At 50.3% G+C, this 57,671-nt stretch carries 50 protein-coding genes and 1 other RNA gene (1 of these 51 running past the window's edge); 23 read left to right on the top strand and 28 right to left on the bottom strand.

Annotation, left to right across the window (positions count from 1 at the left end):
* The 8 genes from nadC to yacG all read left to right on the top strand — a co-directional run.
* Positions 1-578, top strand: the 3' portion of a protein-coding gene (gene nadC / locus BZG74_RS02330; RefSeq protein WP_077771365.1) for a carboxylating nicotinate-nucleotide diphosphorylase. Its footprint begins 325 nt before the window's first position; only the last 578 of its 903 coding nucleotides appear in the window; its start codon lies beyond the left edge, outside the window; its stop codon occupies positions 576-578.
* A 246-nt stretch (positions 579-824) separates the two neighbouring features.
* Positions 825-1,262, top strand: a complete 438-nt coding sequence (locus BZG74_RS15925; protein ID WP_077771170.1) for a pilin — start codon at positions 825-827, stop codon at positions 1,260-1,262.
* The gene (pilB, locus tag BZG74_RS02320) at positions 1,231-2,952 is read left to right on the top strand and encodes a type IV-A pilus assembly ATPase PilB (protein ID WP_392397582.1); all 1,722 of its coding nucleotides are present in this window, start codon (positions 1,231-1,233) and stop codon (positions 2,950-2,952) included. The genes BZG74_RS15925 and pilB overlap by 32 nt, the downstream gene beginning before the upstream one ends.
* 9 nt (positions 2,953-2,961) lie before the next feature.
* Entirely contained in the window at positions 2,962-4,176 is a 1,215-nt protein-coding gene (locus BZG74_RS02315; protein ID WP_077771168.1) for a type II secretion system F family protein, read from the top strand.
* A 64-nt stretch (positions 4,177-4,240) separates the two neighbouring features.
* Positions 4,241-5,110, top strand: coding sequence for a prepilin peptidase (locus tag BZG74_RS02310; RefSeq protein WP_077771167.1), 870 nt, complete (start codon positions 4,241-4,243; stop codon positions 5,108-5,110).
* Positions 5,110-5,724, top strand: a complete 615-nt coding sequence (gene coaE / locus BZG74_RS02305; protein WP_077771166.1) for a dephospho-CoA kinase — start codon at positions 5,110-5,112, stop codon at positions 5,722-5,724. Before BZG74_RS02310 ends, coaE begins: the two co-directional genes overlap by 1 nt.
* Positions 5,725-5,747: 23 nt before the next feature.
* Positions 5,748-6,488, top strand: coding sequence for a cell division protein ZapD (gene zapD / locus BZG74_RS02300; RefSeq protein WP_077771165.1), 741 nt, complete (start codon positions 5,748-5,750; stop codon positions 6,486-6,488).
* Positions 6,489-6,498: 10 nt separating this feature from the next.
* Positions 6,499-6,699 carry a DNA gyrase inhibitor YacG gene (yacG, locus tag BZG74_RS02295; protein ID WP_201247346.1) on the top strand — a complete coding sequence of 67 codons (201 nt, stop codon included), beginning with the start codon at positions 6,499-6,501 and terminating at the stop codon, positions 6,697-6,699.
* 29 nt (positions 6,700-6,728) lie between these two features.
* Here yacG and mutT read toward each other — a convergent pair whose 3' ends face one another.
* Together mutT and secA are read right to left on the bottom strand one after the other, a co-directional pair.
* Positions 6,729-7,124, bottom strand: a complete 396-nt coding sequence (gene mutT, locus BZG74_RS02290; RefSeq protein ID WP_077771163.1) for an 8-oxo-dGTP diphosphatase MutT — start codon at positions 7,122-7,124, stop codon at positions 6,729-6,731.
* Positions 7,125-7,186: 62 nt separating this feature from the next.
* Positions 7,187-9,919, bottom strand: coding sequence for a preprotein translocase subunit SecA (gene secA, locus BZG74_RS02285; RefSeq protein ID WP_077771162.1), 2,733 nt, complete (start codon positions 9,917-9,919; stop codon positions 7,187-7,189).
* Between the two features lie 484 nt (positions 9,920-10,403).
* On the opposite strand from secA, the gene BZG74_RS02280 reads away from it, so the two are divergent.
* Positions 10,404-10,862: a DUF721 domain-containing protein gene (locus tag BZG74_RS02280; protein ID WP_077771364.1), complete on the top strand. Its 459-nt coding sequence runs from the start codon at positions 10,404-10,406 to the stop codon at positions 10,860-10,862.
* Positions 10,863-10,964: 102 nt separating this feature from the next.
* Here the strand turns inward: BZG74_RS02280 and lpxC are convergent, their stop codons facing one another.
* The 17 genes from lpxC to rsmI all read right to left on the bottom strand — a co-directional run bounded on the left by lpxC (position 10,965) and on the right by rsmI (position 29,522).
* Entirely contained in the window at positions 10,965-11,882 is a 918-nt protein-coding gene (gene lpxC, locus BZG74_RS02275) for a UDP-3-O-acyl-N-acetylglucosamine deacetylase (RefSeq protein ID WP_077578710.1), read from the bottom strand.
* 117 nt (positions 11,883-11,999) lie between these two features.
* Entirely contained in the window at positions 12,000-13,175 is a 1,176-nt protein-coding gene (gene ftsZ, locus BZG74_RS02270; RefSeq protein ID WP_077578709.1) for a cell division protein FtsZ, read from the bottom strand.
* 33 nt (positions 13,176-13,208) lie between these two features.
* Positions 13,209-14,465, bottom strand: a complete 1,257-nt coding sequence (gene ftsA, locus BZG74_RS02265; RefSeq protein ID WP_046073971.1) for a cell division protein FtsA — start codon at positions 14,463-14,465, stop codon at positions 13,209-13,211.
* Between the two features lie 11 nt (positions 14,466-14,476).
* Positions 14,477-15,280, bottom strand: coding sequence for a cell division protein FtsQ/DivIB (locus BZG74_RS02260; protein WP_235605697.1), 804 nt, complete (start codon positions 15,278-15,280; stop codon positions 14,477-14,479).
* A gap of 192 nt (positions 15,281-15,472) precedes the next feature.
* Entirely contained in the window at positions 15,473-16,930 is a 1,458-nt protein-coding gene (gene murC, locus BZG74_RS02255) for a UDP-N-acetylmuramate--L-alanine ligase (RefSeq protein WP_077578707.1), read from the bottom strand.
* 10 nt (positions 16,931-16,940) lie between these two features.
* Positions 16,941-18,002, bottom strand: a complete 1,062-nt coding sequence (murG, locus tag BZG74_RS02250) for an undecaprenyldiphospho-muramoylpentapeptide beta-N-acetylglucosaminyltransferase (RefSeq protein WP_077771160.1) — start codon at positions 18,000-18,002, stop codon at positions 16,941-16,943.
* Complete coding sequence (gene ftsW, locus BZG74_RS02245) at positions 17,995-19,200, bottom strand: cell division protein FtsW (RefSeq protein ID WP_077771159.1); 1,206 nt, start codon at positions 19,198-19,200, stop codon at positions 17,995-17,997. The genes murG and ftsW overlap by 8 nt, the downstream gene beginning before the upstream one ends.
* Positions 19,197-20,549 (bottom strand): UDP-N-acetylmuramoyl-L-alanine--D-glutamate ligase, encoded by a 1,353-nt coding sequence (murD, locus tag BZG74_RS02240; RefSeq protein ID WP_077771158.1) that lies wholly within the window; start codon positions 20,547-20,549, stop codon positions 19,197-19,199. Before murD ends, ftsW begins: the two co-directional genes overlap by 4 nt.
* Positions 20,550-20,551: 2 nt before the next feature.
* On the bottom strand, positions 20,552-21,634 hold the full coding sequence (gene mraY / locus BZG74_RS02235) for a phospho-N-acetylmuramoyl-pentapeptide-transferase (RefSeq protein WP_046073965.1): 1,083 nt from the start codon (positions 21,632-21,634) through the stop codon (positions 20,552-20,554).
* Positions 21,634-23,001: a UDP-N-acetylmuramoyl-tripeptide--D-alanyl-D-alanine ligase gene (locus tag BZG74_RS02230; protein ID WP_077771157.1), complete on the bottom strand. Its 1,368-nt coding sequence runs from the start codon at positions 22,999-23,001 to the stop codon at positions 21,634-21,636. Before BZG74_RS02230 ends, mraY begins: the two co-directional genes overlap by 1 nt.
* Positions 22,998-24,464 carry a UDP-N-acetylmuramoyl-L-alanyl-D-glutamate--2,6-diaminopimelate ligase gene (gene murE, locus BZG74_RS02225; protein WP_077771156.1) on the bottom strand — a complete coding sequence of 489 codons (1,467 nt, stop codon included), beginning with the start codon at positions 24,462-24,464 and terminating at the stop codon, positions 22,998-23,000. The genes BZG74_RS02230 and murE overlap by 4 nt, the downstream gene beginning before the upstream one ends.
* Complete coding sequence (locus tag BZG74_RS02220) at positions 24,457-26,223, bottom strand: penicillin-binding transpeptidase domain-containing protein (RefSeq protein ID WP_077771155.1); 1,767 nt, start codon at positions 26,221-26,223, stop codon at positions 24,457-24,459. Before BZG74_RS02220 ends, murE begins: the two co-directional genes overlap by 8 nt.
* Positions 26,220-26,549 (bottom strand): cell division protein FtsL, encoded by a 330-nt coding sequence (gene ftsL / locus BZG74_RS02215; RefSeq protein ID WP_077578700.1) that lies wholly within the window; start codon positions 26,547-26,549, stop codon positions 26,220-26,222. Before ftsL ends, BZG74_RS02220 begins: the two co-directional genes overlap by 4 nt.
* A gap of 3 nt (positions 26,550-26,552) precedes the next feature.
* Positions 26,553-27,503 (bottom strand): 16S rRNA (cytosine(1402)-N(4))-methyltransferase RsmH, encoded by a 951-nt coding sequence (rsmH, locus tag BZG74_RS02210; RefSeq protein ID WP_077771154.1) that lies wholly within the window; start codon positions 27,501-27,503, stop codon positions 26,553-26,555.
* A 16-nt stretch (positions 27,504-27,519) separates the two neighbouring features.
* On the bottom strand, positions 27,520-27,978 hold the full coding sequence (mraZ, locus tag BZG74_RS02205; protein ID WP_077578698.1) for a division/cell wall cluster transcriptional repressor MraZ: 459 nt from the start codon (positions 27,976-27,978) through the stop codon (positions 27,520-27,522).
* A gap of 251 nt (positions 27,979-28,229) precedes the next feature.
* An RNA gene (rnpB, locus tag BZG74_RS02195) (RNase P RNA component class A) lies at positions 28,230-28,610 on the bottom strand.
* Between the two features lie 54 nt (positions 28,611-28,664).
* Positions 28,665-29,522 (bottom strand): 16S rRNA (cytidine(1402)-2'-O)-methyltransferase, encoded by an 858-nt coding sequence (rsmI, locus tag BZG74_RS02190; protein WP_077771153.1) that lies wholly within the window; start codon positions 29,520-29,522, stop codon positions 28,665-28,667.
* 55 nt (positions 29,523-29,577) lie between these two features.
* On the opposite strand from rsmI, the gene BZG74_RS02185 reads away from it, so the two are divergent.
* Genes BZG74_RS02185 through BZG74_RS02170 form a run of 4 tightly spaced genes read left to right on the top strand, consistent with a single transcriptional unit; the run spans position 29,578 to position 32,924 of the window.
* Positions 29,578-31,434, top strand: coding sequence for a penicillin-binding protein activator (locus tag BZG74_RS02185; protein ID WP_077771152.1), 1,857 nt, complete (start codon positions 29,578-29,580; stop codon positions 31,432-31,434).
* Positions 31,431-31,796, top strand: coding sequence for a YraN family protein (locus BZG74_RS02180; RefSeq protein ID WP_077771151.1), 366 nt, complete (start codon positions 31,431-31,433; stop codon positions 31,794-31,796). Before BZG74_RS02185 ends, BZG74_RS02180 begins: the two co-directional genes overlap by 4 nt.
* Positions 31,797-31,799: 3 nt before the next feature.
* Positions 31,800-32,390 (top strand): phosphoheptose isomerase, encoded by a 591-nt coding sequence (locus BZG74_RS02175; RefSeq protein WP_046073955.1) that lies wholly within the window; start codon positions 31,800-31,802, stop codon positions 32,388-32,390.
* A 3-nt stretch (positions 32,391-32,393) separates the two neighbouring features.
* Entirely contained in the window at positions 32,394-32,924 is a 531-nt protein-coding gene (locus BZG74_RS02170) for a BON domain-containing protein (RefSeq protein WP_077771150.1), read from the top strand.
* 85 nt (positions 32,925-33,009) lie between these two features.
* On the opposite strand, the gene lptG is transcribed toward BZG74_RS02170, so the two are convergent.
* Positions 33,010-34,083 carry an LPS export ABC transporter permease LptG gene (lptG, locus tag BZG74_RS02165; RefSeq protein WP_077771149.1) on the bottom strand — a complete coding sequence of 358 codons (1,074 nt, stop codon included), beginning with the start codon at positions 34,081-34,083 and terminating at the stop codon, positions 33,010-33,012.
* Complete coding sequence (gene lptF, locus BZG74_RS02160) at positions 34,083-35,183, bottom strand: LPS export ABC transporter permease LptF (protein ID WP_077771148.1); 1,101 nt, start codon at positions 35,181-35,183, stop codon at positions 34,083-34,085. Before lptF ends, lptG begins: the two co-directional genes overlap by 1 nt.
* Positions 35,184-35,374: 191 nt before the next feature.
* On the opposite strand from lptF, the gene pepA reads away from it, so the two are divergent.
* The 5 genes from pepA (at position 35,375) to BZG74_RS02135 (ending at position 41,797) form a co-directional block, all read left to right on the top strand.
* Positions 35,375-36,886: a leucyl aminopeptidase gene (gene pepA, locus BZG74_RS02155; protein ID WP_077578689.1), complete on the top strand. Its 1,512-nt coding sequence runs from the start codon at positions 35,375-35,377 to the stop codon at positions 36,884-36,886.
* 147 nt (positions 36,887-37,033) lie between these two features.
* Complete coding sequence (locus tag BZG74_RS02150) at positions 37,034-37,564, top strand: DNA polymerase III subunit chi (protein ID WP_077578688.1); 531 nt, start codon at positions 37,034-37,036, stop codon at positions 37,562-37,564.
* Between the two features lie 18 nt (positions 37,565-37,582).
* Positions 37,583-40,441, top strand: coding sequence for a valine--tRNA ligase (locus BZG74_RS02145; RefSeq protein ID WP_077771147.1), 2,859 nt, complete (start codon positions 37,583-37,585; stop codon positions 40,439-40,441).
* Positions 40,442-40,675: 234 nt separating this feature from the next.
* Positions 40,676-41,059, top strand: coding sequence for a DUF2061 domain-containing protein (locus BZG74_RS02140; protein WP_077771146.1), 384 nt, complete (start codon positions 40,676-40,678; stop codon positions 41,057-41,059).
* Positions 41,060-41,272: 213 nt separating this feature from the next.
* On the top strand, positions 41,273-41,797 hold the full coding sequence (locus BZG74_RS02135) for a GNAT family N-acetyltransferase (RefSeq protein ID WP_077771145.1): 525 nt from the start codon (positions 41,273-41,275) through the stop codon (positions 41,795-41,797).
* Positions 41,798-41,873: 76 nt separating this feature from the next.
* On the opposite strand, the gene rraB is transcribed toward BZG74_RS02135, so the two are convergent.
* A complete protein-coding gene (gene rraB / locus BZG74_RS02130) occupies positions 41,874-42,245 on the bottom strand; it encodes a ribonuclease E inhibitor RraB (RefSeq protein ID WP_077771144.1) in 372 nt (123 codons plus the stop codon).
* 327 nt (positions 42,246-42,572) lie between these two features.
* Here rraB and arcA point away from each other — a divergent pair, with 327 nt between their 5' ends.
* Both arcA and BZG74_RS02120 read left to right on the top strand, forming a co-directional pair.
* Positions 42,573-43,793 carry an arginine deiminase gene (gene arcA, locus BZG74_RS02125; protein WP_077771143.1) on the top strand — a complete coding sequence of 407 codons (1,221 nt, stop codon included), beginning with the start codon at positions 42,573-42,575 and terminating at the stop codon, positions 43,791-43,793.
* A gap of 228 nt (positions 43,794-44,021) precedes the next feature.
* Positions 44,022-45,152: a DUF3103 family protein gene (locus BZG74_RS02120; protein WP_077771142.1), complete on the top strand. Its 1,131-nt coding sequence runs from the start codon at positions 44,022-44,024 to the stop codon at positions 45,150-45,152.
* Between the two features lie 175 nt (positions 45,153-45,327).
* Here BZG74_RS02120 and BZG74_RS02115 read toward each other — a convergent pair whose 3' ends face one another.
* Positions 45,328-46,734 (bottom strand): HipA domain-containing protein, encoded by a 1,407-nt coding sequence (locus BZG74_RS02115; RefSeq protein WP_077771141.1) that lies wholly within the window; start codon positions 46,732-46,734, stop codon positions 45,328-45,330.
* Positions 46,727-47,062 carry a helix-turn-helix domain-containing protein gene (locus BZG74_RS02110; protein ID WP_077771140.1) on the bottom strand — a complete coding sequence of 112 codons (336 nt, stop codon included), beginning with the start codon at positions 47,060-47,062 and terminating at the stop codon, positions 46,727-46,729. Before BZG74_RS02110 ends, BZG74_RS02115 begins: the two co-directional genes overlap by 8 nt.
* 611 nt (positions 47,063-47,673) lie before the next feature.
* Between BZG74_RS02110 and BZG74_RS02105 the strand changes: the two genes are divergently transcribed.
* Positions 47,674-49,041 carry a tyrosine-type recombinase/integrase gene (locus tag BZG74_RS02105; RefSeq protein ID WP_077771139.1) on the top strand — a complete coding sequence of 456 codons (1,368 nt, stop codon included), beginning with the start codon at positions 47,674-47,676 and terminating at the stop codon, positions 49,039-49,041.
* Between the two features lie 144 nt (positions 49,042-49,185).
* Here BZG74_RS02105 and BZG74_RS02100 read toward each other — a convergent pair whose 3' ends face one another.
* Positions 49,186-49,977, bottom strand: coding sequence for a metallophosphoesterase (locus tag BZG74_RS02100; protein ID WP_077666457.1), 792 nt, complete (start codon positions 49,975-49,977; stop codon positions 49,186-49,188).
* Between the two features lie 319 nt (positions 49,978-50,296).
* Between BZG74_RS02100 and BZG74_RS02095 the strand changes: the two genes are divergently transcribed.
* Complete coding sequence (locus BZG74_RS02095) at positions 50,297-50,521, top strand: hypothetical protein (RefSeq protein ID WP_235605696.1); 225 nt, start codon at positions 50,297-50,299, stop codon at positions 50,519-50,521.
* A gap of 79 nt (positions 50,522-50,600) precedes the next feature.
* On the opposite strand, the gene BZG74_RS02090 is transcribed toward BZG74_RS02095, so the two are convergent.
* Both BZG74_RS02090 and BZG74_RS02085 read right to left on the bottom strand, forming a co-directional pair.
* Complete coding sequence (locus BZG74_RS02090) at positions 50,601-50,987, bottom strand: HVO_A0114 family putative DNA-binding protein (RefSeq protein WP_077667263.1); 387 nt, start codon at positions 50,985-50,987, stop codon at positions 50,601-50,603.
* Between the two features lie 1,132 nt (positions 50,988-52,119).
* Positions 52,120-53,208, bottom strand: coding sequence for a hypothetical protein (locus BZG74_RS02085; RefSeq protein ID WP_077771138.1), 1,089 nt, complete (start codon positions 53,206-53,208; stop codon positions 52,120-52,122).
* 890 nt (positions 53,209-54,098) lie between these two features.
* Between BZG74_RS02085 and BZG74_RS02080 the strand changes: the two genes are divergently transcribed.
* Positions 54,099-55,868, top strand: a complete 1,770-nt coding sequence (locus BZG74_RS02080) for a hypothetical protein (protein ID WP_077771137.1) — start codon at positions 54,099-54,101, stop codon at positions 55,866-55,868.
* Positions 55,869-56,012: 144 nt separating this feature from the next.
* Here the strand turns inward: BZG74_RS02080 and abiEi are convergent, their stop codons facing one another.
* Positions 56,013-56,552 (bottom strand): type IV toxin-antitoxin system AbiEi family antitoxin, encoded by a 540-nt coding sequence (gene abiEi, locus BZG74_RS02075; RefSeq protein ID WP_077771136.1) that lies wholly within the window; start codon positions 56,550-56,552, stop codon positions 56,013-56,015.
* Positions 56,553-57,671 lie beyond the last annotated feature (1,119 nt).

Genomic DNA, 57,671 nt, shown 5'->3' with positions numbered 1-57,671 from the left:
CCTTACAGGGGCCCTCGCGTGTTTTGTTGACTGGCGAGCGCAATGCGATGAATTTTATTCAAACCCTCTCCGGCTGTGCCAGTAAGGTAGCGACCTATGTCGCTGCGCTCCAAGGTACCCACACTAAATTGCTCGATACGCGTAAGACCATTCCGGGGCTGCGTAGTGCGCTGAAGTACGCCGTTGCCTGCGGTGGCGGTCATAATCATCGTATTGGTGTGTTTGATGCGTATTTGATCAAAGAAAACCATATTCTTGCCTGTGGCGGGATAGAGAACGCCGTCAAAGCAGCGCGCCGGCTTAATCCTGATAAACCGGTAGAAGTAGAAACCGAAACCCTGGATGAACTCAAACAAGCCATCGGCGCTGGGGCCGATATTGTGATGCTGGATAACTTTAGTGTGCCGATGATGCGTGAAGCGGTGGCCTTAAACCAAAATAAAGTGGCGTTGGAAGTCTCGGGAAACGTCACGCTTGAAACGTTGGCAGAATACGCCGCCACCGGAGTGGATTATATTTCCGTGGGCGCGCTTACCAAGCACGTGACTGCGCTCGATTTATCCATGCGTTTTCAATAATACGTACGCTCACTCAGGTTCGACCAGGCCGCCCGCGATGGGCGGCCTTTTTATCGCTCTTTTGTGGCAAAAAATTTGTGGTGAGTCGAACACTACATTAGAAAAAAATACTGTTACATCCAGCTTTTACCCTTCAGTCTCAAACTCATCTCTCCCCTCTTTTTTGCGTCACATTCACCAGCGTAAAGTCGCTGCACTCGCGCCACCGCGTTGGCGGCCGACCATCATTGAGAGGAGAGAAATAGGATGCAAAAGCAACAAGGGTTTAGTTTGATTGAGTTACTGATCGTCGTCGGCATTATCGCAGCCCTGTCTGCCATCGCCGTCCCCGCTTATGTCAATAAACAAAAAATTGCCGAATTTAACTCAGGGTTAGCATCAGGCCGTGCTCTCCTTACACGGCTAGATCTTTATTTGGATCAAAATAGTGGCGATTCATTGAGTAACTTTAAAACAGCCTTAGGTGACGCTAAGAACCTAGGCGAGCTGGCAACAGTCGAGGTCTCGGGACCTAAAGACGGTGAAGATGATAAAGGGACTGAGCTTACAGTCTCGTTTACTAAAAATAGCTCGATTAACGAAACAGTAATTACCTTTGAGAAAAACGAGCTTGCTTGGGTATGTAAATACACAACGAAAGAAACTTTCGAAGATGGTGATATTAAAGGATGTAAAAAAGCATAAGCAGCCAATGATCCCAACCGCTCCGTTGTATCAAGCCGGTTTATTGACTGATGCCCAGCGCGATATGCTGGGCATTGGCGACAATGCGTCGCTCAGCCTCGCGCATTTACTCGATGCTGGGGTTGACCCCTCCGCGCTCGCCAACACCCTCGCCAGTTTTCATCACCTGCCTTTTTCGGAAAGCCATCAGTACCCGTATAAAGACACCTGTTATGCCCTCGACCGGCGCGATTTGATTCAGCGTCATCAGGTGTTGCCGCTGGCCCAGCAAGGCCAAGAGCTACTGCTCGGCGTCAGTGACCCAGATAACACAGAGGCGGTCGCCGACTTTCGCTTTTCTACGGGGCTCAATGTCCGGTTAGTGGTGCTTAGTCAGCCAGATTTGGATGCCGCTTTGCGTCATTTATACGGTGCAGATATCGATGGCACCGGCGATGGCATGACCATCAGTGATCAGGACTTAGCGGCCCTAACCGTCACCGATAGCCCACAAGAAGACAGTGCCGAGTTACAAAGCGATCAGGCGCCCATCAGTCGTTACATTCAACAGATCTTGGTGGATGCGGTGCGCAAAAAAGCCTCCGACGTGCACTTCGAGCCCTTTGAGCATCACTACCAAATTCGCTTTCGCCAAGACGGTTTATTACACACCTATGCTCACCCTCCGGCAGGAGTCTCGCGGCGGCTGTCGACCCGACTCAAAATCTTAGCCCAACTCAATATTGCCGAACGACGCTTGCCACAGGATGGGCGCATTAAGTTGACCCTCACCGCCGATCACACTGTCGATATGCGCGTCTCCACCTTGCCAACCATTTGGGGCGAGAAAGTAGTCGTTCGTCTGCTAAATAATGGCCAGCAGCAATTGACGCTGAATGATTTAGGCTTAACTGAGTGGCAACGCCAGCACTACCAAGACGCATTGGATAGACCGCAAGGCATGATTTTATTTACCGGCCCGACGGGAAGCGGCAAAACCGTTTCTTTGTATAGTGGACTACGGTACCTCAATCAGCCTGAACGCAATATTGCCACCGTCGAAGATCCGGTCGAGATCCAGCTAGAAGGCATCAATCAAGTTAATGTTAATCCTAACATCGGTTTAGATTTCGCTACCGCACTCCGTGCATTTTTGCGCCAAGATCCCGATGTGGTGATGGTGGGGGAAATTCGCGATCTCGACACCGCTGAAATCGGGATCAAGGCCGCGCAAACCGGTCACCTAGTGTTATCGACGCTGCATACTAATTCTGCGGCCGAAAGTATCACCCGCTTGTCCCATATGGGTATTGCGCCCTACAACCTTGCCAGCTCTCTAACCTTGGTGGTGGCCCAACGTTTAGTCCGCCGTTTATGTCCGATGTGTAAACAACCGCATCCGGCTGATGATCCGCACCTTCAGCACTTAGCTAACCTCTATCCGACTTTAACCCCAAACACGTTGTACCAAGCACATCCTCACGGCTGCTATCAGTGTTATCAAGGCTATCAAGGTCGCACAGGGGTGTATGAGGTGCTTCCTGTGACCGAGACCATTGCCAGCGCCATTTACCGCAATGCCAGTGCCATCGAACTGACCCAACTGGCGACGGAGGAAGGGATGTGGCGATTGGCCGAATCCGGGATTGCCAAACTCAATCAAGGGATCACCAGCATCCAAGAGCTTACCCGCGTTATTCAGCTTGCCTAAGGAGTCTTTATGGCCAAATCTACCCTGTTTCTTTTTCATTGGCGCCAGGCCGTCGCCCGTGGTGAAAAAAAAGGGCAATTGTTCGCCTATACCGAGCGAGACGCACGCCAAGCGCTAGCGAGTCAATCCATTGTCCCCAGCCGCCTCATTCGCCGCCGGCTATCGAGTTTTCAGCAGCGCCGTCATAAAGCCAAAGCCGCGGATATCACCCAGTTTTCACGCGATCTCACCACCTTGCTTGAGTCTGGGATCCCTATCGTACAAGCCCTAAACCTCATCGCGCTCAATCAGGTCAAAGCCGAGATGCGCTTGCTAGTGCGTGATATCCGCCAGCAACTCGAGGCGGGTACCAATTTGAGCGATGCATTGGCGCACGCGAGTCCCCTATTTGATCGCTTTTATTGCGATTTGGTCGCAACGGGCGAACAAACCGGGCAACTGCCAGAGGTTTTTGCTCGCTTAACCCTGTACCGTGAAAAGCAGGCTTTACTTCGCAGTAAAGTGATTAAAGCCATGATCTATCCTAGCATCGTGGTCAGCGTGGCATTGGGCGTCAGTGCCTATCTGTTGGTGTTCGTGATCCCGAAGTTTAAACATATTTTTGACTCCTTCGGCGCCGAACTGCCTTGGCTCACCCAACAAGTGCTCGCCTTATCCGATATCGTCAGTCAGCACGCCTTAACCATCACGCTGATCGTGGCGGGTCTTGCTGCTGTGCACCAAGTGCTACAGCGTAAAAGTGCGACTTATCAACATCACTATCATCGCTGGCTACTCCGGCTCCCCGTCATGGGTGGCGTGATGAGCAAAGCCTGCATTGCCAAGTTTTCTCGCACCTTAGCCACCACCTTTAGTGCCGGTATTCCGTTACTCTCTGGCTTACAAGCCGCAACGAAATCCACGACCAACGCTTATTATGCCCACGCACTTAAGGCGATATATCAACATACGGCCACCGGTATTCCGCTTTACCAAGCGTTGCGTGACAGTGATAGCTTCCCCGTGACGATGACGCAGATGGTGATGATTGGTGAAGAGTCGGGGTCGCTCGATAATATGCTCAACCGCGTCGCACAAATCTATGAAGCCGAGGTCGATAACACCGTGGACAATCTCGGTAAAATTATCGAACCCCTGTTAATTTTACTGCTAGGGCTACTGATTGGGGGATTAGTAGTAGCCATGTATTTACCCATTTTCAATCTAATGTCTGTTCTTGGCTAGCCAAGATAGAGTCTGACAACGCAAGACGCTATGATGCGCACAAGGTTTATACCCAGAAGGTTCCATGTTGATACTCTCATCACCGTTATTCATTTTTTTTGCTGGCTTGTTTGGCCTGATTATCGGTAGCTTTTTAAATGTGGTCATCGCGCGCGTGCCCATCATGATGGAACGTCGTTGGCGGCAAGAATGCTTAGCCACCTTTCCCGATGCTGGTATTGACGCACCCGACGAGCAGCGTTTTGATTTGTGTCTCCCCGCATCTCACTGTCCGGCCTGCAAGCAAACCATTCGCTGGTATGACAATCTCCCGCTTTTCAGTTGGCTGGTTTTAAAAGGCCGCTGCCGTCATTGCCAACACGCCATCAGTAAACGTTATCCATTGGTGGAGCTGACCAGCGCGATGCTTTGCATGCTCCCCGCATGGCTTATTCCCTCATCAGCATGGGCCATCGCGGTGATGGGGGCCAGCCTGACTTTACTGGCGCTGACCCTCATTGATTGGGAAACCCTGTTGCTGCCCGACCAACTCACCTTACCCTTAATGTGGGCAGGGATAGGCCTCGCCCTCACCGGCATCAGTCCTGTCACCCTCAGCGAGAGTGTCATTGGCGCCATGGTTGGTTATGTGAGCCTCTGGAGCCTCTTCTGGGCATTCAAGCTCACCACCGGCAAAGAAGGTATGGGGTATGGAGACTTTAAGCTTTTTGCGGCTTTGGGGGCTTGGGTCGGTTGGCAAGCCTTACCGCTACTGATTTTAGTCGCCTCACTGAGTGGCGCCATCGTCGGAGCACTATTGCTGCGCCAACAACGAAAAAGTCTGCAACACGCATTTGCCTTCGGTCCCTTTATTGCCGTCGCAGGCTGGCTAAGTCTGCTTTGGGGCGATAGCCTGTTATACTGGTACCTTTCACAGATTTTGGGAGTGCGCTAATGGCCGTTGTGGTCGGGTTAACCGGAGGGATTGGTAGTGGAAAAACCACGGTTGCCAACCGTTTCGCCGCCAAGGGTATTGATATTATTGATGCCGATGTGATCGCCCGCGAGGTGGTTGCCCCCGGTAGTGACGGTCTGGCCGCGATTGTTGGGCGCTTTGGCACGCCGGCATTAACTCCAGATGGCAGCCTAGATCGTGCCTGGCTTCGTGAGCGGGTGTTTAGTCACCCAAACGATAAGCAATGGCTCGATAACCTGCTTCATCCCATGATCCGCCAGCGCATGATCCAAGCCTGTGCGCAAGCCAGTTCAGCGTATTGTTTGCTTGTGGTGCCCTTATTAGTAGAGAATAATCTGATGTCATTGGCGCAACGGGTGTTGGTCGTCGATGTGGACGAGCAAACACAAATCGCTCGCACGCTCGCGCGTGATCACGTCAGCGAACAACAAGTTCACGCGATTTTGGCCGCACAAGCCAGTCGCGCACAACGCCTCGCCGTCGCCGATGATGTGATTGATAATACACAAACCGAGGTGGAACTTGATCGACAAGTTGATGCCTTACATCACACGTATTTAACCTTGGCAACCCAGGCAAACGCCGACCCATAGTCGGACAGGACAGCTAAACGCTTATGACCAACCTCACTTTGTATGAACACCCACTCAATGAACAGGTGCGAATTTACTTGCGCCTGGAGTACCTGCTCGATCAACTGGACGAAGTGAGCGGGCTTTCCGCACCCTGCCACCATATCCAATTTTTCCGCAGCTTATTCGATTTGCTAGAAATCTTGGAGCAGGTGCAAGTGAAAGCAGATCTCGCCAAGGATTTGGACAAACTCAAGAAAAAACTCAAAGCATGGGCTGACGTGCCCCAAGTTGATCAAACACAGCTCAATCAGCTACTCGACCAACTTGGCGAGCATCAACGCGCAGTGTTACAAGCCAAACGCTTTGGCCAAGCGCTAAGAGAGGATCGCTTTCTAACCAGTATTAAGCAGCGCTTTTCTATTCCTGGTGGTAGCTGTAGCTTTGATCTACCCAATTTCCATTACTGGCTGCATCAACCGCTGGCCGCACGGCAAAGTGCGATTCAGGCCTGGATGGAAACCCTGGCACCATTACGCCACGCCTTGGCGTTCTGGCTGCAGCTCACACGTGAAAGTGCACACGGGGGAACCGCCACCGTCCAACAAGGCTTTTACCAGCAAGAGGCGGATGGAGCCTGCTTAATTCGGCTTAAGATATCCCCTGATCTTGGGGTCTACCCGTTAGTGTCTGGACACAAAAACCGCTTCGCGATCCGCTTTATGCCATTTGACGACGATCATGAGGTCGCCGACAATATGGCTGTTCATATCAGTGTTTGTTAAGGAGATCCACGTGAGTGATGCCCTTACCGTTGTCCAATGTCCAACATGCCAGCAGCCTGTGGTTTGGGGAGAGGTCAGCCCACATCGTCCATTTTGCAGCAAACGCTGTCAGTTGGTTGATTTGGGTGAATGGGCCAGTGAGGAAAAGGCCATCCCCGGCGCTCCTGACGTGTCGGATGATGACCTCTGGTCAGAAGAGCAGCACAACTGATCGCGCTGCCCTTCTCGATGTTCTCGCGCTCAGAACCGAGCGCGAATCTTCTCTAATACCGCATCGTTGGCCTCGGGGAACGGATAGTTATCCAATTCAGCAATGGGGGCCCATATCCCCTCTTGTCCCTCACAACCTGACGGCTCTCCATCAAAGTCACACACTAAGAAAAAATCCAAACTTAATGCTTTGTCGGGAAAGTCAAAGTCTAACGATATAAAGGGGCTGACCGCTTTTGCAGTAATCCCAACTTCTTCGTTTAATTCTCTCAACAATGCGCGTTGCGGGGTTTCACTCCCTTCAATTTTTCCGCCAGGAAACTCCCACTTTCCCCCTTGATGGGCGTGAGCATGACGGCGAGTGATAAAGACTTTGTCTTGTGTCGGATTAACAATAATGCCAGCGGCAATACTTACCCGTTTCATGGCCTCTCCTGATAATAAAAAAAGGCCGATAAACGGCCTTTTTGATAACGCATGGTCAGGGCTTAGATTCTACCGTGACATTGCTTAAATTTCTTCCCTGATCCACAAGGACAAGGCTCATTACGACCGACTTTGCGTCCATCACGCACCACGGTTTCGTTGCCGCTGCCACCCTGTTCGGCGCTGTCGCTATCATCAAACTGGTTATCAGCTTGCGCATGGTTAACTTGCTGCTTTTGCGCGGCCTGCTCTGCGCGTGCTTTGCGCTCGGCTTCCATACGCTCAACGTCATCCGGCTGCTGCACACGCACACGACTGAGGGTTGTCACCACATCGGTTTTCAGCGCTTCTAGCATGCCCTCAAACAGCTCAAACGATTCGCGCTTATACTCTTGTTTCGGGTTCTTTTGTGCGTAGCCACGTAAGTGAATACCTTGACGGAGGTGATCCATCGCCGCGAGGTGCTCTTTCCAAAGCGTATCCAAGGTTTGCAGCATCACTGCTTTTTCAAAGTTACGCAGGGTTTCTGCCCCTACCGCCTCTTCTTTGCCTTTATACACCTCAATCAGGGCCATCAGAATGCGCTCGCGCAGTAACTCTTCGTAGAGTTTGTCGTCTTCATCCAACCATTGCTGAATCGGCAATTCGAGATCAAAATCCGCTTTAAGGCGTTTCTCTAGGCCTGGTACATCCCACATTTCTTCTAGCGATTGTGGCGGAATGTACTGGTTCACAATGTTATTAACCACATCCTCGCGGTTGTGCTCGATCATTTCACTGATATCTTCTGACACCAGTAACGCGTCACGTAGCTCATACACCACTTTACGCTGATCGTTGGCGACATCATCAAATTCGAGCAGTTGCTTACGAATATCAAAGTTACGCCCTTCCACTTTGCGCTGTGCGTTTTCAATGGCTTTATTGACCCATGGGTGCTCAATGGCTTCGCCTTCGGCCATCCCTAATCGTTTCATCATGTTAGAGACTTTTTCTGAGGCGAAGATCCGCATCAAGGAATCTTCCATCGACAAATAGAAACGGGTTGAACCTGGGTCACCTTGGCGACCGGCACGACCACGTAGCTGGTTATCGATACGACGTGATTCATGGCGTTCAGTACCAATGATGTGCAGACCACCGGCTTCAACGACCTGGTCATGCAGCTGCTGCCACTTTTCTTTCGCCGCTTCTACTTGCGCGTCGGTCGGGTTTTCAACATCACCCAGCACTTGTTTCCAGCTACCACCCAGCACAATATCGGTACCACGACCGGCCATGTTAGTAGCGATCGTCACCGTTCCCGGGTAACCGGCTTGCTCAACAATATCCGCTTCATGGGCATGGAATTTGGCGTTAAGCACCTGGTGCTTGATACCGTCTTTGTTCAAGGCATTCGATAACAATTCAGATTTTTCAATCGATACTGTGCCGACCAATACCGGTTGGCCGGCTTTGGCACGCGTTTTGATATCTTCCGCAATGGCTGCAAACTTTTCTTTTTCGGTCATGTAGACCTGATCGGCGTGATCTTTACGCACCATTGGTCGGTTGGTCGGGATAACCACGGTGTCTAGGCCATAGATAGACTGGAACTCAAACGCCTCGGTGTCCGCGGTCCCTGTCATGCCTGAGAGTTTGTCATACAAACGGAAGAAGTTTTGGAAGGTGATCGAGGCCAAAGTCTGGTTCTCGTTTTGAATTTTCACCCCTTCTTTGGCTTCCACCGCCTGGTGTAAGCCTTCCGACCAACGGCGTCCCGGCATGGTACGCCCAGTGTGCTCATCAACAATGATCACTTCATCGTCTTTAACGATGTAATCAACGTCGCGCTCAAACAAAACATGCGCACGTAGCGCGGCATTAATATGATGGATAAGACTAATGTTTGCCGGTGAGTACAGCGTATCGCCGTCTTCCATCAAACCGTTTTTCTTGAGCAAGTCTTCGACGAACTCTTGACCATTTTCGGTCATGTACACTTGCTTGGCTTTTTCATCGACCGTGAAGTGGCCATCACCTTGATAGTCTTCGGTATCTTCTTGCTCTTGCTGTTTCAAACTTGGGATCAAGGCATTGATACGCTGATACATCTCCGAGCTGTCTTCTGCTGGCCCAGAAATAATCAGAGGCGTACGCGCCTCATCAATGAGGATAGAGTCAACCTCATCGACAATCGAGAAATAGCGATCGCGTTGCACACGGTCTTCTGCGCGAAACGCCATGTTGTCACGCAAATAGTCAAAGCCGAACTCATTGTTGGTACCGTAAAGTACATCACATGCGTAAGCGGCTTTTTTCGCCTCCGGCGGCATGTTGGGGACATTGACGCCCACCGTCATTCCTAAAAACTCAAACAACGGACGGTTGGTTTCGGCATCACGCTCCGCCAAATAATCATTCACCGTCACAATGTGAACCGCCTTTCCGGTTAGGGCGTTCAGATAAGAAGGTAGCGTCGCGGTCAGGGTTTTACCTTCACCGGTGCGCATTTCTGCAATCTGACCATTGTGGAGCACGATACCGCCGACCATTTGCACGTCAAAGTGGCGTAGGCCAAATACACGCTTAGAGGCTTCTCGTACAGTGGCAAAGGCTTCAGGAAGGAGGTCATCAAGCTCGGCACCTTGGTCCAGGCGCTCGCGGAATTCAACGGTTTTTGCTTTTAACGCATCGTCATTCAATGCTTCAAATTGGGGTTCGAGTTTGTTGATTTCATCAACAACTTTTCGCAGCCGACGCAAGGTGCGGTCATTACGGCTTCCGATAACTTTAGTCAGGACTTTCGATAACATGGCGTTGCCGGTACTCTTTTTAATGGTTTTCCCACATGGGCGGCCGCTACACTGCCTCTATGCTGGCGTGTTTCAGTTCAAACGCGGGTTGGCTTAAGCTCATCGATTCAACACTAGATGCCAAAACGCATCTTCTTTAAGTGGAGCCCAATTGGACAGAATTCAAGGGCGATAACGCCACTTCACAACGATTTCCACGTGACTGAATGTAAATGTGGTAGATGGCACGGAAAAAATACGCTGCCATCGCCTAACCCATGCGACACTTACCTGTGAATGGTTTGTTCACTCTCTGGTGCTCACCTCAGGACATACCGATATATCAACCCGGTAGGCTACATGCCGAGGTGGAGCATGTATGATAAGGTAAATTACTTTCACATCCTATGACAAATCCCATACTCAAGGGATCAATTAGTGAAAATTAGACGCTGTGCGCCCGTTCAGGCACCGGATTGATGACAAAAAAGGCAGTTATCGCGCGATGAGAGACCACCGTCCCCGCTCTACCCTGCACCTGCTGGAGAGCGACCCCAACAATATTGCTCAGCGAGCGGTTGAGCTTGCCAAGCTAAACAAGCTGATCTTGGCGTTATTACCCGGTGAAACGTCTAAAGCCTGCCGCGTCGCCAATTATCGTGATGGCGTATTGGTGGTAGAGGCCGGGAGCGCCGCCTGGGCGATGCGACTTAACTATGAACGGCAGCATTTGTTATCGGTATTGCGTAACAAAGGCTTGGCAAGCCTGACAACCATTGAAGTGAAGATTAACCCGGCACTCGCTGCCGCCGACCGAGAAGACAAGGAGGCTGCGCCACCTCGCCACTTGAGCCAAGCCTCTGGTGAGTTACTGCGTGCGCTGGGTGACAGTGCCTCGCCCAAACTAAAAGCACGGTTCGACGCCTTAGCCAAACTCGCCGAAGATCAAAAAAAGCCAGAGTGAGCTCTGGCTTTCTATATTATCAATTGTTTGGTATTCGCCGTTTACTTTGCCTCAGCATGGTGCACTGCGCTTTTACCGTGCACACACTGAACAAACTCGGGCTTAGGCCAAAACCATCCCCGGCTCGGCAAATGCCACTGGAGAAGTCTCTGTTTCTTCAAACGTGACCCACTCCCACGCTTCTTGGTCCGCTAATACCGCGCGCAGCAGTTTATTGTTCAATGCATGGCCCGATTTATACGCACGCATTTCACCAAGAATGCTGTGACCACACATGTAGAGATCACCGATGGCATCCAGCACCTTGTGCTTGACCAATTCGTTGTCAAAACGCAGACCTTCCTCATTCAAGATGCGGTAATCATCCAGCACAATGGCACAGTCGAAGCTGCCGCCTAGACACAGATTCTGTGACTGCAAATACTCGATATCACGCATAAAGCCGAAGGTACGAGCACGGCTTAAGTCTTTAATAAAAGACTGGCTAGAGAAGTCTAGCACCAAATTTTGTTGCTCTGATTCAATCGCGGGGTGGTCGAATTCGATAGCAAAATCAAGACGGAAGCCGTTGTAAGGCAGCAACTCCGCCCATTTGTCATCGTCTTCAATGCGAACAGGCTTTTTAATGCGAATGAACCGTTTTGGTGCGTTTTGGACGTCGATACCCGCTGACTGCAGCAAAAAGATGAACGGGCTTGAACTGCCATCCATAATTGGAATTTCTGGCGCGTCCACTTCGATAATAATGTTATCGATCCCCATGCCTGCAATCGCTGCACTGAGATGCTCAACGGTTGAGATGCGAACACCCGCGTCATTGACTAAGGCGGTGCACAACATGGTGTCGCGCACATCCTCAGGGTTAGCCGGAAAATCTACCGGCGGCTCCATGTCTGTGCGACGGTAAATCACACCAGTATTAGCAGGAGCCGGACGCAGAGTAAGCGTAACCTTACGCCCAGAGTGGAGACCCACACCAGTCGTTTGGACCATACTTTTCAATGTTCGCTGTCTAATCATCGGCTTATCTCAACTTTTTCTCAAAAAAGTGTGCTCTGCGTCACTCATTACCCTGTCACCTTAGACAAGGGCAGCGTGATGGTAGCACATCACTGGCTACAAACCAAGCAGTAGCGACTAGTCAGCTTGTTTGCGCAAAAACGCAGGAATATCGAGATAATCATGCTCGGTCTGCGATTTTGGTGCTGCATTCGATGACGATGCAGCTGGCTGCTCTTTCGCCGCAGGGTTTGCACTTGCCGCCTGTGGTTTCTCTTGCAAAGGCTGTGCCTTTTTCGGCTCTGCCTGTGCTTGCCCAGACTGTGAGTTGGTGACCAAGGTGATATCTGGCTTACGCTCATTACCAATCCCGGTTGCCACTACAGTCACACGCAGCTCGTCGCTCATCTCTGGGTCCATCGATGTACCGATCACCACAGTTGCATTGTCTGATGCAAACGCTTTGACGGTGTTACCTACGGTCTCAAACTCATCAAGACGCATATCAAAGCCTGCGGTAATGTTCACCAACACACCACGCGCCCCAGCAAGATCGATATCTTCCAGAAGCGGGCTAGAAATGGCCATTTCTGCTGCTTCCTCGGCACGGTCTTCACCGGTTGCCACGCCGCTACCCATCATTGCGTGTCCCATTTCTGACATCACAGTGCGCACGTCAGCAAAGTCGACGTTGATGTGGCCTGGGCGAGTGATCAACTCAGCGATCCCTTGCACGGCATTACGTAGTACATCGTTGGCCTTTGCAAAGGCATCGAGCAAGGTGATACCGCGACCTAATACCTTGAGCAGTTTTTCGTTCGGGATCGTGATCAGCGAGTCAACATTTTTTGACAGCTCTTCGATACCCTGCTCTGCAAAGGCTAATCGCTTCTTGCCTTCAAAGCTGAATGGTTTGGTCACTACAGCAACAGTCAGAATGCCCATCTCTTTCGCGATTTCCGCGATGACCGGCGCGCCGCCTGTCCCTGTACCACCGCCCATTCCGGCTGCGATAAATACCATATCGGCACCTTCGAGCTCAGCTTTAATCGCATCGCGATCTTCAAGGGCAGAATCTCGACCTACTTGTGGGTTTGCCCCCGCACCTAGGCCTTTAGTGATGTCACCACCAATTTGAATGACCGTGCCTACGCTGCTTTTACGTAGTGCTTGGGCATCCGTGTTAATGCTAATAAAGTCAACCCCTTCGATTGACTCACGCACCATATGCTCAACGGCGTTACCACCGCCACCGCCAATGCCGACGACCTTAATTACCGCATCGTCAGACATTTCCATCATCGGTTCAAACATGAGTTCTCTCCGTCCTTCCTGTTCGCATCAGGGTTAAAATTCTTTCTTAAACCAGCTACTCAGCTTATTGATCCAGCTAGCCACAGCCCGCTTTTGTTCTGGTTCACTCGTTTCTGTCAGCAAGCTTTCTTTACCGTAGTGTAAAAGCCCAACTGCGGTTGCATAACAAGGCGCTTGCACATAGTCGGTCAGTCCCGTGACATTCACCGGTTGTCCCACCCTTACCTGGTTTTGGAATACGCGCTCCGCGCATTCGACCAGGCCATGCATCTGTGATGCGCCTCCTGTTAGGACAATCCCAGCAGCCATTTGGTGTTTGACACCATCACTACGCAGTTTTTCTTGGATGGCGACCAGCTTTTGGTTCACCAGCCCCAAAAGTTCTGAACATCGTGGCTCAATAACTTCTGACAAAGTTTGTCGCTGCAATGTCCTTGATGGGCGTCCTCCCACACTTGGGACATTGACTTTGGCGTCCTTGTTCACCAGCTCGCTCAATGCACAGCCGTATTTCACTTTAATGTCTTCTGCATCAGCCAGTGGTGTGCCAAAGGCATACGCAATATCACTGGTGATCACATTGCCCGCGTAAGGGATTACTTCAGCATGTCGAAGCGCCCCTCCCGTCCATACGGCCAGATCCATGGTGCCGCCACCGATATCAACCACACAGACACCCAGCTCTCGCTCGTCCGGTGTGATCACAGCATGGCTCGCTGAAAGCCCGGAGAAAATCAGTTGATCAACGCTAAGACCACAACGTTCGACTGCTTTCTCAATATTTTTTGCGGTGTCATTGTGACATGTGATGAGGTGCACACTCGCTTCCATCCTCACCCCGGATAACCCGAGCGGGTTTTTGATCCCTTCTTGGTAATCAATTTTGTATTCTTGCGGGATCACGTGCAAAACCCGCTGCTCATCACTGATTTTCACCGACTTCGCGGTGTGAATGACATTATCTATGTCATCTTGGGTGACATCTTCATCCGATATCGTCCCCATCCCTCTTTCAGTTTGGCAGTGAATATGCTTACCTGACAAAGAAAGATAGACAGAGCTGATTTGGCAATCTGCCATCATCTCGGCTTCGTTCACCGCACGTTGAACAGATTTAACCACAGACTCTAAGTCGTTCACGCCACCTTTATCCATACCGCGCGACGGGCTGCTGCCCACACCCAGCACATTGATGGTGCCATCTGGCAGCACTTCACTGACCAAGGTAGACACTTTGGACGTACCGATATCGAGCCCAACTATCAGTGACTTGTCTGTCGTTTTATTCATTCAACCATCTCTTAATTTTGGCTATTCGCGTCGTCTGCCTCTGTTTTCCAGCCTACCGCTGCCCCTGTGTCATACCGTAGATCGACATACGCAATGGCTTTATCTTGCGCCTTTATCCGAGGGTATAAATTGACCAGTCGCGCTAGCCTTTCTTGTCGCGCCTTTCGCCCTAACTCAATCCGTACGCCATCTCGTGTCACAATACGCCATGATCGCCGCTTGTTCAGTGATAAGGCCTGAATTGATAAGCCAATTCGCTGTAATTCATCTTCAAGCTCTCGGCTCGTTCGCAAGACTTCTTCCGACGTGCCGGTATTGCCGTGTAGCGACACCAGATTTTTATCGGCGACATCTTGCGGGGCACCATTGAACACCGTCCCGGCTGGCGTCAGCAATTTTTGCCCGTTCCAAATCGCGCTAGCCTGGTATTCAGTAATATGTACCTTTAAGGTATCCGGCCACTGCTTTCTTACCGCAACCTGTTTCACCCACGGGAGTGCCTCAATATTCGCTTGGATGCGATTCACATCCTGCAGCATAAAGCTTTTCAGCTCGCCGCCTGATAACACTGCTTTGCGCACTTGCGCCGCACTCACATGTGTCTGGTCACCTTCCATCACTAGCTGCGATAAGGGGAGCTGCTGCTCATCACTCATCCAATCAACCACACGTATCACACCCAGCAACATCAGGGTAATCACCCCAACCAGAAACGCGAGTGACGCGCCCGTTTGCCGATCCAGTTTTATCACTGCTTGTACGCGTGTCAGGGCATTGACCATGCTCATACCTATCTTATCGCCTTGTGTCGACACGACTTGACACTCACAGCGAAAAAACCGACTGATTATAGCGATCCCGCGTCGTGCACTCCAACCCAGATACGCACTTTTATCAATATGCTGGGAGATGTTACGAGCGATTTGGCCTATAAAGGCGATAAAAACCTACTTTTATCCTCGCAACCACCAATATTGGCAGCCTTTTCACTTCTCACTGGCTCATTTTTATTGCGCCATTTTAGCCTTGTCTAGCTGCTTTGCCGCTAAATTTTTCGCTACTTTACCAATATCACCCGCGCCTTGTGTTAAAACCAAGTCATTAGGTTGCAGTACATTGGCCAGCGCGGCGGGCAATGCCTCTGCGTTAGGGACAAAAATAGGATCCAGTTTGCCCCGAGCGCGAATACTACGACACAAACTTCTGCCATCCGCGCCTGCAATCGGCGTTTCTCCCGCCGAGTACACATCTAGCATCAGCAACACATCCACTTTTTCCAACACATTGGCAAAGTCATCATAAAGATCGCGTGTGCGACTATAACGATGAGGCTGAAAGATCATCACTAAGCGGTGATCTTGCCAGCCTGCACGCGCCGCTTTTATGGTGACATCCACTTCACTGGGGTGATGACCATAATCATCCACCAGCAAGGCTGTCCCCTCATCCACCGCAAACTCGCCGAGTTGATCAAAGCGTCGGCCCGTACCAGCAAAGTTGGCCAAGGCGCGCAAGATTGCATCATCGTCCACACCATCTTCGGTCGCAACCGCAATCGCCGCTGCTGCATTGAGCGCATTATGTTGGCCGGGAGTGTTCAAGCGAATAGTTAGCGTTTCTCGATGAGGGCGTGTCACTTTAAACACACCGCACTGCCCATGCTGTTGGTAATCATGTAAACATACATCGGCATCGTGCGAGAACCCGTAGGTGATCACTTGCCGCCCAATCGCGGGGATCAATTCACGCACCACAGGATCATCAATACACACCACTGCCAAACCATAAAACGGCAGATTGTGGAGAAAGTCGATAAAAGTCTGCTGCAACTTCGCAAAACTGCCGCCATAGGTATCCATATGGTCAGCTTCTATATTGGTGACAATCGCCACCATTGGCTGCAGGTGTAAAAAAGAGGCATCACTTTCATCCGCTTCTGCAATCAAATAGCGACTGCTTCCTAACCGCGCGTTGGTCCCAGCACTTTTCACTAACCCACCATTAACGAACGTGGGATCCAGTCCGGCCTCGGAGAAAATCTGAGTGACCATCGCTGTCGTTGTGGTTTTGCCGTGGGTGCCGGCAACGGCAATACCATGCCGATAGCGCATTAACTCGGCAAGCATTTCCGCCCGACGTACCACAGGAATGCGTGCTGCCTTTGCCGCTTCCACTTCTGGGTTGTCCGGTTTAATTGCCGTCGACACCACTACCACGCTGGCTTGTTCGACATGGCTCGCTTGATGTCCGATAAAAATCTGCGCCCCCATGGATGCCAATCGCTCTGTGACGATATTCTGTGCAAGATCCGAGCCGGTTATTTGGTAACCTTCATTAATCAGCACTTCAGCAATACCACACATGCCTGCACCACCGATCCCCACAAAGTGGATCCGCTTAACCCGGCGCATTTCCGGGATCATGGTGCGAATTTTTTCCAGCTGCTGATTATCCAATTTACCCATTCTCTATTCTCTATTTGTTGGCGTGCGAGACAATCACATCCGCGACGCGCGCATCCGCATCAATAATGGCTGCCTCTCTAGCCGCCCTTGCCATCGCTAACAAGCGTGGACGGTCAAGCTGGTTCATTGTCTCAGCCAACGTGCTCGCTGTCAGTGATGGCTGTTCGATCATCAAGGCAGCGTCACGCGCCACCAAATAATCGCCATTGAGTGCTTGTTGCCTATCTGCGTGCATAAAGGGCACGAAAATCGCTCCAACGCCAGCCGCCGCCAGCTCAGAAACCGTCAATGCCCCGCTGCGGCAAATCACCACATCCGCCCACGCGTACGCCTCGGCGACATCATCAATAAACTCACTAACTTCAACGTCGCTAACACCGGCTTGTTGATACGCATCGTGTGTCTGCTCAGCGTTCTGCTTGCCTGCTTGGTGGCGAACCGTAACCGCTTGCTCGGTGAGCGCAATCGCCTCTGGCACCGTTTGATTAAGGATCCGCGCGCCTTGACTGCCTCCCATGACTAGGACGCGCAAAGCGCCTTCTCGCTCACTCAAACGTTGCTCAGGCGCAGCGAGATCGCACACATCTCGACGCACAGGATTACCGACCACTGTCGTGCCATCGAATGCGCCTGGAAACGCTTGCAACACTTGCTTAGCCACCTTAGCCAGCCAGCGGTTGGTTAAGCCTGCCACCGCATTTTGCTCGTGCAGAATCACAGGTACACCACTTAACCATGCAGCAATCCCGCCTGGGCCACTGACATAGCCACCCATGCCTAATACAGCGTCGGGTTTAAAGCGTTTGATCACTTGTCGCGCTTGCCAAATCGCACTGACAATCATCCAAGGGGCTCGTAGCTTGCGCATCAGCCCAGATCCAATCAAGCCTTTAACACGAATAAATGCGATCTCGATGCCATATTTAGGCACCAAATCAGCCTCCATACGATCGGCCGTCCCTAACCAGCAGATCTCCCAGCCTTGTTTTTCTAAATACTTGGCGACCGCGAGCCCGGGGAACACATGGCCACCGGTACCACCCGCCATCACTAATAATCGTTTTTTACTCATTATTCTGTTCTTTACCTTGATAAGGGTTTCGTTGATGCGCTTGCGAGGTGGCGAGCCGGTACTCGTGGTCAATACGCAATAACAAAGCAACTGCCACCGCCATGGTCACCAGACTGGACCCGCCGTAACTGATCAATGGCAATGTGAGACCCTTGGTTGGCAACATACCAGCGGCAGCGCCCACATTGACCATGGTTTGAAACGCAAACCAAATTCCAATTCCGAAGGCGAGAAACCCACCAAATAACTGCGTTTGCTCTAGGCAACGCTTGCCAATAAACAAGGCTTTAAACACCAAGTAAAAAATCAGACACAAAATCACACTGACGCCCACCAAGCCAAGCTCTTCGGCAATCACCGCAAACACGAAATCGGTATGGGCTTCTGGCAAATATTCCAGTTTTTGAATCGAGTTACCTAGCCCTTGTCCAAACCAATCCCCGCGCCCAAATGCCATTAAGGATTGGGTTAGCTGATAGCCACTGCCAAACGGGTCTTGCCATGGGTCTAAAAAGGCGGTGACGCGGCGTACCCGGTAAGGCTCAGCGACAATCAAGCCCCCGACCAAGGTCAACCCGGTGATCAGCAGTGCAATAAACTGCCACAGCTTCGCCCCTGCAATAAATAACATCCCCACGGTGGTAACAAACATCACCACCACCGAGCCTAAATCAGGTTGCGCCAACAATAAGCTTGCGAAGAGCAAGAGCACTGCCAAGGGCTTAGCAAAGCCACGAAAATGCTCACGCACCTCACCATGGCGACGTACCAGGTAGCCGGCCAAAAAAACAAACAAGGATAACTTGGCAATCTCCGCAGGCTGAATGTTGATCCCGGCAATCGAAATCCAGCGTGCCGCGCCGTTAACAGACCGACCAATCGCAAGAACCGCCAGCAGCAGCAGCGACGAAAGCAATAACATGTAGCCGCTATAACGCTGCCATAATCGCACCGGAATATACATCACCACCACGGCCGCAATGATGGCGACCGTGAGATAAAAAGCATGACGCTTGGCAAACAAAAACGGGGCATCGGCCAGCCTAAGTCCAACCGGCAAAGACGCTGAGGTCACCATGACTAACCCAATAACCATTAACAGCAGCGAGGTCCAGACCAATTGGCGGTCGTACAACACCCCAGGAGATGGGGTGCGTAGCCACTGCCAGCAATATTGGGGAAGTCGGCTTACTGTCATGCGTGCCTCGCGATCATCGATTCTACCTCGGCAATAAAGGCATCCCCACGGGCAGCAAAATTAGTGAACTGATCCAAGCTTGAACAAGCGGGTGATAACAGCACCATGTCTCCGGCACAGGCTTGATGAGCCGCTGCATCGACCGCTTGATGCAACGTATCCACACACTGCGCCTCGTTATCGAGCGCCGCCAACTGCGTTTGATCCTTGCCAAAGCAGTAAAGCGATACCGAGAGTTTCGCCAACGCCGGTTGCAACAGACTAAAGTCGGCGCCTTTGCCATCGCCCCCCACCAAAAGGTGTAACCGCCCTTCAATATCTAGGCCATCGAGCGCGGCCAAGGTACTGGCCACATTAGTGGCTTTTGAATCATTGACCCAAAGCACGCCCTGGTGCTCGGCAACCTTTTGACAGCGGTGCGGGAGGCCGGCGTATGTACTAAGTGCCGATTTTTGCCCCTGCTGACTGATGCCAACACTGTCAGCCAATGCCATTGCCGCCAGCCCATTCGCCACGTTATGACGTCCCACCAGCCCCAGCGAAGAGACAGGCAATAATGGCTGGCCGTGCGCCGATAGCCACGCTTCACCTTGGTGAGTGATAAGGCAGTAGTCACCTTGATGAAAACCAAACAGACGCATGGAGGAGGCGCTGTTTGTTTGCAGACCCTGGCGTGTTTGCAGATCATCGGCATTGGCAATCAAAGTGGTCGCATGGGTAAAAATACGACACTTGGCGGCACGATAATCAGCCAAGCTGTCGTACCTATCCATATGATCTTCTGAGAAATTCAAAAAGGCCGCGCCATCTAGAACCAGCGAGTCGGTGGTTTCGAGTTGAAAGCTCGATAGCTCTAACACATACAGCTCGTGACCGCGGTCGAGCAAATCTAACGCCGCGACGCCGATATTGCCACCCACCCCGACGTCAATCCCGCTCGCTTTCGCCATTTCGCCCACCAGCGCCGTGACGGTGCTTTTACCGTTGGAGCCAGTGATCGCCACTACCGGCTTATCGCAGTACCAGGCAAATAGCTCAATGTCTCCCACAACAGGCGTACCCGCTGCATGGACTGGCGCCAACGCTGGCGTCTGCAGCGAGATCCCTGGGTTAGTCACCACCAAATCGGCATCGGCTAACCACTGCGCCTGCCAACTGCCTGTGTGCAACTCGACGTTATCTGGCAGTTGGTCTTGCCCCGGTGGCTGCGCGCGCGAGTCCATCACGCGGATGCATGCCTTGGGGTGACGGCGCGCAATAAAACGTACTACCGACAGGCCGGTCACGCCCAAACCCATCACTACGATATGGCGAAACTCGGTTAATGAGCGCTGGCTCGCGGCTGACATGATTAGCGTACCTTGAGTGTGGCCAATGCAATCAGCACCAGCATCAACGAAATAATCCAAAAGCGCACGATCACCCGCGGCTCCGGCCAGCCTTTTAGTTCATAGTGGTGATGGATCGGCGCCATGCGGAAAATACGTTGGCCGCGCAACTTATAAGAACCAACCTGTAAGATCACTGAGACGGTTTCCATCACGAACACCCCGCCCATGATGATCAGTAGCAGCTCTTGACGCACCAATACAGCGATAGTGCCGAGCGCGCCGCCTAATGCCAGCGAGCCTACATCACCCATGAAGACTTGCGCCGGATAGGTGTTAAACCACAAAAAGCCAAGGCCAGCACCGACAATCGCGGCACATACCACCACCAGCTCACTGCTGTATTGGATATACGGAATATGCAAGTAGCTGGCAAAGTTCACGTTCCCGGTAGCCCAGGCAATAAAGGCAAACCCACCAGCGACCATCACGGTGGGCAGAATCGCCAATCCATCGAGGCCATCCGTCAGGTTCACCGCATTGCTGGTGCCGACAATCACAAAATAGGTAAAGACCACATAAAACAGACCAAGTTGCGGCATCACGTCTTTGAAAAACGGCACCACCAACTGAGTAGCAGCGGTGTCTTTGCCATGCGCATACAGCGCAAACGCCACCCCTAAGGCAATGGCGGATTGCCAAAAGTACTTCCAGCGCGCCACCAAGCCATCGGTATTTTTGCGCACCACTTTACGGTAATCATCGACAAAGCCCACCGCGCCATAGCCGAGCAATACCACCATCACCGCCCACACATAAGGGTTAGCTAAGTCTGCCCATAAAAAGACGGTTAAACTGATGGCAGCAACAATCAGCACCCCGCCCATGGTTGGCGTGCCACGCTTGCTAAAGTGAGACTCAGGCCCTTCTTCGCGTACCACTTGGCCAATTTGCATTGATTGTAAACGTTTAATCAAGCGCGGTCCGGCCCACAGCGAGAACAGTAACGCCGTCAAGGCACTGACAATTGCCCGAAAGGTGAGGTATTCAAACAAGCGCATTGAAGGTAAGAGGTTTTGTAACGCCTCCGCTAACCATAAAAGCATTAGCAAGCCTCCTTGATGGCGGCAACCACGGCTTCCATCGCCATCCCGCGAGCGCCTTTAATTAAAATTGTGTTAGGTGTGTGTGTGTTCATCATGGCTACTACATGCGCGATTAGCGCCTCTTTACTATCAAAATGGTCGCCGCCGCAGCATTCGCTGATCACACGGCTATCGTTTCCGGTCGTGAAAACACGGTCTAACTGTGCCTTTTCAGCATGTTGTCCCACTTCACGGTGCATTTGTTCACTGTATTGCCCCAGCTCAGCCATATCACCCACAATGAGCCAGCGCTCCCCAGGGTAGCTGGCCAGTACATCTATGGCTGATTTCATCGCCGGCACACTGGCGTTATAGGTATCATCAATCAACCTCAGCCCCGGGCGTGGCTCTATCACCTGAGTGCGTCCCGCCACGTTTTCTACGGAGGCAAGGCCGTTGACCACATCGTCCAAACTCACCTCCGGTAGCTGCATCGCCGCACAACCGGCCATCAATGCATTGGTGATGTTGTGCACACCGGGTAATGGCAAGGTGACCGTTTTTTGTATCTGGCCATCACTGAGGGTGATTTGATAACAGCCTGCATCGGTGAGCACACTCTCTATTAACCTCAGTGGCGCCGCCTCGGTGTCAGTGACGGCGATCACCTGCTTGTCAGCCAAGACCGCTTGCCACTTTTCGTCGCCGTGGCTGTGCTGATTCACCAATGCAATGCCACCTTCTGGTAAGCCTTGGTAGATCTCTCCTTTGGCAATTGCCACCCCTTCCAATGAGCCAAACCCCTCAAGGTGCGCCGCAGCCAGGTTGGTCACCATGGCAATATCGGGTTTCACCAACGCGGTGGTGTAGGCAATCTCGCCAATATGGTTCGCGCCCAGCTCAATCACCGCATATTGGTGCTCAGGGGTTAGTCTAAACAGGGTCAGCGGCACACCAATATCATTATTAAAATTGCCTGCAGTGGCTAAGGTCGGGCCTTTTTGTGCCAGAATAGCCGCCAGCATTTGCTTTACCGTGGTTTTACCGCAGCTGCCGGTGATGGCAATGGTGGGTACCTGACACTGGCTTTTTACCCACGCGCCCAGCTGGCCAAGCGCGATACGTGTATCCTCCACCAACAATTGGGGCATCGCGACATCCAGCGGATGCTCGACCACTATCGCCGCCGCACCGGCCGCTTTGGCTTGCTCTGCAAAGTCATGCCCATCAAAGCGCTCACCTTTCAGGGCAACAAACATCGCCCCTTGGCCAAGTTCGCGGGTATCTGTGGTGATAGCCTCAATCCGGTCATTTTCCGGTACAAATTCTCGGTGCAATATCGTTGCGTTCACCGCGTGCGCAAGCGTGTCGAGTGAAGTCCGAATCATGATAACTCCTTGAGTTGCGCGGCCACCGTCTCTCGGTCGGAATAGTGCACCTTGCCGTGCGCTAAAACTTGATAATCTTCATGGCCCTTGCCTGCGACTAAAACAATATCCTCGGCTTTGGCTTGGCGAATAACCTGGCTCACCGCGTCGGCGCGATCGTGTTTTACCCATGCGCGCTCTGGCGCCTCCATGCCCGCAAGCATGTCTTGAGTAATGGTCTCAGGGTCTTCGCTACGTGGGTTATCGTTGGTCAATACCACATGATTGGCGTGCTGCTCAGCCAAACGGGCCATTAACGGCCGCTTGCGTGTATCACGATCGCCACCGCAGCCAAAGATGCACCACAGCGCACCGTTACAATGGCGACGCAAGGCAAGCAGCGCTTTCTCTAACGCATCGGGCGTGTGAGCATAATCAACCACGACTGTGGGTTTGTCAGCAGCGAGAAAAACCTCCATCCGCCCTGTGACAGCTTGCAGCTGCGGGCTCACGGCCAATAACGGTGCTAACGGATAGCCCAGCCCCAATAAGGTGGCCAAGCTCACCAGCAAATTGCTGACGTTAAAATCCCCCACCAAAGCAGCATGAATTTCGCCTTGCCCCCAGGATGAGTCAATCTGCACCCGTACACCATCGCTGGCATAGGCCACCGAGGTCGCGTGCACAAATCGGCCTGCGTGGGCATCCAGTGAAGCTGCATCCATGGCCACCGCGATCGCCTCGGGCCATTGCTGTAGCCAGGTGCGACCAACACTATCATCAGCATTGATGACTTTAAGTGGCAAACCTAACTCAAACAGTTGTTTTTTCGCCTCGGCGTAGGCATCCAGTGTGCCGTGATAATCAAGGTGGTCATGGCTTAAATTGGTAAACACCGCCGCATCAAAAGCAAGGCTGGCGACGCGTCCTTGCGCTAGACCGTGCGATGATACTTCCATCGCCACATGGCTGGCCCCTTGCTGAACAAAGTCTGCCAGCTGGGCTTGAATGCTGATTGCGTCCCCGGTGGTGTTATCGGCCGCTTTCAGCGCGCCGATAAAGCCGTTGCCCGTGGTGCCCATTACCGCCGTGCGCTTGTCTAGCGATTCAAGCCACTGAGCAATCAGTTGTGACACCGTGGTTTTGCCGTTGGTCCCAGTCACACCAATCATCTGCAGGTGCTGCTGGGGGTTGTGATAAAAACGCGCCGCCATCGCAGACAGTGCATGGGGTAAGGCGCACACAGTGATCACGGGCACACGGCCGTGCCAACTTACTTGGTCGTGCTCGCCTTGTTGCACCACGGCCGCCGCACCTGCCTCAATCGCAGCCTGAATAAACTGACGACCATCGACCTGATGGCCTTGCACCGCCACAAAAACATCGCCATCACCGACGCAGCGACTGTCGAGTGTCATCTGTTTTACTGGGACACTCGGCGCATCTGTCAGCCACGGACTCAGCCATTGGTTTAAATCATTCATTCTGGTTCACTTCACTTGCATACTTAGCCACTTGCAACCCAGGGCCTGTGCCCGCATCCGGTGCAATGTTTAAGATCTGGAGCGCGCTTTTCATCACATCAGAAAACACCGGCGCCGCGACCTGGCCACCATAATACTTGTCGCCTTGAGGCTCGTTAATCACCACCACCATCGCCAGTCTGGGATCGCTAATCGGTGCCAGCCCCGCGGTATAACCGATATACTCATCGCCATAGCCTCCTGCCACCGCCACTTTGGCGGTACCGGTTTTCGCGCCAACCCGATATCCATCCACCGCGGCACGGCGTGCGCTCCCGCCTTCTTGGGTCACGCCCTCTAGCATTTGCAGCACTTTATACACATTCGCACGCGAGGCGACTTGTTTCCCTTCAGTCACTCCCTCGCGCTTTAAAATACTCAGCGGACGATTGATACCCAGCGAACCGAGCGTGGCATAGGCACGCGCCAGTTGCGCCGGCGTCACTGACAAGCCATAGCCAAAGGCCAGCGTCGCCCGTTCAAAGTCTGACCAGCGGCGGCGTGAGGGGAAGTGCCCTACCGATTCACCAACCAACTCGACGCCAGTACTTGCCCCCAAGCCAAAGCTACCGTATTCACCCAATAAGGTTTCCACGGGCATCGCCAACGACAGCTTACTGACACCGATGTTGCTCGATTTTTTGAGGATCCGCGCCAGGTTGGCTTTACCCACTTTGGAGACGTCACGCACACGACTGCCGCCGATTTGCATGATGCCATTGCCGGTATCAATCACGGTGTCCATATCCGCGACACCGTTTTCCAACGCGGTGAGCACCACAAAAGGTTTCATGGTTGACCCCGGCTCAAACACGTCAGTGATCGCGCGGTTACGCATATTAAAGCTTTTCAGCGAGCTGCGATTGTTAGGGTTATAAGAGGGGGCATTCACCATTGCCATCACTTCGCCGGTTTTGACATCCACCATCACCAACGAACCGGACGTGGCGCGATAGTCGGCCACCGCTTGCTTAATCGCACGGTAAGCGATGGCTTGCAAACGCTGGTCGATACTGAGCGTGAGCGACTGGCCTTCTTTTTTGTCTTCAGTGGCAATGTGCTCGACCACACGGCCAAACCTGTCTTTACGCACGGTGCGCTTGCCATGCTCTCCGGCAAGCCAGTCATCAAAACGGCGTTCAATGCCTTCCAGACCATGGCCGTCAATGCCTGTCATCCCCACTAAGTGGGCACTTACCTCAGCACTAGGATAAAAACGGCGAGACTCGGCTTTAAGACCCACGCCGGGCAAGTCAAGCTTGTTCACATACGCGGCCATTGCGGGGCGCACTTGGCGCTGCAGATAAACAAAACGCCGCTTACGGTTCGCTTGAATCTTGTCAATCAACGCCTGGCGGTCTAGGCCCAGCACATCAGCCAGCGCGTACCAGCGTTCAACGTTGTTCAGTCCCTGGTGTTTAAACACCGTCACCGGATCGGCCCACACCGCTTGCACGGGGACACTGACCGCCAATGGCTCGCCTTGGCGGTCTTCAATCATCCCACGCGCGGAATGTACTTGTTCAACCCGTACTGAGCGCAAGTCACCCTCATGACGCAGCCGGTCGGGCTCAATCACTTGGATATACGCCGCACGAGCCACCAGTGCGACCAAGGCCAACGCGATAAACGCGCAAATAAGGCCAAAGCGCCACTGTATCAGCACAGGTGGCGCTTTTGGTGTACGGCGATTGGCAGGCTTGCTAGTACGTTTTTTCACCGGCTATTACTCAAAGACCGTTTGACGATCACTTCGTTATCACTGGTCGGTCGAATCATGCCAAAAGACTCACGCGCAACTGCCTCCACATGGCTATGTTCAGATAACGCGTTTTCTTCTAGCAATTGATTTCGCCACTCCACTTCGAGCGTTTCGCGCTGCTCAAGCAGCGCATCTTGTTTGGCAATCAAACTGCGCGTCGATTGGGTCATCGACACCACAGCGATCGCTGATAGCAACACCGCGACCAACAATCCCAGCGGCAATTTGCCGATAGCCAGCAAGTCTTGACGAATTTGTTTGGCAAGGCTTGGCCGCGGCTCCATGATTTACCCTAATTTCTCCGCGATGCGTAATACCGAACTACGCGCGCGCGCGTTTTGCGCCACCTCTTCGGCAGACGGTTTAATCGCCTTACCAATAGGCTTCATCGCCGCCGAACCGAGCTCCGCGATCTGCGCTTCAGTCAATGGCACCCCTTTGGGCACATCAGGCCCCTTGCTTTGCTTGCGAATAAAACGCTTCACCATTCGATCTTCTAACGAGTGAAAGCTGATCACAGACAAACGGCCACCGGGGGCGAGGCTTGCCAGCGCACCTTGCAGTGCCTGCTCAATCTCATCTAATTCACTGTTGATATAAATGCGAATCGCTTGGAAGCTGCGCGTCGCCGGGTGCTTTTTCTTTTCTCTAAACGGCACCGCATGATCAATCAGTTTGGCTAGCTGATTGGTGGTGGTTAGCGGGGTCGCTTCTTCATCCTCACGATGACGCACAATTGCATTAGCAATTCGGCGAGCAAAACGTTCTTCACCAAACACCTTTAACACCCAAGCAATGTCGTCTGGGCTGGCGGTTTCTAACCACTGCGCCGCTGACTGGCCGCTACTGGGATCCATACGCATATCTAAAGGGCCGTCGTGCATAAAGCTGAATCCACGGCTAGGATCGTCTAGCTGCGGAGACGACACGCCCAGATCAAGCAAGATGCCATCCACTTTTTCACTCAAGCCCCGGTCACGCAGATAGGCGTCGATGTCAGAAAAAGGGCCATGAATGATTTGAAAGCGAGGATCGTCAATGGTGTTGGCTTCTTCAATCGCGCGAGGGTCGCGATCAATTGCGTACAAACGCCCGTTTTCACCCAGCTGCGATAAAATATGGCGAGAGTGACCGCCGCGACCAAAAGTACCATCGACATAAATGCCGTCTGGCTTTATCGCGAGGCCGTCTACCGATTCGTTCAATAGGACGGAAACATGGGTATATTGTTCTGACATAAGTTCACTTCATTGTTTACAGAGAGAGGTCAGCTAACCGCTCACTGATCATCGGGGTTGATTCCGCCTGTGTGTCCATATCCTGGCGAATTTGTGCCTGCCATGTCTGCTCATCCCAAATCTCAAACTTATTGAGTTGGCCCACCAGCATCGCTTTGCCCTCAAGCCCGGCGTACTGGCGCAACGTCGCGGACAACAATAGCCGACCTTGGCCATCCATCTCACAATCAAAGGCATGGCCGAGTAGCAAGCGCTGCAAGCGTCGTTCTGCCGGCTGAAAGCTCGACAGCTGCGCAAGCTTGTCTTCTATCACCTCCCACTCAGGGACGGGATACAAGGCCAAACAAGGGAGCTGGTGATCGATCGTGCACACAAACTGGCCGTCACAATGGTTAATTAACCCATCGCGATAGCGAGTTGGCAGGGCTAGCCGCCCTTTTTTGTCGACCGATATGGCACTGACGCCGCGTAACATGGCGCTATTTTCCCTTTTTCACCAAGATTATCCACTTTACACCACATTTTCCCACCCAGAAGTGTACGTAGCAGGTAAAAAGAAAGTCAAGCAAGCCATCACAGTGACAAAGATCACACTTAGGAAGATTAAAGAGATATTTCAGCGGGTTAATCAGTCGCCAAGCCAACCAGCCACATCAGGTTATAACCAAATCGTCTGATACAAACGCTGAAAAAGAGAGGGCGAGCCCAAAAGGCTCGCCCGATAAAGAGGTGAGTTGGCCTATAAGCCGGGTTCTGTACCGTAAAAACGGCGGTAACCATTCGTCTAGGCCTGCAATCGCTCACAGGCTCCAGCAACCTACCCGTCCCCAAACGCGGGCCGCGCCAATAGGGACCTATTTGGTCTTGCTCCGGGTGGAGTTTACCGTGCCACGAACTGTTGCCAGCCGCGCGGTGCGCTCTTACCGCACCCTTTCACCCTTACCTGTGCTCCGAAGAGCCATCGGCGGTCTACTCTCTGCTGCACTGGTCGTAGGCTCGCGCCTCCCAGGCGTTACCTGGCACCCTGCCCTGAGGAGCCCGGACTTTCCTCCCCTTTATCAGTCTCCCGTGGGACATCAATAAAGCAGCGGTTACCTGGCCAACTCGAGCGGGGGAGTATATAGAAGAATCACCACGCAAGCCAGCGTAAATCACGCTTAGCTACAGATTCTCCAAGCCCCACTTATAGAGTGCGTTCTTTTTAACCGAATACAATTCCGCGACTAATGCCGCCGCCTTTTTCAGGGGTAGCTCAGCGGCCAATAAACCGAGGGCATGACACGCCGCCGAGGGCAACGCGCTCTTATCGGCACGATAACCGGCTACCAATAACACCATTTCACCGCGCAGCCGGTTGGCATCTTCATTTAACCAATCAATCAGTTCGCCTAAAGGTGCCCCATGAATGGTCTCAAAGGTTTTGGTCAACTCACGCGCCAATACCACGCGGCGCGCCTCACCCAACACTTCACGCATATCCGCCAAGCTGTCGCGAATACGGTGCGGCGACTCATAGAAAATCAGGGTGCGAGGATCATCGGCCAAGGCGCGGAACGTATCCTGGCGTGCTTTTGTTTTCGGTGGCAGGAACCCTTCAAAACTAAAACGGTCTGAAGGCAAGCCAGAGGCACTTAATGCGGTGACCACCGCACAGGCCCCAGGCAAAGGCACCACCCGCACGCCCGCTTCACGGCATTGCGTGACCAAATGGTAGCCAGGGTCGCTAATCAGCGGCGTCCCCGCGTCCGAGACTAATGCAACTGACTGGCCTTGTTGCAAGCGCGCTAATAATGCCGCCGCTTTTTGCTGCTCGTTATGCTCGTGCAACGCAAAGGTCTTCGCATTGATAGAAAAATGCGAGAGCAGCCGAGCGGTATGACGTGTATCTTCGGCAGCAACCAGATCCACACTGGCTAAAACATCGAGTGCACGCTGGGTAATATCCGCCAAGTTGCCTATCGGTGTCGGCACAATATACAGCGTGGGGTGAGCATGGTCGGATAGATTTGCATCAGTCATTTGTTTAACAACCCTTCGGCGATTAAGATAGGGGCAACGTTGTCACGGTTGAAACATGTTCATGGTTAAACTTACCCAGAAGCGTCAAAGTGTAACACGACTTATCACCCCTGTAGCCCTAGCGTTAGCGCTGGCTGCGTGTAGTGCTCCGACGTCTACGCCAACTGCGCGTGATGTCATCAGTCAGCCGGCAACGGAGAATTCGACATTTTACCTGTTGCAAGCGGAAACCAGCCAAGGTGAGAAGCAAAACGACTGGTATCTACTGGCGATAAAAGCACTGCTTAACGAGCAACAGCTCAACCAAGCCGACGTGCTATTACAACGCTTGTCGGAGCGCCAACTCAACACCCAACAACGCATTGAGTGGACCTTGGCGCGCGCGCGCTTTTTGGCGCAAACCGGCCAACTCGCCGATGCCAACCAGCTACTGACGCTTGCTCCCAATTGGCAGCTTAAAGACAGCCAGTATGTGCGCTTTTACCAGCAAAAAGCCAAGATTGCCCGCCAGCAAGACAATGCGCTCGGCGCGGTAAAAAACCAGTACCAATTAGCGAATTATGCCAGCGCCAATGACGCGCAGCAGACCTGGAATACCTTATGGCAAGATTTACAGTTACTCAGCCAAAATGAAATCAAACAGCTGCAAAACAGCGACGATGACATTCTTGCCGGCTGGGTTGCGTTACTTGATATCGCTCGTCGTTACGCCGGCGATGTGGCAGAGATGCAAAGCCAGTTGGATGCCTACTTAGCGTCGCATCCTGCGCACCCAGCAAACCAATATCTCCCTGATAACTTGGCTGATATCCAGGCGTTGACCATCACCCAACCCACCCATGTTGGTGTAATGCTGCCACTGACCGACAAGTTCTCCGAACAAGGGGATGCGATTCGGGATGGCTTTGTCGAAGCCATGCTGGATGCTAATGCTGAGCAACGTCCCAAGATACGCTTTTACGACACCAACGCCTTGGATATTGATACGCTCACCCAACGCATCACCCAGGACGATGTCGATTTTGTCGTCGGGCCTTTGCAAAAACACAAGGTAGCCGCTGTGAGCAACGCCATTGCTGGACAAGTGCCAGTGTTAGCGCTCAATGAACCAACGGATGATCGCTACCAGCAAGGGGTATGTTATTTCACCTTATCCCCCGAACAAGAAGCAGCGCAAGCGGCCGATCGCTTACACCAACAGGGATATCAATTCCCGCTGGTGCTCTATCCTGACTCAGCCTTTGGACAGCGAATGCGCGACGCCTTCTCCGCGCGCTGGCAATCATTGACGGATACAGACGTAGAGCGCGCACCGTTGGGTGATCGTGATAAGATGCAAGCGCGCATCCGTGATATTTTCGGCTTAGACGCCAGTCAACGTCGAATCGCCCAAATGAAGCAGCTCACCGACTTGCCGTTGCAATCACAAGCACGGAGTCGTCGGGACATTGATGCCGTGTATATGGTCGCCGGTGCCGCCGAGCTTACCTTGCTCAAACCCTTTATCGAAGTGGCCATTAATCCGGATGTGCAGCCACCCAAGCTGTACGCCAGCTCACGCAGCAACAACCGCGCAGACGGGATGGGACAATTAGCCGAACTGCAGGGCATCGAGTTTAGTGATATTCCGCTGCTGATTAGCAGCCAAAGCGCAGCGTATCAGCAATACCAGCAGCGCCATCCTTCGCCGAGCAATAACACCACGCGTTTACACGCGCTTGGGATGGATGCATACGGCCTGCTGAAAGGGTTACCGCAAATGCAGGCACAACCTGGCTACCAGTTGAGTGGCCAAACAGGCCAATTATCACTGGCGGAACACTGTGTTATCCATCGACAACTGGACTGGGCGCGGTTTGGCAAGACAGATATCGAGCCCATTACTAACCAAACCACGCAGGATGCGCAGTGATACGTCCTCAGCCTAGGGCGAAAGGGCAAGCTTACGAAGCACAAGCTTGCCAGTACCTCGTTCGCCATGGGCTGACCATTTTGGATAAAAACGCGCATAGTCGCCGTGGAGAAATCGACTTAGTGATGCAAGACGGCACCTGCTTGGTGTTCGTCGAAGTCCGTTTTCGCCAAGGGCGCGGATTTGGTGGGGCAGCTGCCAGCATTACCACCGCCAAGCAGCGACGCTTAATTCTGGCGGCAGAACGCTGGATGCAATGTCGCGGCATAAAAAGTACACAAACCGAATTTCGCTTTGACGCCGTCACCTTTGATGGCAGTGTTGAGGCGGTCAACTGGATTAAAAACATCGTTCAAGGGTAAGTCATGCTAGAGAGCATCAAAGAGAGCTTTACCGAAAGTATTCAAACCCAGATAGCTGCCGCTGAGGCAATCCCTGAGTACCTATCACAATCGGCTCAGGTGATGGTACAAAGCCTGCTTAATGGCAACAAAATCCTCTGTTGCGGTAACGGTGGCTCAGCCGCCAATGCCCAGCATTTTGCCTCTTGCTTGCTTAATCGCTTTGAAACCGAGCGCCCGAGCTTGCCAGCATTAGCACTGACCACAGACACCACCACCTTGACGGCGGTGGCCAATGACTATAGCCATGACGAAGTGTTTTCTAAGCAAGTACGCGCCTTAGGACAAGCTGGCGATATCTTGCTGGCGATCTCTACCAGTGGTAACAGTAAAGACATCATCAAAGCCATGGAAGCCGCGGTGACCCGTGATATGACCATTATTGCGATGACCGGAAAAGACGGTGGAGAAATGGCCGGGTTGCTCGGGCAGCGCGATGTCGAGATCCGCATTCCGTCACAACGTACCGCACGGATCCAAGAAGGGCACTTACTCACCGTACACTGCTTGTGCGACCTTATCGATCAGGTGCTCTTCCCTTCTCACGGAGAATAAACCATGCGCCTGATAATCACCTTGATGTTTGTGCTTGCCTTGCAAGCGTGCTCAACCGTTTACTCCTCCGACCCACGCACCACCGGCGAGGAGTGGCAGGACACACAAATTGGCCTAAACACCGCTGGGATTGTCAATAAACCGCCGTTTAGAAACAAAATTCGTGCAAAAGCGGCTGCTTTTCAAGGGCAAGCACTGTTAGTGGGGCAAAGTACCGATCCGGCTCTGACCGAGCAATTGGTTGAGCGCATTCGCGCATTGGACAATGTCGACGTGGTCTACAACGAAGTGCGCGATGCACCCATGATTGGCCTTGCCGACATCAGCACCGATAGCTGGCTCACGACCCGCGTGAAAGCGGCATTCGTGGCTGATGATCAGTTGCGTTCGGTCAATATCAAGGTGATCACCGAAGCCCGAGAAGTGTTTTTAATGGGAGCCGTGACCCAAGCACAAGCGGACAAAGCGGTGGATATCGCCCGCAATGTGCGTGGCGTCGAGCGTGTGATCAAAGCGTTCCAGTACAAGGACTAGCATGAGTTAACAGTTTCGTTAGTCCAGACCGTAAAAAGGCCAAGGATTTCCCTTGGCCTTTTTATTTCGTCTATCAGGTATGGCACTACAACTTGCGCCGAAGTAGCAGCAAAGTGATCATTAAGAAAATCACACTTGGGGTAATGGCACCAACCGCTGGCGGTAATTTGTATACCAAGCTCATAGGCCCAAAGACCTCATTGGCAATATAAAAGCCAAAACCAAAGATCACCCCAGAGAGCACGCGCGCCCCCATGGTCACGCTCCGCAGTGGGCCAAACACAAAGCTGAGCGCCAGCAACATCATGACTGCAATCGACAACGGCTGCACCGCTTTACGCCATAAAGCAAGCTCGTAGCGAGAGGCATCTTGTTGAGACGCCTGCAAGTAAGTGACGTAGCTGTACAAGCCTGACAAAGAGAGCTCCTCGGGTTTCACCGTCACCACTGCTAACTTGTCGGGGGTCAGCGTGGTTTTCCACACCAGTTGATCTTGCTGCACGTTAGAAATCGCTTCGCGCTTTTGCATCCGGGTAATGGTGACATCTTTAAGCATCCAACTGTCTTGATTAAGGTAGTCAGCACTTTCGGCAAACACCACATTGGTCATGTTTTGTTGATCGTCAAACTTCCAGATGCTCACACCCGTGAGGTTATCTTGCTCATCGGCGCGGGCAATATAGATAAAGTCATTACCGTCTTTCGCCCACACGCCGCGCCTCACCGACATCACATTGCCGCCTGATTTAGCAATGGCACGCAACTCACGCGCCGCTTTTTGCGCATCGGGCGCGCCCCATTGGCCCAGCACCATCACGATGAGCATCAAGGGAATCGCGGTTTTGAGCACCGACATACCGATTTGCAGCTTAGAAATGCCCGCCGCCTGCATCACCACCAGCTCGGAGCTGGATGCCAGCATCCCTAACCCAATCAAGGCACCCAGCAATACCGCCATTGGGAAAAACATTTCAATGTCACGGGGAACACTCAATACCACGTATAAAATGGCTTTACCCATGGTGTAGGTGCCATCACCCACTGAGCGCAGCTGCTCAACAAATTTGATGATCGCTGACAACCCCACCAAGGTTGCTAGGCATAACGAGGAGGTGCCAATCAGCGTGCGACCAATGTACCAATCAAGAATGCGAAACATCAGGCAGATCCTTTTAAGCTAGCTTTGAGTTTTCGCACCGGTAGCGAATCCCAACCGGCAAGCACCATAGCCAATAACAAAGCAGCGATATTGACACTCCAAAGCCCAATTTGAGCGGGGAGATCGCCATCTTCGACCGCCGATTTGGCGGCACTGATCGACAAAAAGTACGCCAGATAAATCAAAATCGCGGGGAATAGCTTAGCGAACCGCCCTTGGCGTGGATTCACCGCCGACAATGGCACCACAATCATGGTCATCAACGGAATACACAGCACCAAAGAGATACGCCACTGCAGTTCAGCGCGCGCTTTTAAGCTCGACTCACCAAACAGTTGCAGCGTAGGCACCGCATCCCAATCGCGACTTTTCTCGCGCACCTCACGCTGACCAATCAGCACCTGATAGTTCTCGTAGGTAGTCACACCATAGTTAAGCTGGGTGGGTAATCCCTCAGTGCGGGTGCCGTCGACCAGGTCCAGTACTTGGCGGCCATCGTCGAGCTCAGAGACATAGCCTTTGTCAGCCACCACCACATTGGGCAGCAAAGAGCCACGCGGCACCGGCTGGGCAACAAACACCTGATTGAGGGTTTGGCCATCATCTTCAATGTTATCGACAAAAATGACCGCTTCGCCGGAAGGGGCGCTTTGAAACTGACCCTGCACCAGCAGCTCCAGCCCCGATTTAGCTTCCAGCTGCTCCATGACTTCTAATTCTTGGTTATTGGCCCACGGTGTTAGCCAGAGTGCGTTAAAGGCGGCCACCGAGCCGGTAATGATCGCCAAATAAAGCGCCGCCCGGATCAGAAACTCGTTACCGATCCCGGTGGCGTTCATCACGGTGATCTCACTCTCGGCATACAGGCGGCCAAAAGTGATCAAGATCCCGATATACAAACTTAGTGGCAACATCAACATCGCCATCGACGGCATGTACAAACCCACTAAGGTAATAATTTGATCACTAGGGATCGATCCCTCCGTAGCATTGGCCAGCACACGGATGAACTTTTGGCTGAAAAAGACCAGAAATAACACAAATAAGACTGCAACTTGTGTCTTAACCGTCTCCCGGATCAAATATCGAACAATTATCAAAGCGAAGGCACCTATGGAAAACTTGTTTTTTTACTCGAATAACTATAGTTTCTGGTTTAATTAGTTGTTTTCTAATCTTTCGGCCATTTGTTGACCGCCGGCTGATCCGGGCGCATGTAGAGCGTTCAACAACATAGAGGCGGCATTATCCAACATTTGGTCTCAATTGTCTTTAGGATCTAGGAGTACAAATGGAGTTCAGTGTAAAGAGCGGTAGCCCCGAAAAGCAACGCAGTGCCTGTATTGTCGTCGGAGTATTTGAGCCTCGCCGCCTCTCCCCTGTGGCTGAGCAGCTCGATAAAATCAGCGACGGCTACATCAGCGCCTTGCTGCGCCGCGGTGATCTGGAAGGAAAACCCGGCCAAGTGCTCCTGCTGCACCATGTCCCGAATGTCCTATCAGAACGCGTACTGTTGGTCGGCTGCGGTAAAGAACGTGAGCTGGGCGAGCGCCAGTATAAAGAAATCATTAAAAAAACCATCAACACCCTGAACGAAACCGGGTCGATGGAAGCGGTCTGCTTCTTAACCGAGCTGCACGTTAAAGGGCGCGACACCTACTGGAAAGTCCGCCAAGCGGTTGAGAGCACCAAAGACAGCTTGTACACCTTTAATCAATTCAAAAGCGTTAAGCCAGAAATTCGCCGCCCATTGCGCAAAATGGTGTTCAACGTGCCAACACGTCGTGAGCTGAACCTGGGTGAGCGCGCTATCGCGCACGGTTTGGCGGTCGCCTCTGGTGTTAACGCCTGTAAAGACTTGGGTAATATGCCACCCAACGTGGCCAACCCGGCCTACCTTGCCTCGCAAGCGCGTCGTCTTGCCGACGACTATGAAACGGTCACAACCCGTATCATCGGCGAGCAAGAAATGGAAAAACTGGGCATGCATTCGTACTTAGCCGTTGGCCGAGGCTCAAAAAATGAGTCGATGATGTCAATCATGGAGTACAAAAATAACCCAGACCCAGACGCCAAACCGATTGTATTGGTAGGTAAAGGACTGACCTTTGACTCGGGCGGTATTTCCATCAAGCCTGGTGCCAACATGGACGAAATGAAGTACGACATGGGCGGTGCCGCGTCGGTCTTTGGGGTAATGCGCGCCCTTGCCGAGCTCAACCTGCCGATTAATGTTGTCGGGGTGCTGGCTGGCTGTGAAAACATGCCAGACGGTCAAGCGTATCGTCCGGGGGATATCCTCACCACCATGTCAGGCCAAACCGTGGAAGTGCTCAACACCGACGCTGAAGGCCGTTTAGTCTTGTGTGACGCCCTGACCTATGTTGAGCGTTATGAGCCAGAGTGTGTGATTGATGTCGCGACCTTAACCGGGGCATGCATCATGGCCTTGAGCCACCACATCAGCGCCTTGATTGCCAACCAAAACCCACTGGCGCACGATATTATTAACGCCTCAGAGCAAGCCGGTGACCGAGCCTGGCGCCTGCCAATGACTGACGAGTTCCAAGAGCAGCTCGACAGCCCGTTTGCCGATATGGCCAACATTGGCGGTAAAGGTGGCGGCACCATCACCGCCGGGTGTTTCTTGTCGCGCTTTGCCAAAAAGTATAACTGGGCGCACCTAGATATCGCCGGTACCGCTTGGAGAAGTGGCGGAAAAGAAAAAGGCTCAACCGGTCGTCCGGTGCCGTTGTTGGTTCAATTCTTACTGAACCGCTCTGGCCTAGAAGTGGAAGAGTAAGGAGAAGGAGGCCAACCGGCCTCCTTTTTTGTTCACGCTTTATTCAATACTGGTGTCTGTGCGCACAATCGGCTATGTTGTTGGGCTCGCGCTACCCGGACACCCTGCTTTTGGGACGGAGGCCGTTTCTCATATTTAGGAGCGTATATGCCCACCGCCACCTTTTATTTGCTATCGCCGCCTGATCCAGCCGACGATACCGAACGCCCGGGGCTAACACCCGAACAGCAAGCGCGTGAAAACAAAGACAGTGACACGCAAAAGCGTGACACACAAATCATAGTAGCAACCGCTATCGAACTGGCTTTTTACTACTATCAACAAGGGCAACGCATTTACCTGGCCGCGCACGACCAAGCCCAAGCGCATCAACTCGATGATCTGCTGTGGCAACGTGACCCAGATGTATTTTTGCCCCATAACTTGGTCGGTGAAGGGCCGCGAGGCGGCGCACCGGTGGAAATCGGCTGGCCTGGCGTACGCCATACGGGCCATCGCAGTGTGCTTATCAATTTGGCGACAGAGCCATCAAATTTTGCGCCTTCGTTTGCACAAGTGGTAGACTTCGTCCCTTGCGATGAGACGCTCAAACAGCACGCGCGTCACCGATATAAAGCATACCGACTGGCAGGCCTGCAACTTCATACCCTGGCCATCGACCAATCGCCCAAACCTTGACGATCTTTCAAGAGCGCTATGGAAAAGACATATAATCCACAATCAATCGAAAAAGCGCTGTATCAGCGCTGGGAAGAGGCGGGCTATTTCCGACCTCATGGTGATACCAGCAAAGATGCATTCAGCATCATGATCCCACCCCCTAACGTGACCGGCAGCCTGCATATGGGCCACGCGTTCCAGGATACCATTATGGATACCCTGACCCGTGCGGCACGGATGAAGGGCAAAAATACCTTATGGCAAGTGGGAACAGACCACGCCGGTATCGCGACGCAGATGGTCGTGGAGCGCAAGATCGCCGCCGAAGAAGGCAAAACCAAACACGATTACGGTCGTGAGGCCTTTGTTGACAAAATTTGGCAATGGAAAGGCGAATCCGGTGGCACTATTACCCAACAGCTGCGCCGCTTAGGGGCCTCTGTCGACTGGGATCGCGAACGCTTCACCATGGATGAAGGCTTTTCTAACGCCGTCAAAGAAGTGTTTGTTCGCCTGCACCAAGAAGACTTGATTTACCGCGGTAAACGCTTGGTGAACTGGGATCCTAAGCTGCATACGGCCATTTCCGACCTAGAAGTGGAAAACAAAGACAAGAAAGGCCACATGTGGCACTTCCGTTATCCACTCGCTGATGGCGCTCAAACCGCTGAAGGCAAAGACTACATCGTAGTGGCGACCACCCGTCCAGAAACCATGCTGGGCGACACCGGTGTTGCGGTCAACCCAGAAGACCCGCGTTATAAAGACCTGATTGGCAAGCACGTGTTGCTGCCAGTGGTTAATCGTCGCATCCCAATTGTGGGCGATGAGCACGCCGACATGGAAAAAGGCACCGGGTGTGTGAAAATCACCCCCGCGCACGACTTTAACGACTACGAAGTCGGCCAGCGCCACCAGCTACCGATGATCAACATCCTGACCTTGAACGCCGACATTCGCGATCAGGCAGAAGTGTTTGATCATAAAGGCCAGCCAAGCGATGCCTTCGATGGTGCCCTGCCAGAAAACTACCAAGGCCTAGAGCGTTTTGCCGCGCGTAAAGCGATCGTCGCCGAATTTGATGCGCTGGGTTTATTGGATGAAATTAAAGATCACGATCTGACCGTGCCGTATGGCGATCGCGGCGGCGTGGTGATTGAGCCAATGCTCACCGACCAGTGGTATGTGCGCACCGCGCCATTGGCAGAGCCGGCGGTAAAAGCGGTTGAAGACGGCGATATTCAATTTGTGCCTAAGCAGTACGAGAACATGTACTTCGCGTGGATGCGTGATGTGCAAGATTGGTGTATTTCACGCCAGCTTTGGTGGGGCCACCGCATTCCTGCCTGGTACGACGACCAAGGCAATGTCTATGTGGGCCGTGACGAAGACGAAGTACGTCGCGATAACCAGATTGGCGACGATGTGGCGCTGCGCCAAGACGAAGACGTGTTGGATACTTGGTTCTCATCCGCGCTTTGGACCTTCGGCACCCTAGGTTGGCCAGAAAACACCGATGCACTGAAAACCTTCCACCCTACCGATGTGTTGGTGTCTGGTTTTGACATCATCTTCTTCTGGGTGGCGCGCATGATCATGATGACCATGCACTTCATCAAAGATGAAAACGGTAAGCCACAAGTGCCGTTTAAGACCATTTACATGACCGGCCTTATCCGCGATGAAAGTGGCGCCAAGATGTCAAAATCGAAGGGTAACGTACTCGACCCGCTCGATATGATTGACGGCATCAGTGTTGACGAGCTGGTTGCCAAGCGTACCGGCAACATGATGCAGCCGAAGCTGGCAGAAAAGATTGAAAAAGCGACCCGTAAAACCTTCGAGAATGGCATCGAAGCCCACGGCACCGACGCACTGCGCTTTACCCTCGCGGCACTGGCCTCAACCGGCCGTGATATCAACTGGGACATGAAGCGCCTTGAAGGGTATCGCAACTTCTGTAACAAGCTGTGGAACGCTAGCCGTTACGTGCTGATGAACACCGAAGAGCAAGATTGCGGCATGAGCGGCGGCGAGATGCAATTCTCACTGGCCGATCAGTGGATCGAGTCTCAGTTCCAGCAAGCGGCGAAAGACTTCAATACCCATCTCGACAACTACCGCCTCGATATGGCGGCCGGTGTCTTGTATGAGTTTATCTGGCACCAGTTCTGTGACTGGTACTTGGAGCTCACCAAGCCCGTACTGTGGAAAGGTGACGAAGCACAGCAACGTGCTACGCGTTACACCCTGATCACCGTCTTGGAAAAAACCTTGCGTCTCGCACACCCTGTGATCCCCTACATCACGGAAGCGATTTGGCAGAGCGTCAAACCATTGGTTGACGGTGTCGACGGCGACACCATTATGAACCAGCCATTGCCACAATTTGATGCCAGCCGTGTTAACGCGCAAGCGTCAGAAGACATTGAGTGGGTGAAGCAGTTTATCGTCAGCATCCGTAACCTGCGCGCAGAGTACGATATTGCGCCAAACCAGCCGCTTGAGGTGATGTTAAAAGCCGCAGATAGCCGTGATGCTGAGCGTGCGACCCGCAACCGCACTACCTTGAATGCCCTGGCGAAACTCGGCAGCTTCACCGTGCTTGACGGTAGCGAAACCTTACCTGCGTGTGCCTCTGCGCTGGTCGGCAGCTCGGAGATCTTGATCCCGATGGCGGGCTTGATTGATAAAGACGCTGAGTTAGCACGTCTGGATAAAGAAATCGCTCGCGTAGAAGGTGAAATCAAGCGTGTTGAAGGCAAGCTTGGCAACGAAAGCTTTGTCGCCAAAGCACCTGAAGCCGTGGTGGCGAAAGAGCGTGAAAAGCTCGACGGCTATCGTGAGAGCCTCACCAAGCTTGGTGAGCAAAAAGCGACCATCGCCGCGCTATAATCCTCGGCTCACTCAGCCTATCAAGCCACACCGCTCGGTGTGGCTTTTTTTTATGCCCCATCTCGGCGCAAAATGGACTTGGTCAGTTTTTAAACGCTTGTTATCCCTAGCACTGATCGTCGTTGATAGTTCGCCTCTATGTAAAGGATAGTGAGAACCGTTTTTATTTATCGACAGTCTCTGTGCATACTGTCAGTGTTGATTAAACGCGTGTTGCCAATAAGGAGCTACACCATGAAGAAGACACTCAGTTTTGCTGCTATCCACTTTTCTATCGCCTTTACCGTCGCCTATGTGCTGACCGGCGATATCATCATTGGCAGCCTGATTGCGATGACCGAACCCACCGTCAATACCGGGGCGTTTTATCTTCATGAAAAACTCTGGCAGCTTAGCCGCCAAGCGCGCCCCGTGGTCAAAACGGCCAGCTTTGCGGTGATACACTTTAACGTTGCCTTTTTGGTGGGCTATTTAATCAGTGGCGATTGGTTGGTCGGTGGCGCACTGGCGCTGGTTGAGCCAAGCATCAACACCTTGGCGTACTTCTTCCACGAAAAGGTGTGGCAGCGTCGTCATGCGGTAAAACCGGCACCGCTTCACTTGGGGCATCATCATTAAAAAACCATCGATTTAATCACGGTATAACTAACACCAAGGGGATCACTGTCAGTGATTAAAAGGCAGTATCTCCTTGTTTCGCTGCAAAGACGTTTACTTCGACGCCGTCAATATTCTATCTCCCTATCAGTTTTTCTTTAACATTAGCGCTGCGTTGTGTAAGCCAATCTGGTGAGATAGATTACCGATATATTTATTATTTGGAGTGTCGTAATGGCCAAGGATAGTCCCCAAGATTTACGCCAGCCAAGCTCACACGCACCTTTACGCGTACGCCTAATAACACCAAACGATAACTCGGCTATTGCCGATGTCATCCGCCGTGTTTCTTCCGAGCACGGCCTCAGTGCCGATGCCGGGTTTAGCGTCGCTGATCCCACTCTTGACTGCCTCAGCGAACAATATACCCACCCGCATGCCGCTTATTGGGTGATTGAGGCCGATGGGAAAATCCTCGGCGGTGGCGGTGTTGCCCCTTTGCCAGGTCACGATAGCGTATGCGAGCTGCAAAAAATGTATTTTCTGCCCGCACTGCGAGGCAAAGGGATGGCAAAACAGTTAGCGATTCAGGCGATGGAAACAGCGCGTGCATGGGGCTATCAGCACTGTTATCTTGAAACCACCGCCAACCTCACCGCCGCCATTGCCTTGTATCAATCACTCGGCTTTATCCCGTGTAGACGAATGGGGAACACTGGTCACGATAGCTGTGAAGTCACCATGATAAAGACGCTCTAACCCCGCCAGACACAAAAAAAGCCACGTTTTCGTGGCTTTATACTCAGTTGTTCAGCTGGGTCGCGCGTTACTCGCCCTATGGGCCTTCTTCTTCACCCGACTCGAAGTAAGTGCCCCAGCCGTCGTAATCAATGTTGTGCTTATCGGCTAACGCCACCAGCTTTTCGACTTGCTCATCAATGCGCTCAGCATTCAAAGCCGTTTCCATCACCGCATCAAAGCAGACGATAGTGCCGCCCTCTTCCAGCTCAAGCTCTTCAGCTTCGGCCACTTCAAAGCCCATTTTAAAGGCTTCTACCGCCGCATCTTCCAGCGCTTCAAAGGTATCGGCACACAGGTGGTGCTCAATGGTATACAGCGCATCAGGATCACTGCCATCGGCGAGAAGCTCCTCGATGATCATCCGCGTTTCTTGGTGTTGTTGTTCGATAAGTTCAGCCTGTGACATAGACGCGACTCCAGAAAATGAATACCGGCGCAATATGGCACGGTTTAGCAAAAAATGCCACGGCTCATCATGGTGTCACTGATGAGAAAACCGCCAAGTTAATGAATTTTCTGTGACCTTGCTAGTCCGGCGAGATTGTTAGTGATTTGTAACATTGACCTCCCCCTAGAAGGTTGTCATTATTCGAGCATCCAAGGAGGAGATGAGACACGCCCACCCTGTGCAAACGGCCTGCATTCCCACCTAACCGGTGAGCACACCGCCCGTGTGTGCAACACGCTGTTTGTCTCATTACCTGGCCCGTATTAAGGAAAAAGAGGACCTACCATGAGTGAGTTTTACGTTGGATCTGAAGTTGGGCAACTGAAGCGTGTACTGCTTCACCGCCCTGAACGAGCGTTGAACCACCTGACGCCATCTAACTGCCATGAACTGTTGTTTGATGATGTGCTGGCCGTTGAGCGCGCGGGGGAAGAGCATGACATGTTTGCTCGCACCCTTACCGACCAAGGCGTACACGTTTACCTACTTCACGATTTACTGGTCGAAACCCTGGCCGTGCCCGAGGCCAAGCAATGGCTGCTCGACACCCAGCTCAATCACTACCGTCTCGGGTATCAGTTCGCCATTGATGTACGCGCTTATATGGCCGACATTGACCACAACACCCTGGCTGACATTCTGCTCGGTGGCTTAAGCTATATCGACTTGCCCGTGCAATCATCCTCGATGATGCAGGCCATGCACGATAAAACCGACTTTGTGATTGAGCCGCTGCCCAACCACCTATTTACCCGCGACACCTCGTGCTGGGTGTATGGTGGCGTATCGCTCAACCCCATGGCGAAACCGGCGCGCCAGCGTGAAACCAACCATCTACGCGCAATTTACCGCTGGCACCCTGAATTTGCGGGCAGCGCGTTTATTAATTACCTCGGTGATGAAGTGCGTGACTACGACAACGCCATGATTGAAGGCGGCGATGTGCTGGTCATTGGCCGTGGCGCGGTATTAATTGGTATGTCTGAGCGCACCACCCCACAAGGGGTTGAGCAACTGGCGCGTAGCCTGCTGTTTAGTGGCCAAGCCAAAGAAGTGATTGCGGTTCAGCTGCCGAAAAACCGCTCATGCATGCACCTAGATACGGTGATGACCCACATGGACGTGCACACCTTCTCGGTTTATCCCACCGTGATGCGCCCCGACTTGCCTTGCTGGAGCCTAACCCGCAAAGGCGAAGACAGCCTTAACGTAGAAGCGCAGTCTTGCTACCTCACCGCGATTGAAAAAGCACTCGACGTCGGCCCGCTGAACATCATTACCACCGGCGGCGACAGCTATGCCGCCGAGCGTGAACAATGGAACGATGCCAACAATGTGCTGACGGTCAAACCTGGGGTAGTGATTGGTTATGAAGGCAACACCTACACCAACGAGAAATACGACAAAGCCGGGATCAAGGTGCTCTCTATCCCGGGTGACCAACTAGGTCGTGGCCGCGGTGGCGCACGCTGCATGAGCTGCCCGCTTGAACGCGACGGCATTTAACCTCACGCCTTTTCGCTTTAACGCCCGGCCACCTGGCCGGGCGTTTTTTTGCCACTCGCACACCTTGGTACCAAAAGTGACTAATTTCATGCCGCAGTTGCGCCTTTTTTATGAACTCGGCTCACATCACATTATTTTCTAAATAGCATTTTTTCTCATTTACGTCGCATGATGGCCTTAGTCAGCATCCGCTGGCGTCAGTTGGAAACACAACAAAAAGGAAACGCGATGAAGAAAAATACGCTCATTGCCCTATTATTGGCTGGCATCACCCAAGCTTTGACTCCCGCTTTTGCGGCCAATGCCGATAATTCAGTGGTTGATATAAAACGCGACACCGCCAAACAACTTAGCCAAGACTATGCGCTATTGGCACCTGTGCTCCACCGTAGCATTAATGCCTATGGCTTGAATGCGTCGCTACAAAGCCTCACCCAAACTCGCGCACATCAGCTTAACGATCAACTGCGCGCCGCGGACCGCGCCTTGCGAGAGGCACAAGGGGTGGAAGACGTCGCCGATCAGCTGCTTGAAGTGCGTCTGGCTGACCCCAGCATGCTCGCGCGCTGGCAAGCTGGCCAAGCGCCGCTGTTTGCCTTTGAGCCAGCAGGTGATGATAAAACCTGGACCCAGATTGAAGCCTACGACACCAACGGCAAGGTACACTGGCTAGATGTTCATCAGTTGCCTGACCGCCCTATTTTGGTGGTGGATGCCAATGGTGAAGCCTCACTTAAAGCTGGCCTAGAAGTGATGCGCCGCATCCTGGCCGAGCAAGCCCCAGCGCCCCGTATGCGTCGTCACGCGCCAATGATGGCACAAGGCCCAGCCGAGCCCATTGACACCACAGTGCTCAAATCAATCCGCCTTGAAGACGACCAAGAGCCTTGGATCTCCGGTGCGGCCGAGGTATACGCGATTGTCACCGGCTTGAACCCCAGCCGTGACGAGCCCACGCTCGATATTGTCGATATGCCTTATTTGGATTACGACCAAACCACCTATCATCCTAATCAGGTGATGATCCACTGGGAGCGTTATCGCTGGGGCGCGGCAGACGTGATCTTGATGGAGCAAGACGACGGCACCAACTACAAAGAATTGGCCTTGAAGCTCAACGAGGTGGCGAGCGACATCATTGCCGCCATTCCAGATTTAGAGGTGCAAGCCTATGGTGTGATCACCAAGATCACCGGCAAAATCATTGAAGCCATCCCCGACGGCTGGCTCACCAACGATGATGACTTTGTCGATGTGTACTACACCCTACTCAAAGACCGCGAATACCGCGATCACCCCAGCGCCGGCGGAAACACCACCGCCACCTGGGAACCACTGACCATCGAACCGACAGAGTAATGATGGACTGGGGATAGAAAGCCAAAACGCAGCCGTGGGGCTGCGTTTTTTGTATCTGGTTTTTTACTCGTTCCCACGCTCCCGCGTGGGAATGCATACGAAGTTTAAACCAAGGCATAAACGTTACAAAACCATCAAGCCGAACTTGTCGAGTTTGATTCCCCTGCATTTTCCATTAAAGAAGCTCACTCATTTCTGGCACACTGTCGGCTTGCGTTAGCAAGTATTCACACTCTGTTTGGATGAGTGACACACACAGCTCTATGTGTTCACGTTCCCCATCGTCGATTCCTTGAGCTTCGGTAAGGTCAATCGCTTCCTTCAGCGCATTTTTTATAGCACTAACGGTTTCTACCATTATGGAGGCCATTTTAGTGCCTGAATAACCCAGCAGAGCGCCGAATTCAGCTAAATCATAGCTGGTGATAGGACGTTGGAAGTTACCTTTCGGCGGATTTTGAAAGTCTTCACTTTCCCAATCGCCAATCGACATTGCAAAATATTGAGGGATACTGGCGGCCCGCCCCTCATCAACAGATAATTTACCACTTCGCGAATTGCGCTTTGCTCCCTCTTGAGCAATAGCTTCTATGTTCACTAAATCATAAAAAGGGGTCAGCTCTAGGCCTTTAGGGGTGACGAAGAAGCTAATATTTTTACCATGAGCATCATAGTTTAGCGTTGCGAGATTAAAGAGCATCCATTGGGTAAGTTTTAGATTAGTGGTCACCGTGTCTATGGTTTTGACGCTCAGTAGGCGTGGGAAAGAAACGCCATCACGCATATACACGCCATCGCCTTCATCCCCATTCTGACGCTCGTATTTGTAGCCTGGAGGTAAGTCAGTTGCCTGACAGCCATCAATCACATGTTTCCGTTGAACGACATCGCGAGTCGCGATGTAGGCACGCTCGAACCGCTCTATGCTCAGTGTCCTCGTCTTCCCAATGCGACTTAACTCAACACGAGCGACGTCCAAACCAGCTAGCTTGGCTAATGTCATGCAGAAGAACTCATTAACAGCAATACACGGTGCTTTACCGCTTTCAAACTTCAGAATACAGTTAGAACTTAATTTTCCCTCCCCAAACCCCCATTCATGGCCGCGCTTAAGTACGTTTAACTTGTTTTGTACACCAGCAACCGAAAGGCGAACCTTACCGTCCCAATAAACCAATGGCGCGAAGTTACGCTCTAATCGGTCTACCAACTCCCCATTAGGTACAGGTCTAAAGCTGGTCTCTTGAGGCTCTGAACCTGGCACTCGAAAAGATAATGCACCAGATGTTTCTGCACCAAGCTTACGAATCAGTCCAAACGTGTTGCTTTTGGAGATAGTGGTGTTTTGTATCATCTCCTCAAAGGCTTCTCCTTCAGGAAGGAGATTTCTGAGGTAGTTCTCAATACTACGTGGCGAAGCCCGATCATCGAAAGGGATGTGTGGCGAAATCGGGAACCCCGTGTGTTTCCATTCATCTTCATAGATGAATGAGAACTCTGTTTCTGTTCCGACAGGAAGAATCAAACGACCAATTTTGGTATTCGTACCGATAAACACGTCTAACTGTTGTAACTTACTCATACCAACCGTCCTCATTGCTTCTCACGCTGTTTTCAGCTTGGGAGGTTATTTGGCTATGTGGACGAACAAATAGGTTTAAATCGATAAGGCGTAACGACAGCCCTAAGATATCCATTAGGACAAGTACATTGGCAAAGGTGACACTGGTATCGCCTTTTTCTATCTTCATGACTGTTCTACGAGATAAGTTGGCTTTTGACGCGAGATCATCAATACGCCAACCTCTATCGGTGCGCTTTGAGCGAATGGCGCTCCCCAGCGTTTCCATACTAAACTCGGTATTCAAATCAGGCATAGGTTGTGCCTTTACACTCTTACCTTTTTTCATAAGTGCCTTTTAATGTACTTTTGCCATTATCGAGTTCGCCTCAACACATAAGTTCAATATAACTCACTTTTGTGGTGAATGTATAAGAAATCATCTATAAGTGTAATTTAAGTTACTTATGGTTGGTTTGTGGGTTTAATCTCTCCTTGTTCTCTATGGGAGAGATTTATCCGCCAGAAGGACACATTTGGCAACAGCGCAGTATTCGGATTAGTACTGGGAGTAGACAGAGAAGAATGCGTGATCGGGGCTTACCTGACCCAAAATCGTCAGGTACAAAAAAGGTTAGTAAACACTAGGCTTACTAACCTTCTAGAATCTCGTGGCCCCTCCCAGACTTGAACTGGGGACCAATCGATTATGAGTCCTACCAGATTCATTTTTATGAGTATGCAAAGCTTATTAATCTCCCGTAAATTCAGAAGGTTACAGGTTTTCCTTTGTTGCGTTAGTTTGCATTGATTTCCATGTCACCTTTCTCTTGTCTGACCCATTACCTGACCTAGCTTTGCTTAGGAAGGAAATCTGTCAACATAATTTTTGGCTGCTTTTAGGTTATATCTATTTGCCTAGAAAGTTAACTTCGCCGAAAAAGACAAGAGCAAATCAGAATGTTAACTGTTACTAAAATTCAATCCGCGACTAGTAGTAAAAATTCCTATTATCTCTGGGATCAATCAGGTCAACGAGGTACAGGGCGTTTGGGAGTAAAAATTTTCACTAGTGGGAAAAAGCAGTTCGTTTTTCGCTACTACCAGCGACAGAAAGAAAAATTTATCTCTATCGGTTTATTCAGCACACGTGCTGGCAGCATGACTCTTATAGAAGCTCGCGAGAAAGCCCAAGTCTTCTCACAACTGTTGCTCAACGGAAAAGATCCTAAATTGCATCTTGAACAACAAGAGCGTGAGCAGAAAAAAATTGATACTGAGAGCAAAAGCTTAGGAACCATTGATGACCTATTCCATAGCTATACTGAGCGGATGAAAATAGATGGAAAGAGAACGTATGAAGAGGTCCGAAATGCACTGGTACGAGAGTTCTATCCATATATAGACAAAAACACCAAGGCGTGTGATGTAACGACGGATGATATTAAATACGTTATTAGTAAGATGATCCAGCGTGGAGCTATCACTCAGAGCAATCGAGTACGTAGTTATGTGATGGCGGCGTTTAACCATGCTATGCGCTTTGATAACGATCCACGCTACTTCTCTTTAGAGTCGAAATTTTCCATAAAATACAACCCAGTAGCACCAATTCCAAAGCAAAAAGATGGTGAGCGTATTGGTGAGCGATTCCTAGAATGGCGAGAGTTAAGACGCCTGCTAAAAGACCTTCGTGAAAACTATGATGTTGTGCCTGTTGGACAAGATTTGAGGCACTTACTTCAACTGTGCATCTATCTAGGGGGGCAACGACCATATGAAGCTATTACCTTAGAATGGTGGAATGTTGATTGGAAAGAAAGGTTTGTCTGCATTACCAAAGAGCGTTCTAAAAACAAAAAAGATCATATCGTACCGTTGAACGGATTGGCTTTTGAAATACTTCAGAAACAATACGAGCTTTCTGGTGGTGGACGATATGTTTTTCCAAACCCCAAAGATGCAGAAGAACCCATGAAGACTAGCTCCATTTGTCGTGCAGTGACTCGTTATCGTGATGCTGTGGGGTTCGATAAGTTTGTACCTAAAGATTTGCGTCGAACATGTAAAACTTTAATGGGAGCATGCCGAATCAGCAAAGAGGTTAGAGATCGTATTCAAAATCACGCCTTGCAAGATGTGAGTACACGTCACTATGATCGCTATGACTATTTTGACGATAAGTTAGGTGGGCTTGAAACCTGGGGCAGTAAATTGAAAGAGTTGATTGGGTATGTTCCACCAGCGTTGTCAGCTGTACCTTCCGCTGAAACGTTACCTTTTCCAGACATTAAAAGTACTCAGTCGCTAAGAGCTAATCTTAAATAAAGATTGTTGTTGAAAGTCCCACTGGGGCTTTCTGTTTATTTGGTTACTAACCTAGTTTTTGTCTAGATCATACAGGTGATCAATGATCACAGTGAGATAGCCCTAACGGGCTTTCAGATGCCAAAGTTTGTTGCTGGCTAGCTCTTATAGGTAATAAGCTTTGTTAGTAAGTAACCCATTGGTTAAGCGGACAGAACCCTTGGGGTTAGAAATAAATGTGGTCCTACCGTCAGCAATGACTTTCTCTACAGCATCATGTTGATGTCCTGCCACCCAATACCTAGCTCTTGAGATCAACTCATTACTTAGCCCTGCATGGTAGTAAGGAGCATAAACACTGTTGGCATTTTCTTCTACGGCGAAAGCTTCTTTGGAAGGAAGATGATGTGAAACAACAAGATCAACTTTTTCTGGGAAATCATTAACGAACGCTTTGTGCTGCTCTTCAATCATTTGATGGCTTATGTACTTTGTATCATTCATCAGTTCTGAGTACGCATCAATCAGTGCAGACGAGTATGTGTGAATAGGAAACCAAAGAGTTCCCCCATAAATGCTATATCCATCTAAATCTATTGACTCATTATTCAAAAAGAACAGGTTTTCAGTTGTATCACTATGAGCCTTAAGCTTGGCTATTACGGAACCCCTAGAATCTTTGAGAACGTCAGAGTTAGCACTAGATTTGCACCCAACGGACGTACTTCTATGGCGGTAGGATTTACTCTTATTGCTATACCATTCATGGTTTCCTGCAATCATTATCACAGTCTTAAAGTGGCGGCAAAGTACATTCTTCACATACGCCATGCCTGAGAGGCCGTTCGCTGTGTCACCTGCAACGACTAAAGTGGCTTCGTTATCGAAGCTATACCAGAAATCACGGCGTATTCCGTGAATGTCGAGATGCAGATCGGAAACAACGTAAAACTTCAAACTATCATGACCTTAAAGTTGATTGACTGCTCCATGGTACAGGGGTTTTTTAGATTAAAGAAGTGAGGACATACGCTAAGTGCTTTAACATCAGTAGCTTAAAGTGAAACTTCCATGGAAGACAATGATTGGACGCTTTGTTTGATTTTTCGGCACTAAGATCTAGACACTAACTTTTAGTGTCTAAATCTTAGTGGTTTATAACCATATGAAATTAATCGTTTTTATTGTAAAAAATAAGATTTTTTGCTGAGGAAACTTCTCAGGGGCTGGCGAGAGTGTAATTGTGCTACAACCGTGCTTTACGGCAGGCATTTTTATGGGTGAGGCTGAAATGAAGAACGAGGCCAAGGCTACAAGAAGTGATAACGAGCAAGCCGAATCAAAGGATAGTGAGGAAGTTACGCTAAATGGACCTCTTGACTTGCTTGATCACGCTATCTCTACCAATACTGATAAGCTAGTTGAAGTAACTGAAGCCTTCAAAATAGAACTGGAAGAGATCATCGATGACTATCAAGTTGGCCTAGACGGGAAGTATTAAGAACAATCACCATTCGAGTCTGCACAGCATGAAGCTGTGCTACCCAAGAGACATGCGCCGCAGTAACGAGTGTTCGGTATCATGCAAGATAGCCTTCTTGCAGTGTAATCTCCAATTCTTTGCCCAGAAGGACCTCAAAGTCAGTAAATAGAGCGATAGGTCGGCAAGCATTCCCTTTCTCCTCGAACTGGATAAACCCTTTTGATGATAAGGCGTCGATTTTTCGTGACAGTTCGTGGATATGATGACAGCTAATCTCCGCAAGCTCAGCTAGACTTTCAGGCTTTTCTCTACTGATCAGAAGCATTATTTCGATATTTTCATTACACAGTAACTTTGAGACTTCATCTAGTGATGTGAACCAAAATGTAGGTAGATGCTTGTTATGACTAATGTTGCTCGCAGCCACACTAATCATATGCCTACGAATGAGATCTTCCGATGCAACCCCAATGCGAGCTTTCATGAGTATCCTTCTCAGAATGAAGTAACGGAATCCTAGTGTATACGACGCTGTTCTGAAAGAAAAAGTGGATAGTTATATTCGCTATGCGAATGGACGCCACTTTCATGACAGAGAGGTCAAGAGAAACTACGATATCCGATTCTCATCGATCCCCTTTCGATTCAGCGACCTAAGGTCTACGAGCGATCTCTAAAAGAAAATTTCTATGGTCTAGGAGTGAGCCTCTTCTACATGGATTTGACCATAACCCATTGTATTTAAGTTGTTATTTATTAAAAAGGATTCTGGTCTACGAGCGATCTCAAGAAACAATTTTCTGTGGTCTATGAGCGATCCTCACCATAAAAGCCCAGGTGCAAGAGCGAGCAGAACGAGATACGTGAGTGGTTAGATAAGATAGAAGAACAACGATAACAAAGTACTGCAAGTGGTCATTAAATAACTGATAATCATGTAAATTTTGAGGTATTGCACTCGCGTAACCTTTGACCGATCATAAACGTCGTTGGGCAAGGGGCAAAAATCTATCTTAGAGGTCAAGAGAAACAACGATGTCCTACTCTCATCGAACTCCTTTCGATTCAGACAACCTAAGGTCTACGAGCGATATCTAAAAGCAAATTGCTATGGTCTAGGAGTGAGCATCCTCTAGGTGGAAATACCCATAAGATATTGTATTTTATGCATTATTTATTTAGATAACTCTTGGTCTACGTGCGATATCAAGAAACACTTTTACGTGGTCTATGAGCGATCTTCTCCATAAAAGCCGAGGTGCAGGAGCGAGCAGAACGAAATACGTAAGTGTTTAGACAGGATAGAAGAACAACAATAACAAAGCACTGGAAATGGTCATTAGCCAACTGATAGTAATGCAAATTTTTAGGTATTGCACTCGCGTAACCTTTGACCGATCATAAACATCTTTGGGCAATGGACAAAAATCTATCTTAGAGGTCAAGAGAAACAACGATATCTGAATAGCCACCGACTTTATAGACATGCTTCGGTTAGACTCGTTTCTGCCCCTTTATGAGTTACAACCCAACGTTCAAACAGTGATGTTGAGGTAACTTTGATATAAAAAAAGTAATGAACAGAAAAAGAAAAAAGCTGAGCCAATTTGTTCACACTATTCAGTTAGCATGAGCTTTGCTTTAAGAAACGTAAGTTTGATGTCATCAGTTTTGGTGAACTTGAACTTACCGTCAGTAGAAGCGTTAAACCTTTCAAAATAATATTCAAGTAGCGGATCGTACCTGCCACCGTGAACCCAAGTGTAGAACTTACCAAGTTCATAACGTAACTCTTTATCAAGTTCAGATCTTATTCTCAGCTCACTATCGTTTGCTAGGTCAACGATGTTCATTTCTTGAAGGTTCGTCTTAATCTCTTCAATCAGAGGTAGGAGGGATTCTTTATACTTATCAGCCAATGGTACAAGGTCAGCGTCAGTTACTTCCGCTTCAAAAATCATAATCAGGTCGTTAATCTCCCCGTTATAGTAATCGTTATCTAATCGTTTTTCTGACTCAGTACGAAGAACATAGAGTTGTTCTAAAGGATCTGATTTAGTCTCAATTTTTTCTTTTGAAAGTTTGTGTTGATACTCAACAAACAGCGTTTCAACCCTATCAGCAATAACATCAAGATACTCATATCGAATTCTGAGAAATTCCAGCAGCTCATTGATATTGAGGTTTAACGTTAGGTCTTCTTTACCCACATCTCGACTGTACAAATGAACACTCAAATCGCCAGTGTTGAAATGACTTTGAAATGGCCAACTTGCGAAACGCTTTGAGTTTTCTTGATTCAGATTTACGGGGTGAGCACCGAAACACGCCCTGATAGTTTTAAAATAATTATTATCATCTTCATTAGCGAAGAGGCGTTCTTTGAAACATTTCTTTTCACCATAAAACGGATCTTTCTTATCAGTTATAAACACTCGATGGAGTTGTTTTATTGACTCGAAAATAAGGTCTATTGAAGAGATCAGAGAGTAGACCTGCATACATCTACTATCTATGTTCTTGTCAAACTCAGGCGCATTTTCTAAGTGGCGAACAGAGACAGAGATCCAATCCATAGCTGAGCAAACGAGATTAAAAAGATTCTTACCACCTTTATCTTTGTATATTTGATACACAAAGCTAGAGTTTGAGTTAACTAAGTCTCGAAAATCACTGATTTTATCGTCATTAACAACGTTTCTCATTCTCTAATCGCCTTCTAACAAATTGAAAATATTATGAAGAATGGCAAAAATGATAGTGATAGTTCTTCAATTCTTCAACTTCTTCTTTGATTTGAAGTGAAGTGATACGCTGGGTTTTGTCACTTAGTTAGATTTGAACGATGAGGCTCTCTAGCCAGTTGTATTGCTAGACATTATCCGAAGACAAATAGAAGAACTGAACCTCGAAGTAGCTTTTATCCTAGGACGTGCTGAAGCTGGTCTCCGCAAACTTGTGATCTAGGCCAACACGTCTTTGCCCCTAAATGAGTTTCAGCCACTCAAATTCGGGATTAGATTTGCTAGGTTCATGTGAATAACACTACCTTCAAATATTTTGAGTACCTGCTTTGTCTTGCTGATGTTCTTCTAAAGCATTGAAGATGACACAGAGTGATTCATGGCATCTGCTAAGAACATTAGGTTTACAACTTTCTAGTGGTGGCTCGACCCACGATTTGTCACGACCACCACCGCTACAAACAGACCATCCACTATTGTTGTAATCCCAAGAAGTCATTTGATGAGGGTCAGATTTAGACAGTGCATTTTTAAGTACAAGGACAGTATTAAGAAGAGTAGTTTTTGCTGATGCATGAAGAATTATGTCATCGTCATTTGCATCACTAACAAAAAATCAACGACATCCTTCTGGGATACCCACTCTGTAAAATCCTCCTTGTTAGAGGGCATTGAAAAAATTTGATAAGATTTCCAAGGCGACAAACATCCATTGCAACAATCCTTATGCAGGGCTTATGATACCAATAACATAATAATTTACTATCACATATTGAGCGGCTGTGGCAATCATTGGCCTGATTACAGGTTCAGCAGTTCATATATGAGGATTAAAAATCGGGCTGTTAACCATGAATTTCAATTATCTTGAATTGTTACCTCTGTCAGAATCCATTTTGCCACATAGACTAAAAGAGTTACTGAAGCCTGTAGGCCTATCTCCTGATTTACGTGTTGAGGTCGCTTGCATGCAGGAGACTGATCTTTATGGAAAAAATGCAGAACGCTTACACCTTCAGATGGCTGTGGTTCCTGAGGATAACGATGGCCCAATTGAAGTCTTGAGGGAGGCAGGTCAAGGCGTTGTGGCTTACTCTGTTCCTTTTGGTGAAGAAAAGGCAGACTCTGCTCAATTCAGTCCTTCAATCTCTGGGTATGATTACATAGTTGCGGCTTGGGGAGACGCTTCCTTTTACACTTTTAGCCTCGCTGAAAAAGTTTGGATGACTCTTGGTCTCACCCCTCGCTGCATAGGTAATGAAGAACAACGACTCATATATGACGCCCTAAACCTACCAGAATTTGACGTTGCTGAGGGGGAAGTATCAAGCGAATATCAAGGTCACTTGAAGCGCGACGTATGCTGGAAAATGTCTAATGAATACCTCCGCCGTTATTTGTGGCTGCGTGGTGCTAAAGGCGTGCGGGTTTTTTTCTATGAAGCACAATTACAAGACACCCCAGAGTTGCGAGAATCATTGAATGGTAAACCTCATATTGTATTAAAACCAACCGAAGGCCCCCAATGGTATAAGCTAGATCTCCGAGAACACAAAGAAGGGATTCTCCTTCAGCTCTGGGCTTCGGTTGAAGCCGTTTTTCCAGAACTGTGCTTAGAGCAAGATGCAGAAACCTTGCTCTGGGCAGATGACAAAGAGCCTATGACACATGCTAGGGCAAATGCGCTTATGGCTAACTACAACGTCTACTTGGATGATCGCTTCCTCGAAAAATATGAGCAAAGTAACTTCTATGACACCACACCCATAAACATCCATGAACAGTGGTGGTGTGAACCTTCATATAAAGGGCAGTGGAGCTTTACAGAATGCCAACGAGTTGGGAGAAACTTAATCCGAGTACCGATTCGTGAGCTGTATAAGGCTAAGCCTGATAGAGAAATTGTTCATGCGAATAATTACGAGGTCAAGCCAGAGGTTGTTGAACAATTAGATCTAAACGAAGAGCATATAGCAATAAAGGTGCAAAGACTTCTAGAAGGCCTGCTACGTTTGGGAGAAGGGTTATCAGCACTAGGAGAGACTACTGGGCAACTGTATTCCCCTGAAGACCTCACAGGTTTTAGTCGAGAAGAAGTAGACGCTAATGGATGGTTGCATTACCCATCTCTTGTGCTACTAGCTCAGGTCGCACCGCTAGATATGACACAACAGGTATTTTTAGCTCGGTGCAAGAGTCTCCATGAGATTCTTCAAAAAACCCCAAATGGTTTTCTCAAGTCACTTCTTCGCCATGCTGGGTGTCCAAGCGCTGACGTGAAAAACCTAGGAAGTTTAAAGTTGATGCAAAGTCTTTTGAACGTCCTCGAATCTTTGAACGAACAGCATGAAACTATTGATTGCTTTACATCAGAAAATGAACCCGAGGGTTGGAAAAAACGCAATGCCGCACTAGCGTCGCTGTTTTTGAATAACGACCTTAGGATCGCTGATGCCCATGATGCAGTTAAGAAATGTATTGATACTCTGCAAGGCCTTGGGTTTGATACCGCCAGTTTAAGCGTCGGCTATGGAAGAGCTTTTGACTTTGTTATAGATGCTGTCAGTGAATCGATTAGCTGTATTGCCACTCACATTGAGCAACTGCTAGAGCGACATTAATGGCTTCTCGATTAAAAACTGAACCACTATACTTTTTCTAATCCAATCGATTGGAGCTAGAGCAAACGTTCTAGCTCACTTTTGTCCAGAAGTGAGTTGTACGGTTTTTGTGGAGTACTGTTTTTTGGGAGTGCCAGCATCTGACTAATCGTGATCCGTCACAATTAAGTGTGTGTTTCTTCCTACTCTTTTTAGATCACGAAGTGCGGTCTCTTTCTTCGCAATCCGAAGGGGCCGATCTGAAGTTATGGTACTGTAGATAATGTCAATATCATCACGCTCTGTATGTGTGAACTCGATTACGCCGTAGGGGGTTCTAAACTCCCCTTTACGCCCTGTTGTCATGATAGTAATTCGATCAATCATTACTTGTGAAATAACACTGTACTCTGAGAGTGCCGATTCTAGAGAGATGTAATTGTACTCTCCCCTTCGCAAGCATTTAGCAATGTATTCAATGGTATAACCGCCCTTATGACGACTGTACGAGAATACATAAACACCGTTACACGCTCGCTCTATTACTCCTGCTTTTACTAAGCGTGGCAGGCTTTGTTGGAATGCTGTAGGTGAATCATCAAAAAATAACCTTCTGAGATCACTCTTCCGATAAACGTGTATGCCTTGCTTGTCAAACCTATGCAGGCGCTCTAATGCAGTCTCAATCTTCATCTCAATGCTCATAAGTAATCACAAAAAGTAAGTATGACATATATTTTTGTCCACTTGTGATTCAAGTAATGCATCGGTAGTCGCTGATACCGTAAGGATGCCTAGCTTGTTTTTCTCGGTTAGGATCCTAACTTGGTGAACATGGTTGCTATTGGGCTAGGGAGATAGCAGTACTAATCGCAACCTCACTCCTATGAGCATTCTTGGTTAGGATCCTAACTCGGAATTTGTGATGATGAATGTGGTTGGTATTGGCTAGACAGATAGCAGTATCAATCGCAGCCAGACTCCGATGAGCATTCTTGGTTAGGATCCTAACGCGGAATTTGTGATGATGAATGTGGTTGCTATTGGCTAGACAGATAGCAGCACCAATCGCAGCCAGACTCCGATGAGCATTCTCGGTTAGGATCCTAACTTGGAATTTGTAGTGATGAACGTGGTTGGTATTGGCTAGACAGATAGCAATACCCATCGCAGCCTCACTCCGATGAGCATTCTTGGTTAGGATCCTAACGCGGAATTTGTGATGATAAATGTGGTAGCTATTGGCTAGACAGATAGCAGTACCCATCGCAACCTCACTCCGATGAGCATTCTTGGTTAGGATCCTAACTCGGAATTTGTGATGATGAATGTGGTTGGTATTGGCTAGACAGATAGCAGTACCCATCGCAGCCTGACTCCGATGAGCATTCTTGGTTAGGATCCTAACTCGGAATTTGTGGTGATGAACGTGGTTGGTATTGGCTAAACAGAAAGCAGTACCCATCGCAGCCAGACTCCGATGAGCATTCTTGGTTAGGATCCTAACTCGGAATTTGTAGTGATGAACTTGGTTGGTATTGGCTAGACAGATAGCAGTATCAATCGCAGCCAGACTCCGATGAGCATTCTTGGTTAGGATCCTAACTTGGAACCTATGATGATGAACATGGTTCTTTGAGGTGGGGGAATTGCGTCACCAATAGTCAGAATCTGTTCTCAATTCTCGGTTAGGACCCTAACTCGGAATCTATGATGATGAATATGATTCTTTAAGGAGGAGAATAGCAACACTAATGCCCAAGAATCCGATCTTTTTCATTATGGGTAGGAGTTTAAATGATTATCACCTCTCTAATTTAATAA

Source organism: Salinivibrio sharmensis (assembly GCF_001995985.1).
GTDB lineage: Bacteria > Pseudomonadota > Gammaproteobacteria > Enterobacterales > Vibrionaceae > Salinivibrio > Salinivibrio sharmensis.
The sequence above is the reverse complement of the archived record's forward strand: the minus strand, read 5'-3'. Positions and strand labels throughout refer to the sequence as shown.

Bases quoted from the DNA above. Each gene is read 5' to 3' on its own strand.
- BZG74_RS02095 (WP_235605696.1), top strand. From the start codon at position 50,297: ATGGGTGAGGCTGAAATGAAGAACGAGGCCAAGGCTACAAGAAGTGAT.
- mraZ (WP_077578698.1), bottom strand. From the start codon at position 27,978: ATGTTACGCGGCGTCAGTGCCATATCGGTCGACAAAAAAGGGCGGCTA.
- lpxC (WP_077578710.1), bottom strand. From the start codon at position 11,882: ATGATTAGACAGCGAACATTGAAAAGTATGGTCCAAACGACTGGTGTG.
- BZG74_RS02230 (WP_077771157.1), bottom strand. From the start codon at position 23,001: ATGATTCGGACTTCACTCGACACGCTTGCGCACGCGGTGAACGCAACG.
- BZG74_RS02110 (WP_077771140.1), bottom strand. From the start codon at position 47,062: ATGAAAAAAGGTAAGAGTGTAAAGGCACAACCTATGCCTGATTTGAAT.
- rsmI (WP_077771153.1), bottom strand. From the start codon at position 29,522: ATGACTGATGCAAATCTATCCGACCATGCTCACCCCACGCTGTATATT.
- BZG74_RS02185 (WP_077771152.1), top strand. From the start codon at position 29,578: ATGTTCATGGTTAAACTTACCCAGAAGCGTCAAAGTGTAACACGACTT.
- arcA (WP_077771143.1), top strand. From the start codon at position 42,573: ATGAGTGAGTTTTACGTTGGATCTGAAGTTGGGCAACTGAAGCGTGTA.
- BZG74_RS02105 (WP_077771139.1), top strand. From the start codon at position 47,674: ATGTTAACTGTTACTAAAATTCAATCCGCGACTAGTAGTAAAAATTCC.
- murC (WP_077578707.1), bottom strand. From the start codon at position 16,930: ATGGGTAAATTGGATAATCAGCAGCTGGAAAAAATTCGCACCATGATC.
- BZG74_RS15925 (WP_077771170.1), top strand. From the start codon at position 825: ATGCAAAAGCAACAAGGGTTTAGTTTGATTGAGTTACTGATCGTCGTC.
- BZG74_RS02090 (WP_077667263.1), bottom strand. From the start codon at position 50,987: ATGAAAGCTCGCATTGGGGTTGCATCGGAAGATCTCATTCGTAGGCAT.
- zapD (WP_077771165.1), top strand. From the start codon at position 5,748: ATGACCAACCTCACTTTGTATGAACACCCACTCAATGAACAGGTGCGA.
- BZG74_RS02140 (WP_077771146.1), top strand. From the start codon at position 40,676: ATGAAGAAGACACTCAGTTTTGCTGCTATCCACTTTTCTATCGCCTTT.
- coaE (WP_077771166.1), top strand. From the start codon at position 5,110: ATGGCCGTTGTGGTCGGGTTAACCGGAGGGATTGGTAGTGGAAAAACC.
- BZG74_RS02085 (WP_077771138.1), bottom strand. From the start codon at position 53,208: ATGAGAAACGTTGTTAATGACGATAAAATCAGTGATTTTCGAGACTTA.
- murE (WP_077771156.1), bottom strand. From the start codon at position 24,464: ATGAATGATTTAAACCAATGGCTGAGTCCGTGGCTGACAGATGCGCCG.
- BZG74_RS02310 (WP_077771167.1), top strand. From the start codon at position 4,241: ATGTTGATACTCTCATCACCGTTATTCATTTTTTTTGCTGGCTTGTTT.
- secA (WP_077771162.1), bottom strand. From the start codon at position 9,919: ATGTTATCGAAAGTCCTGACTAAAGTTATCGGAAGCCGTAATGACCGC.
- ftsZ (WP_077578709.1), bottom strand. From the start codon at position 13,175: ATGTTTGAACCGATGATGGAAATGTCTGACGATGCGGTAATTAAGGTC.
- BZG74_RS02280 (WP_077771364.1), top strand. From the start codon at position 10,404: ATGAGAGACCACCGTCCCCGCTCTACCCTGCACCTGCTGGAGAGCGAC.
- ftsW (WP_077771159.1), bottom strand. From the start codon at position 19,200: ATGACAGTAAGCCGACTTCCCCAATATTGCTGGCAGTGGCTACGCACC.
- pilB (WP_392397582.1), top strand. From the start codon at position 1,231: ATGGTGATATTAAAGGATGTAAAAAAGCATAAGCAGCCAATGATCCCA.
- BZG74_RS02115 (WP_077771141.1), bottom strand. From the start codon at position 46,734: ATGAGTAAGTTACAACAGTTAGACGTGTTTATCGGTACGAATACCAAA.
- BZG74_RS02150 (WP_077578688.1), top strand. From the start codon at position 37,034: ATGCCCACCGCCACCTTTTATTTGCTATCGCCGCCTGATCCAGCCGAC.
- abiEi (WP_077771136.1), bottom strand. From the start codon at position 56,552: ATGAGCATTGAGATGAAGATTGAGACTGCATTAGAGCGCCTGCATAGG.
- murG (WP_077771160.1), bottom strand. From the start codon at position 18,002: ATGAGTAAAAAACGATTATTAGTGATGGCGGGTGGTACCGGTGGCCAT.
- BZG74_RS02170 (WP_077771150.1), top strand. From the start codon at position 32,394: ATGCGCCTGATAATCACCTTGATGTTTGTGCTTGCCTTGCAAGCGTGC.
- rsmH (WP_077771154.1), bottom strand. From the start codon at position 27,503: ATGTCAGAACAATATACCCATGTTTCCGTCCTATTGAACGAATCGGTA.
- ftsL (WP_077578700.1), bottom strand. From the start codon at position 26,549: ATGGAGCCGCGGCCAAGCCTTGCCAAACAAATTCGTCAAGACTTGCTG.
- mraY (WP_046073965.1), bottom strand. From the start codon at position 21,634: ATGCTTTTATGGTTAGCGGAGGCGTTACAAAACCTCTTACCTTCAATG.
- BZG74_RS02145 (WP_077771147.1), top strand. From the start codon at position 37,583: ATGGAAAAGACATATAATCCACAATCAATCGAAAAAGCGCTGTATCAG.
- BZG74_RS02135 (WP_077771145.1), top strand. From the start codon at position 41,273: ATGGCCAAGGATAGTCCCCAAGATTTACGCCAGCCAAGCTCACACGCA.
- BZG74_RS02175 (WP_046073955.1), top strand. From the start codon at position 31,800: ATGCTAGAGAGCATCAAAGAGAGCTTTACCGAAAGTATTCAAACCCAG.
- BZG74_RS02080 (WP_077771137.1), top strand. From the start codon at position 54,099: ATGAATTTCAATTATCTTGAATTGTTACCTCTGTCAGAATCCATTTTG.
- rraB (WP_077771144.1), bottom strand. From the start codon at position 42,245: ATGTCACAGGCTGAACTTATCGAACAACAACACCAAGAAACGCGGATG.
- BZG74_RS02120 (WP_077771142.1), top strand. From the start codon at position 44,022: ATGAAGAAAAATACGCTCATTGCCCTATTATTGGCTGGCATCACCCAA.
- ftsA (WP_046073971.1), bottom strand. From the start codon at position 14,465: ATGAATAAAACGACAGACAAGTCACTGATAGTTGGGCTCGATATCGGT.
- murD (WP_077771158.1), bottom strand. From the start codon at position 20,549: ATGTCAGCCGCGAGCCAGCGCTCATTAACCGAGTTTCGCCATATCGTA.
- BZG74_RS02315 (WP_077771168.1), top strand. From the start codon at position 2,962: ATGGCCAAATCTACCCTGTTTCTTTTTCATTGGCGCCAGGCCGTCGCC.
- mutT (WP_077771163.1), bottom strand. From the start codon at position 7,124: ATGAAACGGGTAAGTATTGCCGCTGGCATTATTGTTAATCCGACACAA.
- pepA (WP_077578689.1), top strand. From the start codon at position 35,375: ATGGAGTTCAGTGTAAAGAGCGGTAGCCCCGAAAAGCAACGCAGTGCC.
- lptG (WP_077771149.1), bottom strand. From the start codon at position 34,083: ATGTTTCGCATTCTTGATTGGTACATTGGTCGCACGCTGATTGGCACC.